General features: G+C 43.9%; 54 protein-coding genes, 17 tRNA genes, 1 rRNA gene, 5 pseudogenes and 1 riboswitch. Of the genes and pseudogenes, 64 read left to right on the top strand and 13 right to left on the bottom strand.

Going from position 1 to position 52,729, the window contains the following annotated elements:
• Nucleotides 1–133 precede the first annotated feature (133 nt).
• The 17 genes from rrf (at nt 134) to V756_RS0111385 (ending at nt 2,006) form a co-directional block, all read left to right on the top strand.
• Nucleotides 134–249, top strand: a 5S ribosomal RNA gene (gene rrf, locus V756_RS0111465).
• Between the two features lie 9 nt (nt 250–258).
• Nucleotides 259–333, top strand: a tRNA-Asn gene (locus V756_RS0111460).
• 5 nt (nt 334–338) lie between these two features.
• Nucleotides 339–430 (top strand) — tRNA-Ser (locus V756_RS0111455).
• Between the two features lie 34 nt (nt 431–464).
• Nucleotides 465–536, top strand: a tRNA-Glu gene (locus V756_RS0111450).
• Nucleotides 537–545: 9 nt separating this feature from the next.
• Nucleotides 546–621 (top strand) — tRNA-Val (locus V756_RS0111445).
• Between the two features lie 7 nt (nt 622–628).
• Nucleotides 629–705: transfer RNA gene (locus tag V756_RS0111440), tRNA-Met, on the top strand.
• A gap of 59 nt (nt 706–764) precedes the next feature.
• Nucleotides 765–841 (top strand) — tRNA-Asp (locus V756_RS0111435).
• 12 nt (nt 842–853) lie between these two features.
• Nucleotides 854–929, top strand: a tRNA-Phe gene (locus V756_RS0111430).
• A gap of 5 nt (nt 930–934) precedes the next feature.
• A tRNA-Thr gene (locus V756_RS0111425) sits at nt 935–1,007 on the top strand.
• Between the two features lie 20 nt (nt 1,008–1,027).
• A tRNA-Tyr gene (locus V756_RS0111420) sits at nt 1,028–1,112 on the top strand.
• A 5-nt stretch (nt 1,113–1,117) separates the two neighbouring features.
• Nucleotides 1,118–1,191 (top strand) — tRNA-Trp (locus V756_RS0111415).
• Between the two features lie 24 nt (nt 1,192–1,215).
• Nucleotides 1,216–1,291, top strand: a tRNA-His gene (locus V756_RS0111410).
• Between the two features lie 9 nt (nt 1,292–1,300).
• Nucleotides 1,301–1,372: transfer RNA gene (locus V756_RS0111405), tRNA-Gln, on the top strand.
• A gap of 48 nt (nt 1,373–1,420) precedes the next feature.
• A tRNA-Gly gene (locus tag V756_RS0111400) sits at nt 1,421–1,495 on the top strand.
• 5 nt (nt 1,496–1,500) lie between these two features.
• Nucleotides 1,501–1,571: transfer RNA gene (locus tag V756_RS0111395), tRNA-Cys, on the top strand.
• Between the two features lie 7 nt (nt 1,572–1,578).
• Nucleotides 1,579–1,667, top strand: a tRNA-Leu gene (locus V756_RS0111390).
• 257 nt (nt 1,668–1,924) lie between these two features.
• Nucleotides 1,925–2,006: transfer RNA gene (locus tag V756_RS0111385), tRNA-Leu, on the top strand.
• A gap of 84 nt (nt 2,007–2,090) precedes the next feature.
• Here V756_RS0111385 and spo0M read toward each other — a convergent pair.
• Nucleotides 2,091–2,867 (bottom strand): sporulation control protein Spo0M, encoded by a 777-nt coding sequence (gene spo0M, locus V756_RS0111380; RefSeq protein WP_024714774.1) that lies wholly within the window; start codon nt 2,865–2,867, stop codon nt 2,091–2,093.
• Nucleotides 2,868–3,005: 138 nt separating this feature from the next.
• Here spo0M and V756_RS0111375 point away from each other — a divergent pair, with 138 nt between their 5' ends.
• Nucleotides 3,006–3,209, top strand: a complete 204-nt coding sequence (locus V756_RS0111375) for a hypothetical protein (RefSeq protein ID WP_024714773.1) — start codon at nt 3,006–3,008, stop codon at nt 3,207–3,209.
• 17 nt (nt 3,210–3,226) lie between these two features.
• Here the strand turns inward: V756_RS0111375 and V756_RS0111370 are convergent, their stop codons facing one another.
• The gene (locus V756_RS0111370) at nt 3,227–3,508 is read right to left on the bottom strand and encodes a spore coat protein (protein WP_024714772.1); all 282 of its coding nucleotides are present in this window, start codon (nt 3,506–3,508) and stop codon (nt 3,227–3,229) included.
• A 119-nt stretch (nt 3,509–3,627) separates the two neighbouring features.
• Between V756_RS0111370 and V756_RS0111365 the strand changes: the two genes are divergently transcribed.
• The 3 genes from V756_RS0111365 to V756_RS0111355 all read left to right on the top strand — a co-directional run bounded on the left by V756_RS0111365 (nt 3,628) and on the right by V756_RS0111355 (nt 6,726).
• A complete protein-coding gene (locus V756_RS0111365) occupies nt 3,628–4,320 on the top strand; it encodes a Type 1 glutamine amidotransferase-like domain-containing protein (protein WP_024714771.1) in 693 nt (230 codons plus the stop codon).
• A gap of 68 nt (nt 4,321–4,388) precedes the next feature.
• Nucleotides 4,389–4,496: riboswitch (TPP riboswitch) on the top strand.
• A gap of 131 nt (nt 4,497–4,627) precedes the next feature.
• Entirely contained in the window at nt 4,628–6,397 is a 1,770-nt protein-coding gene (gene thiC / locus V756_RS0111360; protein ID WP_024714770.1) for a phosphomethylpyrimidine synthase ThiC, read from the top strand.
• Between the two features lie 131 nt (nt 6,398–6,528).
• Nucleotides 6,529–6,726, top strand: coding sequence for an FbpB family small basic protein (locus V756_RS0111355; protein WP_024714769.1), 198 nt, complete (start codon nt 6,529–6,531; stop codon nt 6,724–6,726).
• A gap of 24 nt (nt 6,727–6,750) precedes the next feature.
• On the opposite strand, the gene katA is transcribed toward V756_RS0111355, so the two are convergent.
• Nucleotides 6,751–8,202 carry a catalase KatA gene (gene katA / locus V756_RS0111350; RefSeq protein ID WP_024714768.1) on the bottom strand — a complete coding sequence of 484 codons (1,452 nt, stop codon included), beginning with the start codon at nt 8,200–8,202 and terminating at the stop codon, nt 6,751–6,753.
• A gap of 405 nt (nt 8,203–8,607) precedes the next feature.
• Between katA and V756_RS0111345 the strand changes: the two genes are divergently transcribed.
• The 6 genes from V756_RS0111345 (at nt 8,608) to rpsN (ending at nt 13,389) form a co-directional block, all read left to right on the top strand.
• The gene (locus V756_RS0111345) at nt 8,608–9,375 is read left to right on the top strand and encodes an ABC transporter ATP-binding protein (RefSeq protein WP_024714767.1); all 768 of its coding nucleotides are present in this window, start codon (nt 8,608–8,610) and stop codon (nt 9,373–9,375) included.
• A gap of 17 nt (nt 9,376–9,392) precedes the next feature.
• On the top strand, nt 9,393–10,391 hold the full coding sequence (locus V756_RS0111340) for an aliphatic sulfonate ABC transporter substrate-binding protein (RefSeq protein ID WP_024714766.1): 999 nt from the start codon (nt 9,393–9,395) through the stop codon (nt 10,389–10,391).
• Nucleotides 10,388–11,218 carry an ABC transporter permease gene (locus V756_RS0111335; RefSeq protein WP_081719845.1) on the top strand — a complete coding sequence of 277 codons (831 nt, stop codon included), beginning with the start codon at nt 10,388–10,390 and terminating at the stop codon, nt 11,216–11,218. Before V756_RS0111340 ends, V756_RS0111335 begins: the two co-directional genes overlap by 4 nt.
• An 18-nt stretch (nt 11,219–11,236) precedes the next feature.
• Complete coding sequence (gene ssuD, locus V756_RS0111330; RefSeq protein ID WP_024714764.1) at nt 11,237–12,373, top strand: FMNH2-dependent alkanesulfonate monooxygenase; 1,137 nt, start codon at nt 11,237–11,239, stop codon at nt 12,371–12,373.
• Between the two features lie 94 nt (nt 12,374–12,467).
• Nucleotides 12,468–13,004 (top strand): YgaN family protein, encoded by a 537-nt coding sequence (locus V756_RS0111325; protein ID WP_024714763.1) that lies wholly within the window; start codon nt 12,468–12,470, stop codon nt 13,002–13,004.
• 115 nt (nt 13,005–13,119) lie between these two features.
• The gene (gene rpsN, locus V756_RS0111320) at nt 13,120–13,389 is read left to right on the top strand and encodes a 30S ribosomal protein S14 (protein WP_024714762.1); all 270 of its coding nucleotides are present in this window, start codon (nt 13,120–13,122) and stop codon (nt 13,387–13,389) included.
• Nucleotides 13,390–13,407: 18 nt separating this feature from the next.
• Here rpsN and V756_RS0111315 read toward each other — a convergent pair whose 3' ends face one another.
• Nucleotides 13,408–13,881 carry a hypothetical protein gene (locus V756_RS0111315; protein WP_024714761.1) on the bottom strand — a complete coding sequence of 158 codons (474 nt, stop codon included), beginning with the start codon at nt 13,879–13,881 and terminating at the stop codon, nt 13,408–13,410.
• A 1-nt stretch (nt 13,882) separates the two neighbouring features.
• Entirely contained in the window at nt 13,883–14,083 is a 201-nt protein-coding gene (locus tag V756_RS0111310) for a helix-turn-helix transcriptional regulator (RefSeq protein ID WP_024714760.1), read from the bottom strand.
• A 192-nt stretch (nt 14,084–14,275) separates the two neighbouring features.
• Here V756_RS0111310 and V756_RS0111305 point away from each other — a divergent pair.
• Nucleotides 14,276–14,349 (top strand) — tRNA-Gly (locus tag V756_RS0111305).
• Between the two features lie 90 nt (nt 14,350–14,439).
• Here V756_RS0111305 and V756_RS0111300 read toward each other — a convergent pair.
• Nucleotides 14,440–15,063: a B3/B4 domain-containing protein gene (locus tag V756_RS0111300; RefSeq protein ID WP_024714759.1), complete on the bottom strand. Its 624-nt coding sequence runs from the start codon at nt 15,061–15,063 to the stop codon at nt 14,440–14,442.
• A gap of 82 nt (nt 15,064–15,145) precedes the next feature.
• Between V756_RS0111300 and queG the strand changes: the two genes are divergently transcribed.
• The 19 genes and pseudogenes from queG to V756_RS0111200 all read left to right on the top strand — a co-directional run bounded on the left by queG (nt 15,146) and on the right by V756_RS0111200 (nt 31,359).
• A complete protein-coding gene (gene queG, locus V756_RS0111295; protein WP_024714758.1) occupies nt 15,146–16,306 on the top strand; it encodes a tRNA epoxyqueuosine(34) reductase QueG in 1,161 nt (386 codons plus the stop codon).
• 66 nt (nt 16,307–16,372) lie between these two features.
• Nucleotides 16,373–17,303 (top strand): annotated as a pseudogene (locus tag V756_RS0111290) (amidase domain-containing protein).
• A gap of 37 nt (nt 17,304–17,340) precedes the next feature.
• Nucleotides 17,341–17,823: a tRNA (uridine(34)/cytosine(34)/5-carboxymethylaminomethyluridine(34)-2'-O)-methyltransferase TrmL gene (gene trmL, locus V756_RS0111285; protein ID WP_081719844.1), complete on the top strand. Its 483-nt coding sequence runs from the start codon at nt 17,341–17,343 to the stop codon at nt 17,821–17,823.
• A 109-nt stretch (nt 17,824–17,932) separates the two neighbouring features.
• On the top strand, nt 17,933–18,574 hold the full coding sequence (locus V756_RS0111280; protein WP_024714755.1) for a YhbD family protein: 642 nt from the start codon (nt 17,933–17,935) through the stop codon (nt 18,572–18,574).
• Complete coding sequence (locus V756_RS0111275) at nt 18,565–19,278, top strand: bactofilin family protein (protein ID WP_024714754.1); 714 nt, start codon at nt 18,565–18,567, stop codon at nt 19,276–19,278. Before V756_RS0111280 ends, V756_RS0111275 begins: the two co-directional genes overlap by 10 nt.
• 11 nt (nt 19,279–19,289) lie before the next feature.
• Nucleotides 19,290–19,997 carry a hypothetical protein gene (locus tag V756_RS0111270; protein ID WP_024714753.1) on the top strand — a complete coding sequence of 236 codons (708 nt, stop codon included), beginning with the start codon at nt 19,290–19,292 and terminating at the stop codon, nt 19,995–19,997.
• A gap of 350 nt (nt 19,998–20,347) precedes the next feature.
• Nucleotides 20,348–22,243 carry a serine/threonine protein kinase PrkA gene (prkA, locus tag V756_RS0111260; RefSeq protein WP_024714752.1) on the top strand — a complete coding sequence of 632 codons (1,896 nt, stop codon included), beginning with the start codon at nt 20,348–20,350 and terminating at the stop codon, nt 22,241–22,243.
• A gap of 179 nt (nt 22,244–22,422) precedes the next feature.
• Nucleotides 22,423–23,601, top strand: coding sequence for a sporulation protein YhbH (gene yhbH / locus V756_RS0111255; RefSeq protein ID WP_024714751.1), 1,179 nt, complete (start codon nt 22,423–22,425; stop codon nt 23,599–23,601).
• A 159-nt stretch (nt 23,602–23,760) separates the two neighbouring features.
• Nucleotides 23,761–24,225 (top strand): MarR family transcriptional regulator, encoded by a 465-nt coding sequence (locus tag V756_RS0111245; protein ID WP_024714750.1) that lies wholly within the window; start codon nt 23,761–23,763, stop codon nt 24,223–24,225.
• A 35-nt stretch (nt 24,226–24,260) separates the two neighbouring features.
• Nucleotides 24,261–24,926, top strand: a complete 666-nt coding sequence (locus V756_RS0111240) for an HlyD family secretion protein (RefSeq protein WP_081719842.1) — start codon at nt 24,261–24,263, stop codon at nt 24,924–24,926.
• Nucleotides 24,927–24,966: 40 nt separating this feature from the next.
• A complete protein-coding gene (locus V756_RS0111235; protein ID WP_024714748.1) occupies nt 24,967–26,571 on the top strand; it encodes an MFS transporter in 1,605 nt (534 codons plus the stop codon).
• Nucleotides 26,572–26,593: 22 nt separating this feature from the next.
• Complete coding sequence (locus V756_RS0111230; RefSeq protein WP_024714747.1) at nt 26,594–27,124, top strand: NAD(P)H-dependent oxidoreductase; 531 nt, start codon at nt 26,594–26,596, stop codon at nt 27,122–27,124.
• 12 nt (nt 27,125–27,136) lie between these two features.
• Nucleotides 27,137–27,511 (top strand): hypothetical protein, encoded by a 375-nt coding sequence (locus V756_RS0111225; RefSeq protein ID WP_024714746.1) that lies wholly within the window; start codon nt 27,137–27,139, stop codon nt 27,509–27,511.
• A pseudogene (locus V756_RS1000000123455) lies at nt 27,511–27,656 on the top strand (hypothetical protein); the annotation flags it as partial. The gene V756_RS0111225 and the pseudogene V756_RS1000000123455, both read left to right, overlap by 1 nt.
• Nucleotides 27,657–27,665: 9 nt before the next feature.
• Nucleotides 27,666–28,427 carry a hypothetical protein gene (locus V756_RS0111220; protein ID WP_024714745.1) on the top strand — a complete coding sequence of 254 codons (762 nt, stop codon included), beginning with the start codon at nt 27,666–27,668 and terminating at the stop codon, nt 28,425–28,427.
• Nucleotides 28,428–28,429: 2 nt separating this feature from the next.
• Nucleotides 28,430–28,795, top strand: a complete 366-nt coding sequence (locus V756_RS0111215) for a GntR family transcriptional regulator (protein WP_024714744.1) — start codon at nt 28,430–28,432, stop codon at nt 28,793–28,795.
• 1 nt (nt 28,796) lies between these two features.
• Nucleotides 28,797–29,495: an ABC transporter ATP-binding protein gene (locus tag V756_RS0111210; RefSeq protein ID WP_024714743.1), complete on the top strand. Its 699-nt coding sequence runs from the start codon at nt 28,797–28,799 to the stop codon at nt 29,493–29,495.
• Between the two features lie 12 nt (nt 29,496–29,507).
• Nucleotides 29,508–30,425: an ABC transporter ATP-binding protein gene (locus V756_RS0111205; protein WP_024714742.1), complete on the top strand. Its 918-nt coding sequence runs from the start codon at nt 29,508–29,510 to the stop codon at nt 30,423–30,425.
• A complete protein-coding gene (locus V756_RS0111200; RefSeq protein ID WP_024714741.1) occupies nt 30,418–31,359 on the top strand; it encodes an ABC transporter permease in 942 nt (313 codons plus the stop codon). The genes V756_RS0111205 and V756_RS0111200 overlap by 8 nt, the downstream gene beginning before the upstream one ends.
• 91 nt (nt 31,360–31,450) lie before the next feature.
• On the opposite strand, the gene cspB is transcribed toward V756_RS0111200, so the two are convergent.
• Nucleotides 31,451–31,654 (bottom strand): cold shock-like protein CspB, encoded by a 204-nt coding sequence (gene cspB / locus V756_RS0111195; protein WP_003224086.1) that lies wholly within the window; start codon nt 31,652–31,654, stop codon nt 31,451–31,453.
• A gap of 425 nt (nt 31,655–32,079) precedes the next feature.
• Between cspB and V756_RS0111190 the strand changes: the two genes are divergently transcribed.
• Complete coding sequence (locus tag V756_RS0111190; RefSeq protein ID WP_024714740.1) at nt 32,080–32,910, top strand: MetQ/NlpA family ABC transporter substrate-binding protein; 831 nt, start codon at nt 32,080–32,082, stop codon at nt 32,908–32,910.
• A gap of 2 nt (nt 32,911–32,912) precedes the next feature.
• Here V756_RS0111190 and dgcK read toward each other — a convergent pair whose 3' ends face one another.
• Nucleotides 32,913–33,992, bottom strand: a complete 1,080-nt coding sequence (gene dgcK, locus V756_RS0111185; RefSeq protein WP_024714739.1) for a diguanylate cyclase DgcK — start codon at nt 33,990–33,992, stop codon at nt 32,913–32,915.
• Nucleotides 33,993–34,152: 160 nt separating this feature from the next.
• Here dgcK and tcyP point away from each other — a divergent pair, with 160 nt between their 5' ends.
• A complete protein-coding gene (gene tcyP, locus V756_RS0111180; protein WP_024714738.1) occupies nt 34,153–35,544 on the top strand; it encodes an L-cystine transporter TcyP in 1,392 nt (463 codons plus the stop codon).
• Nucleotides 35,545–35,644: 100 nt separating this feature from the next.
• A pseudogene (locus V756_RS1000000124420) lies at nt 35,645–35,773 on the top strand (hypothetical protein); the annotation flags it as partial.
• A gap of 72 nt (nt 35,774–35,845) precedes the next feature.
• On the opposite strand, the gene V756_RS0111175 reads toward V756_RS1000000124420, so the two are convergent.
• The 3 genes from V756_RS0111175 to V756_RS0111160 all read right to left on the bottom strand — a co-directional run bounded on the left by V756_RS0111175 (nt 35,846) and on the right by V756_RS0111160 (nt 37,723).
• Nucleotides 35,846–36,415 (bottom strand): DUF2812 domain-containing protein, encoded by a 570-nt coding sequence (locus V756_RS0111175; protein ID WP_024714737.1) that lies wholly within the window; start codon nt 36,413–36,415, stop codon nt 35,846–35,848.
• On the bottom strand, nt 36,402–36,719 hold the full coding sequence (locus tag V756_RS0111170; protein WP_024714736.1) for a PadR family transcriptional regulator: 318 nt from the start codon (nt 36,717–36,719) through the stop codon (nt 36,402–36,404). Before V756_RS0111170 ends, V756_RS0111175 begins: the two co-directional genes overlap by 14 nt.
• A gap of 566 nt (nt 36,720–37,285) precedes the next feature.
• The gene (locus V756_RS0111160) at nt 37,286–37,723 is read right to left on the bottom strand and encodes a hypothetical protein (RefSeq protein ID WP_081719841.1); all 438 of its coding nucleotides are present in this window, start codon (nt 37,721–37,723) and stop codon (nt 37,286–37,288) included.
• A gap of 149 nt (nt 37,724–37,872) precedes the next feature.
• On the opposite strand from V756_RS0111160, the gene V756_RS0111155 reads away from it, so the two are divergent.
• Both V756_RS0111155 and V756_RS0111150 read left to right on the top strand, forming a co-directional pair.
• Entirely contained in the window at nt 37,873–38,442 is a 570-nt protein-coding gene (locus V756_RS0111155; protein WP_024714733.1) for a YhcN/YlaJ family sporulation lipoprotein, read from the top strand.
• Nucleotides 38,443–38,561: 119 nt separating this feature from the next.
• Nucleotides 38,562–39,530, top strand: coding sequence for a gluzincin family metallopeptidase (locus V756_RS0111150; RefSeq protein WP_024714732.1), 969 nt, complete (start codon nt 38,562–38,564; stop codon nt 39,528–39,530).
• Here V756_RS0111150 and V756_RS0111145 read toward each other — a convergent pair.
• A complete protein-coding gene (locus V756_RS0111145; RefSeq protein WP_024714731.1) occupies nt 39,462–40,115 on the bottom strand; it encodes a spore coat protein in 654 nt (217 codons plus the stop codon). The genes V756_RS0111150 and V756_RS0111145 overlap by 69 nt on opposite strands.
• A 400-nt stretch (nt 40,116–40,515) precedes the next feature.
• Here V756_RS0111145 and srtD point away from each other — a divergent pair, with 400 nt between their 5' ends.
• Nucleotides 40,516–41,112 (top strand): class D sortase, LPxTATN-specific, encoded by a 597-nt coding sequence (gene srtD / locus V756_RS0111140; RefSeq protein ID WP_024714730.1) that lies wholly within the window; start codon nt 40,516–40,518, stop codon nt 41,110–41,112.
• Between the two features lie 30 nt (nt 41,113–41,142).
• Here the strand turns inward: srtD and V756_RS0111135 are convergent, their stop codons facing one another.
• Nucleotides 41,143–42,051 carry an RluA family pseudouridine synthase gene (locus V756_RS0111135; protein WP_024714729.1) on the bottom strand — a complete coding sequence of 303 codons (909 nt, stop codon included), beginning with the start codon at nt 42,049–42,051 and terminating at the stop codon, nt 41,143–41,145.
• Between the two features lie 110 nt (nt 42,052–42,161).
• Here V756_RS0111135 and V756_RS0111130 point away from each other — a divergent pair, with 110 nt between their 5' ends.
• The 11 genes and pseudogenes from V756_RS0111130 to V756_RS01000000122275 all read left to right on the top strand — a co-directional run.
• A complete protein-coding gene (locus tag V756_RS0111130) occupies nt 42,162–42,557 on the top strand; it encodes a YhcU family protein (RefSeq protein WP_024714728.1) in 396 nt (131 codons plus the stop codon).
• 137 nt (nt 42,558–42,694) lie between these two features.
• Entirely contained in the window at nt 42,695–43,117 is a 423-nt protein-coding gene (locus V756_RS0111125) for a CBS domain-containing protein (protein WP_024714727.1), read from the top strand.
• A 125-nt stretch (nt 43,118–43,242) separates the two neighbouring features.
• Nucleotides 43,243–43,905 carry an HAD family hydrolase gene (locus V756_RS0111120; protein ID WP_024714726.1) on the top strand — a complete coding sequence of 221 codons (663 nt, stop codon included), beginning with the start codon at nt 43,243–43,245 and terminating at the stop codon, nt 43,903–43,905.
• A 15-nt stretch (nt 43,906–43,920) separates the two neighbouring features.
• Nucleotides 43,921–45,462 carry a bifunctional GNAT family N-acetyltransferase/carbon-nitrogen hydrolase family protein gene (locus V756_RS0111115; protein WP_024714725.1) on the top strand — a complete coding sequence of 514 codons (1,542 nt, stop codon included), beginning with the start codon at nt 43,921–43,923 and terminating at the stop codon, nt 45,460–45,462.
• A 135-nt stretch (nt 45,463–45,597) separates the two neighbouring features.
• Nucleotides 45,598–45,859: pseudogene (locus V756_RS1000000124415) on the top strand (hypothetical protein); the annotation flags it as partial.
• A 4-nt stretch (nt 45,860–45,863) separates the two neighbouring features.
• Nucleotides 45,864–47,216 (top strand): aspartate aminotransferase family protein, encoded by a 1,353-nt coding sequence (locus V756_RS0111105; protein WP_081719840.1) that lies wholly within the window; start codon nt 45,864–45,866, stop codon nt 47,214–47,216.
• Between the two features lie 30 nt (nt 47,217–47,246).
• The gene (gene glpP / locus V756_RS0111100; RefSeq protein WP_024714722.1) at nt 47,247–47,822 is read left to right on the top strand and encodes a glycerol uptake operon antiterminator GlpP; all 576 of its coding nucleotides are present in this window, start codon (nt 47,247–47,249) and stop codon (nt 47,820–47,822) included.
• A gap of 176 nt (nt 47,823–47,998) precedes the next feature.
• Nucleotides 47,999–48,823: a glycerol uptake facilitator protein GlpF gene (gene glpF / locus V756_RS0111095; RefSeq protein ID WP_024714721.1), complete on the top strand. Its 825-nt coding sequence runs from the start codon at nt 47,999–48,001 to the stop codon at nt 48,821–48,823.
• An 18-nt stretch (nt 48,824–48,841) separates the two neighbouring features.
• Entirely contained in the window at nt 48,842–50,332 is a 1,491-nt protein-coding gene (glpK, locus tag V756_RS0111090) for a glycerol kinase GlpK (RefSeq protein WP_024714720.1), read from the top strand.
• A 141-nt stretch (nt 50,333–50,473) separates the two neighbouring features.
• On the top strand, nt 50,474–52,141 hold the full coding sequence (gene glpD, locus V756_RS0111085) for a glycerol-3-phosphate dehydrogenase (RefSeq protein ID WP_024714719.1): 1,668 nt from the start codon (nt 50,474–50,476) through the stop codon (nt 52,139–52,141).
• A gap of 132 nt (nt 52,142–52,273) precedes the next feature.
• A pseudogene (locus V756_RS01000000122275) lies at nt 52,274–52,729 on the top strand (phosphoglucomutase); the annotation flags it as partial.

Here is a 52,729-nt window from a genome sequence, read left to right as displayed (position 1 = left end):
AATCGATCGAGGACTTAACCACATGTTGAATGATGTCATACCTGTTATCTAGTTTTGAGAGAATAAGTTTTTTTCGAAAAACACTTGATTTTCTCAAGGATACATAGTATAATGTTAAATGTCACTGAATTTGTTTGGTGGCGATAGCGAAGAGGTCACACCCGTTCCCATACCGAACACGGAAGTTAAGCTCTTCAGCGCCGATGGTAGTCGGGGGTTTCCCCCTGTGAGAGTAGGACGCCGCCAAGCAGACTTCATTCCGCAGTAGCTCAGTGGTAGAGCTATCGGCTGTTAACCGATCGGTCGTAGGTTCGAATCCTACCTGCGGAGCCATTATTGGAGAGCTGTCCGAGTGGTCGAAGGAGCACGATTGGAAATCGTGTAGGCGGTCAACTCCGTCTCAAGGGTTCGAATCCCTTGCTCTCCGCCACTGATACTTATACATAATTACAATTAAAAGTCTGGGCCCGTTGGTCAAGCGGTTAAGACACCGCCCTTTCACGGCGGTAACACGGGTTCGAATCCCGTACGGGTCATTATATGATGGAGGATTAGCTCAGCTGGGAGAGCATCTGCCTTACAAGCAGAGGGTCGGCGGTTCGAGCCCGTCATCCTCCACCATTATCATCGCGGGGTGGAGCAGTTCGGTAGCTCGTCGGGCTCATAACCCGAAGGTCGCAGGTTCAAATCCTGCCCCCGCAACCAAATTATATCTATGAAATAAGGAGTGCCCGAAGGGTGCAACCAAAAAAACATATACAAATGGTCCGGTAGTTCAGTTGGTTAGAATGCCTGCCTGTCACGCAGGAGGTCGCGGGTTCGAGTCCCGTCCGGACCGCCATTTAAATAATAAGGCTCGGTAGCTCAGTTGGTAGAGCAACGGACTGAAAATCCGTGTGTCGGCGGTTCGATTCCGTCCCGAGCCACCACTTATGCCGGTGTAGCTCAATTGGTAGAGCAACTGACTTGTAATCAGTAGGTTGGGGGTTCAAGTCCTCTTGCCGGCACTGTTTTTCAAAAACAATGTGGAGGGGTAGCGAAGTGGCTAAACGCGGCGGACTGTAAATCCGCTCCCTCAGGGTTCGGCAGTTCGAATCTGCCCCCCTCCACCATTTATAGGGGCATAGTTTAACGGTAGAACAGAGGTCTCCAAAACCTCCGGTGTGGGTTCGATTCCTACTGCCCCTGCCAAATTTATGACATCTTGAGATTATGGCGGTTGTGGCGAAGTGGTTAACGCACCAGATTGTGGCTCTGGCACTCGTGGGTTCGATTCCCATCAATCGCCCCATATTATCATTGGGCTATAGCCAAGCGGTAAGGCAACGGACTTTGACTCCGTCATGCGTTGGTTCGAATCCAGCTAGCCCAGTCTCATTTTTTATATCAACTGCATATTATGTATTAAGTTCCTTAAGATGCGGAAGTAGTTCAGTGGTAGAACACCACCTTGCCAAGGTGGGGGTCGCGGGTTCGAATCCCGTCTTCCGCTCCAATTATGGCGGCATAGCCAAGTGGTAAGGCAGAGGTCTGCAAAACCTTTATCCCCGGTTCGAATCCGGGTGTCGCCTTCTTATTGCCGGGGTGGTGGAATTGGCAGACACACAGGACTTAAAATCCTGCGGTAGGTGACTACCGTGCCGGTTCAAGTCCGGCCCTCGGCACCAATTTTACTTACATGATAAGTTGAAATTGGTGTTTGCGTTTTGTCATTATAACTAATCACATTAATGATCTACTGAAGTAGATCATTTTTTTATTGCTTAGATTTATCATAACTGGCTAAGTTATGACACATTGATGATAAAGAACTTTCTAACACTCTTTAATTTATGTTTCCAAAAAAAACTTTTTTGAAATACGTTGACATATTACAAGAACCATGATATATTTATAGACGTCGGTTAGATACGACGAAAAACTTGCCGGTGTGGCGGAATTGGCAGACGCGCACGACTCAAAATCGTGTTCCTTCTGGAGTGTCGGTTCGACCCCGACCACCGGTATACTGAAAACTCGTTTTATATAAACGAGTTTTTTTATTTTATCAAAGAAAAAGAGCCCATTCTAGTTGAGGCTCTTTTTTTCACTTACTCAGCGTATTGGTCTATGATCTCTCCTAGCACCTCTTCAAGCTCTTCTGTATCTTCAAGCTCTGATTGGCTGAAGCGGACTCGTACGAGCTGTTCTCCGTCATTATACATCTCTTCCAGCCATCCTCGCAGTCCTCTTGCCCTGCGGTCGACTTCGAAAATGATTTCCAAACCGTCTTCGTCTAAAAGGAAAATGAGCTCTAATTCATCAAGCATCTGACGATAATATCCGGAAGTCGGAACGAACTCGAATTCTTGAACGAACGGTAGGCGGCGCCGGAAGTAAGGCGCTTGTTCACAGTCTGCTTCGTTAAGGCGGAAGCCTAGGTTTTCGATTGCTTCCAGCACACTTTCCATCCAAGGATGTGCTTCAACGAAAATGCGGTCATGGTCGGATTTATCGATACCGCCTTGGATATCAAGGTCTGTCACCACGGCGACCTCTACTTTCCCTACAGTGATCGGTGTATCAAGAGGGAGGGTGAATGAGAACGGAAATTGATGCTCTTCTCCAGGCTGGATGGTGAATGAACCAGTGACCCGGAAAGAATGGATTGTAGCGTATTTCCGGTGCTCTTCATCATCTTTTACAATGACGTACCGTGTATTAAGCTGTAAATCAATATAGCGGATGTCCTGAGAGATTTTCCCGCCTTTGACATGGACAGTTCCTCTTACTTCTTCTCCTGGATAGTATGCGTCTTTCTCTAAAATTGTATCTACTTTTGCGGCACCGATTCCTGCACTTGCCGCAAGCTTTTTAAAAAATGACATGTTAGATCTTCCCCTTTTTCTTTTTCTCAGCAGATATACGTAAGAAGGAGGAAAAAAGATTCATTTGATTCATACTTTTTTCCTATTATTTGTCCGCTTTCGGACAGACTAAGAATAATATGGAAAGCAAAGGAGCGGATTGAATTGGATAAAGAACGTATGGTTGCTGATGAATTACACAGAATGTTTTTGGCCGGTGAGCTGCAAATTACGGTAGAGGAGGATATAAACAATATTTCTGAAAGACTGAGAAACGGCGATCTCAATTTAGAGCGATTAAGCGGTGAAGACGCGTTTATAAAAGAAACGGTAAATGAGGCTTTAAGAAGAGTGGAGCAATAAAATAAAGAGACGGTGTCTCAAGACATCGTCTTTTTTGTATGACTTTGTTCCAGTTCTCTGCAAGATAAAAGCGAATCGATTTGAAATTGTTTATCCAGGAGCCACCCTTTTTCCAAGAGGAATTCTGACAGTTCATCATGCAGATGGGCAGCTGCATCTAATTGATCATGCAACGCTGTTCTAAGGCCGGGGTTTGCGGTTTCTTTTATTGCGGCAGTATACTTTTTAATGCTGGTTTTGATTGTTGTTAAGCAATCAAGAACTGTTACAGGTAAGATCTGGCCTGAGAAATCGTTCAATGGCTTCATCTCCTATTAATGTCAGGTTTATTTTTTAGATTCCCCTGTTCAGAAAGGATTTACCCTGCATTTATACAAAATGCTATAATGAACAACAAATGTTTCCAGGGGGTGGGATGATGAGACAGATTATTGCGATGGGCGGCGGAGGGTTTTCGATGGAGCCGGACCATTTGTCACTCGATCAATATATCATCAATCAATCAGAGCGGAAGTCGCCTCGTATTTGTTTTTTGCCGACGGCGAGCGGTGATTCTCAAAATTATGTGCAGCGGTTTTATACTGCATTTCAATCACTGGATTGTGTGCCGTCTCATTTGTCATTGTTTAAGCCGCCGTCAACAGATTTAATTTCTTTTCTTATGGAAAAGGACGTGATTTATGTCGGCGGGGGAAATACGCGGAATATGCTTGTGTTGTGGAAGGAGTGGGGGCTGGATCTCATCCTCAGAGAAGCATGGAAGAACGATGTCATTTTAGCTGGAGTAAGTGCCGGTGCGATCTGCTGGTTTGAAGAAGGTGTGACGGATTCCGCCGGGCCGCTGACCAGTATGAAAAGTTTAGGGTTTTTGCAAGGGAGCTTTTGTCCTCACTATGACGGTGAAAAGGATCGAAGACCGATATACCACCAGCTGATAGCTAACGGGTTTTTGTGCGATGGCTATGCGGCGGACGATGGAGCAGCTCTTCATTTCATAGGTGATCAGCTGTTTCAGGCAGTGAGTTCAAGACCGGTTGCAAAGGCATATCGGGTGATGATGGGTGAACATGAAATCATGGAAACCCCGCTGCCGGTCAAATATTTGGGTTGAATTAGCTGAATATTTTATAAATTCCTCTTTTTATTCGAATGCTTTTATGTTAAGATGAGTCCGAAATCAATAGTTACTGGGGGTGCCCGCTTTCGGGCTGAGAGAGAAGGTAAGCTTCTTAACCCTTTGGACCTGATCTGGTTCGTACCAGCGTGGGGAAGTAGAGGAATTGCTTTTATTATTGTCGTGCTGGGCAATAATATGTTACTTTCTGACTGTAACCGGGTTCATTCATTTGAATCCGGTTTTTTGTGCTGGTTATGGGCTTGATTTTGTCCTTTCAAACGAAGAGAGGGGAAGGATAAGTATGCAAAACAATTCAGTGCAGCAAGCCAATATTTCCATTATGTCGAGTTTTTCGGGGAGCAAGAAAGTATATGTGGGTTCAACTTCGGACATCCAAGTACCGATGAGGGAGATCGAATTGAGTCCGACGACAGGATCGTTCGGTGAAGAGAAAAACGCGCCTGTGCGTGTCTATGATACAAGCGGGCCGTACACGGATCCTGATGTGACGATTAATATTGAAGAAGGATTAAAGCCGCTCCGGCAAAAGTGGATCAATGAGCGCGGCGATGTTGAAGAATATGAAGGCCGAGCTATAAAACCAGAAGATAACGGTTATAAAAAGGCAAATCCAAATATAAGCTATCCAGGGCTGCAGCGGAAGCCGCTGCGGGCGAAAGAGGGCCAAAATGTCACTCAAATGCACTATGCCAGAAAAGGCATCATTACGCCTGAGATGGAGTTTATCGCAATACGTGAGCATGTGTCTCCCGAATTTGTAAGAGACGAGGTAGCCAGCGGCCGGGCGATCATTCCTTCAAATATTAATCATCCTGAAAGTGAACCGATGATTATCGGCCGGAATTTTCATGTGAAGATTAATGCGAATATCGGGAATTCAGCAGTTACGTCATCTATCGAAGAAGAAGTAGAAAAAATGACGTGGGCCATCCGCTGGGGAGCGGATACGATGATGGATCTTTCTACCGGAAAAGACATTCATACGACGCGTGAATGGATTATCCGCAATTGCCCTGTGCCTGTGGGAACGGTTCCGATTTATCAGGCGCTTGAAAAAGTAAACGGCGTAGCGGAGGATTTAACGTGGGAGATTTATCGCGATACGCTGATTGAGCAGGCAGAGCAGGGAGTGGATTATTTTACGATTCACGCGGGTGTTTTGCTGCGGTACGTGCCATTAACCGCCAAACGGACAACGGGAATCGTGTCACGCGGAGGAGCGATTATGGCTCAGTGGTGTCTGGCCCATCATCAGGAAAGCTTTTTATACACTCATTTTGAAGAAATCTGTGAAATCATGAAAACGTATGATATTGCTTTCTCTCTTGGGGATGGTCTTCGCCCCGGATCAATCGCAGATGCTAACGACGAGGCGCAGTTTGCTGAATTAGAGACTCTTGGAGAACTGACGCAAATTGCCTGGAAGCATGATGTTCAGGTGATGATTGAGGGTCCTGGACATGTTCCGATGCATAAAATCAAAGAGAACGTCGATAAACAAATGGACATTTGCAAAGAAGCGCCTTTTTACACATTGGGACCGCTGACGACAGATATTGCGCCGGGATATGACCATATTACTTCAGCGATCGGAGCGGCGATGATCGGCTGGTATGGGACAGCGATGCTTTGTTATGTAACGCCGAAGGAGCATTTGGGGCTGCCAAACCGTGATGATGTTCGTGAAGGAGTCATTACATATAAAATTGCTGCGCACGCTGCGGACCTTGCAAAAGGGCATCCCGGAGCGCAAATCCGAGATGATGCGTTATCAAAAGCCCGCTTTGAATTCCGCTGGCGGGACCAGTTTCATTTATCTCTTGATCCGGAAAGAGCGCTTGAATATCATGATGAAACCCTCCCGGCAGAAGGAGCTAAAACCGCTCACTTCTGTTCCATGTGCGGACCGAAGTTCTGCAGCATGAGAATTTCTCAGGATATTCGGGATTATGCGAAGGCTAAAAAGCTGAGTGACTCGGATGCGATCCAAGAGGGGATGAAAGAAAAAGCCGAAGAATTTGTGAATCAAGGCAGCCGGCTGTATACATAATAGATTGACAGGCGAAATGGATTGCGTTTTAATAGATCTAATCTACATTTCCAGCATATGCCGATCGGGACACCGAAGGCCCTTATCTTTTAGATAAGGGCCTTTTTTGTATGAAAAAGGAGGGAACAGTGATGGGAATCAAAAAAGAGAAGGGGAGAAAACGATTCAAGAAGCGAAAAACATACGGAAATCAGATTTTGCCGCTGGAGCTTCTGATCGAAAAAAACAAACGAGAGATTATGAACAGTGCGGAGCTCATGGAGGAAATTTATATGAAGATTGATGAGAAGCATACGGCAGTGCGTAACAAATATAAAAAAACCCGCTAATGACAGCGGGTTTTTGCATCTCTATTAAGCATCTTTTTTAATCGGCAATCCAAGGCCTTCAGCCACGCGTTTTCCGTATTCGGGGTCCGCTTTGTAGAAGTGCTCGATTTGGCGAAGTTTGATTTCTTCTTTTTCTACAGGCTTCATAGCGTTCACGATATTTTCAACAAGGCGGGCGCGCTCATCTTCGCTCATTAAACGATAGAGATCGCCGGCTTGTGTGTAGTGATCATTGTGATCGTAGCTTACGCTGTCAGCGATTCCTTGTACTGGATATGCTGCTTGTTTATCCTCAGGTGACTCTTTCGGACCGCCGAAGCTGTTAGGCTCGTAATAAACTGATCCGCCGCCATTGTTGTCAAAGCGCATTTGTCCGTCACGCTGATAGTTGTTCACTTCGTTGCGTGCGCGGTTGATTGGCAGCGCTTGGTGGTTTGCGCCGACACGATAGCGGTGTGCATCATGATAAGCAAACAGCCGGCCTTGCAGCATTTTATCCGGAGAAACATCAATACCGGGCACGAGTGTTCCAGGTGAGAATGTCGCTTGTTCTACTTCTGCAAAGTAGTTTTCTGGATTTCTGTCTAGAACCATGCGTCCGACTTCGATTAACGGATAGTCTTTTTGGGACCACACTTTTGTGACATCAAACGGATCGAAGCGATACGTATTTGCATCTTCTAAAGGCATGATTTGCACATATAGTTTCCATGCAGGGAAGTCACCGTTTTCGATTGCGTTGAAAAGGTCTTCTGTATGGTAATCGGGGTTTTCACCGGCGATTTTTGCCGCCGTATTGACATCAAGGTTTTTCACGCCTTGTTCTGTTTTAAAGTGATATTTAATCCAGACGCCTTCGCCTTCAGCATTTGTCCATTTGAATGTATGGCTTCCGAAGCCGTGCATGTGGCGAAGTGTCGCAGGAATTCCGCGGTCAGACATCAAAATTGTCACTTGGTGCAGTGATTCTGGTGAAAGGGACCAGAAATCCCATACAGCTGTAGGGTTTTTCAAGTGTGTTTTTGGATCTCTTTTTTGTGTATGGATGAAATCAGGGAACTTAATCGCATCGCGGATGAAGAATACCGGTGTATTGTTCCCGACGATGTCGTAGTTTCCTTCTTCAGTATAAAATTTAACAGAAAATCCGCGCGGATCGCGAACTGTGTCAGCCGAGCCAAGTTCACCGGCAACTGTTGAGAAACGGACGAACAACGGTGTGCGTTTGCCGACTTCAGATAGGAAAGCGGCTTTCGTGTATTTTGTTATATCGTTTGTCACTTCAAAATATCCGTGAGCGCCTGCGCCTTTGGCGTGAACAACACGTTCTGGAACACGTTCTCGATTGAAATGGGCTAATTTTTCAAGTAAGTGTACATCTTGAATTAAAGTGGGTCCGCGAGAACCGGCAGTCATCGAATTTTGATTATCTCCAACCGGAGCACCCCAGCTAGTTGTCAGTTTATTTGAACTCATGTGATCACCTCTTGGAATTTATAAAAATATAATATCATCTCTAATTAAAAAGTCAATATTATTTTATAATTATTATAAAATAGTTATCTCTATTAAGCGATATATAGTATTGAAAATGTTGATAAATCCTTGTTATATCAGCTTACGATGAAGGATAAAGTTTTTTGGAGACATGATTTTTTCTTCTCTATTTGCGAAATAAGAAGAGTAAGTGATAAACAAGGATACAAAAAAACTTGCTGAAAAAAGAGTTGACATATCGGAATAATTTGAATTAACATGATATTCAAACAAAAAACAAATGGGCAGCTGATCGGACCGCCGAAGGCTCTCATCTCTACAAGAACAGAGATGGGGGCCTTTTTGTTTTTTAGAAGGCGGGTTGGCAGAAAGAGAGGGATAAAAGTGGCTGTAACCATCAGTATCAAAGAAAAGGCATTTGATCAAGAGGGCCGCAAAACAACGGTCTTAGAGAACATTCAATTATCAATCGCACCAGGTGAATTTCTAACAGTCATTGGACCGAGCGGGTGCGGGAAAAGCACGCTGTTAAAGATTATTGCAGGGCTTGATTCTGATTATGACGGGAGTATTGAGATTAACGGACGAAGCGTAACAGCTCCGGGTATTCGGCAAGGATTTATTTTTCAGGAGCACCGCCTCTTTCCATGGCTGACGGTAGAGCAAAATATTGCCGCCGATTTGAACTTGAAAGATCCAAAAGTCAAACAGAAGGTGGACGAATTGATCGGGATTGTCAGATTAAAAGGGTCGGAGAAAGCATACCCTCGAGAGCTGTCAGGCGGTATGTCACAAAGAGTCGCTATCGCACGGGCCCTTCTGCGGGAGCCTGAGGTGCTGCTTTTAGATGAACCATTTGGCGCGCTCGACGCTTTTACAAGAAAACACTTGCAAGACGTGCTGCTGGATATATGGCGGAGGAAAAAAACAACGATGATTCTCGTCACTCATGATATAGATGAATCTGTTTATTTAGGAAATGAGCTCGCAATTCTTAAAGCAAAGCCAGGAAACATCCATAAGCTGATACCCATCCATTTGGCGTATCCGCGAAACAGAACGACTCCGGATTTCCAAGCGATCAGACAGAAAGTGCTGTCGGAATTCGAGAAAACAGAAGATTTGGAGTACGCTGAAGGATCAGGGATATAGAAAGGGCGGAAGCAGAAATGAAAAAAGGACTTATTGTATTGATTACTGCTTTATTTCTGCTGGCAGGCTGCGGAGCAAATGGAGCCAGCGGTGATCACAAACCATTGAAAGAAATTCGAATCGGTATTCAGCAAAGCTTGAGCCCGCTTTTGATTGCGAAAGAAAAAGGCTGGTTTGAGGATGCATTTGAAAAAGACGGCATCAAAGTGAAATGGGTGGAGTTTCAAAGTGGTCCGCCCCAATTTGAAGGCCTTGCGGCAGACAAACTTGATTTTTCTCAAGTCGGCAATTCGCCTGTGATCGCAGGTCAGGCGGCAGGCATTGATTTTAAAGAAATTGGTTTATCTCAGGATGGGTTGAAAGCGAATGGCATCCTTGTGAATCAAAACAGCGGCATTCAGGACGTTAAGGACTTAAAGGGAAAGAAAATCGCAGTCGCCAAAGGCAGCAGCGGTTTTGATTTTCTATATAAAGCGCTTGATCAAATGGGGTTGTCAGCTCATGATGTGACGATCATTCAGCTTCAGCCCGATGAAGCGGCTTCTGCGTTTGAAAATGGATCTGTTGATGCCTGGTCCATTTGGGAGCCGTACTTGTCTTTAGAAACAATGAAACACGGAGCAAAGATCCTTGTGAACGGAGAAAGCACAGATTTATATTCACCGGGCTTTACTTTAGTAAGAACAAAGTTTTCTGAAGAGCATCCAGACGAAGTGGTCCGTTTTCTAAAGGTGTTTAATAAAGCCGTTGTATGGCAAAAGGAACATCCGGATGAAGCAGCAGACTTGTATGCAGACATTAAAGATCTCGATAAAAAGGTCGTTGAAAATGTGCTGAAAAATACTGAGCCTCTAAATGAGGTCATTAGTGACGACATTGTGAAAGCACAGCAGGAGACAGCGGATTTTCAATATCAAGCGAAGGCGATAGACAAGAAGATCAATGTGAAAGAGGTTGTGGATAACTCATTTATTAAAAAAGCGTTAAAGGAAAGTTCCGCAGGAGGTGATCAATGATGAAAGCAGAGGCTGCAGGCTCGCTGCCGAAAACGGATGTGAAGGCGAAGCAAAAAAAGCCCCAAAGGATGACATTTGGCTGGATGAAGGGACTTTTGCTGCCCGCTGTCATTATTGCCATCTGGCAGATCATCGGCAGCCTTGGGGTGGTGTCAGCTACAGTGCTGCCCACGCCCATTGCGATCGTCCTGACGTTTAAAGAGCTTATTTTGTCTGGTGAGCTGTTCGGGCATCTGCAAATCAGCATTTACCGGGCGGCGCTTGGATTTTTGCTTGGTGCTGGGCTCGGCTTGGTCATCGGGATTTTGGCCGGATTCTCCAAACGGACGGAGCTGTACCTTGATCCGTCATTGCAAATGCTTAGAACCGTACCTCATCTGGCGGTCACACCGCTGTTTATTTTATGGTTCGGATTTGACGAAGTAGCTAAAATTTTGCTGATTGCGCTCGGCGCCTTCTTTCCTGTCTATATCAATACGTTTAACGGCATCCGCGGCGTAGACGCAAAACTGTTCGAGGTCGCCCGGGTGCTTGAATTTAAATGGCATCAGCAGATTTCCAAAGTGATTCTGCCGGCAGCCCTGCCAAATATCTTGCTTGGCATTCGCTTATCGCTCGGTATTGCATGGCTCGGGCTTGTTGTAGCAGAGCTGATGGGCTCAAGCTCAGGAGTCGGCTATATGATTATGGATGCGAGACAGTTTTCACAAACGAACAAAGTCTTTGCCGGGATTATCATTTTTGCAGTGGTTGGCAAGCTGACAGATTCCTTTGTCAGGCTGCTTGAACGAAAGCTTTTAAAGTGGAGAAACAGTTACGAAGGTTAACATAAAGGGGAGATGGATATGGAAATTCTCTGGTTTATACCAACTCATGGAGACACGAGATATTTAGGATCTGAAAGCGGTGGACGGACTGCGGATCATCTTTACTTTAAACAAGTCGCACAGGCAGCTGACAGGCTGGGGTATACTGGTGTTCTTCTGCCGACGGGAAGATCGTGCGAGGACCCGTGGCTTACAGCATCGGCGCTGGCAGGAGAAACAAAGGACTTAAAGTTTTTAGTCGCGGTAAGGCCCGGTTTAATGCAGCCTTCTCTGGCAGCCAGAATGACCTCCACCTTAGACCGCATTTCAGACGGCCGTCTGCTGATCAATGTTGTGGCAGGAGGCGACCCTTACGAGCTGGCAGGTGACGGTCTGTTTATCAGTCATGACGAACGCTATGAAGCGACAGACGAATTTTTAACTGTTTGGCGGGGACTTTTACAGGGAGAAACGGTTACCTATGAAGGAAAGCATATAAAAGTGGAAAACAGCAATCTGCTTTTCCCGCCGCAGCAAGCGCCGCATCCGCCTATCTATTTCGGAGGATCGTCACAGGCGGGTATTGAGGCAGCCGCTAAGCATACAGACGTGTACTTGACGTGGGGCGAGCCGCCAAAACAAGTAAAAGAAAAAATTGAGAGAGTCAAAAAGCAAGCGGAAAAAGAGGGGAGAGCGGTTCGCTTCGGCATCAGGCTGCATGTCATTGTCCGTGAAACCGAACAGGAGGCTTGGGAAGCAGCTGAACGCTTAATCCGCCATTTAGATGATGACACCATTGCCAAAGCGCAGGCGGCTTTGAGCCGTTATGATTCTTCAGGCCAGCAGCGGATGGCTGTTCTTCATCAAGGCGATCGGACAAAGCTTGAAATCAGCCCGAATCTTTGGGCGGGGATCGGCCTTGTCAGAGGCGGGGCAGGAACAGCTCTTGTCGGTGATCCGCAGACGATTGCCGATCGGATAGCGGAATACCAGTCACTCGGCATAGAATCGTTTATTTTCTCCGGCTATCCGCATTTAGAAGAAGCGTATTATTTTGCGGAGCTTGTGTTTCCGCTGTTGCCATTTGAAAATGAGCGGACGAGAAAGCTTCAGAACAAAAGGGGAGAAGCGGTCGGGAACTCTTATTTTGTCAAAGAGAAAAATGCGTCAGTTTAAGCAAATACAGCCCCTGAACATGATATGATACTCAAAAAAGGGGCTGTTTTTTCTGAAATTATTCATAAGCGCCGCAGCTATTTGCCTGATAGCCATGCTGTCAGCATGCGGACAATCAAAGCAGATGGAAATCAAAGCGGCGGACATATCAGATCTTGAAAAAAACAGAATGGGTATTGCAGCTTCACATGCATTCACTGCCGAAACCGTCAATATCGGTGAAGGCATTTCTTCAGCTGACATGTATATCGAACATTATCAAAAGGGAAAACTTGTTGAGCGGCTTGGACCGGTTCGTGCAGATTATTCAGAGAAGAAACCCGATACTATACAATTTGTTTATTTTGAGAATGAAGAGGGAGAAGGAAAGAATAAACATACCACCATACGTTTTGGCATTGTGGATAAACAAGGAAATATAGCGGCTGATTCATCAGTGAAACGTGACGAGAGCGCAACACAGGAAATGACTCAGAATATTTCATCAGCGGAATCAATTGCTTTCGAAAAACCTGTATTGATCGGCAGTAGTATAAAAGGGACTGATGAGCGATTACGTACGTCTGAACATAAAAAAGAGCTCATTAAGCATCAAGATGCGTTGCTGTATTATGTGGAATTGCATCAGTAGAAACGGGCGGCTTAAGGCAGCCGTCTGTTTTTCTAAGCGCTATGCTTGCCTTTTTGAATGGTGCATGATACATTTTAAACCGTAATCATTTCGATTTAAAGAAGGGGGCTATGTCTTGGCTAAAACATCTAAAGTGGCAAAAGAGTCAAAACGCCAGCAGCTCGTTGAACAATACGCTGCAATGAGACGTGAATTAAAGGAAAAAGGAGATTACGAGGCACTCAGCAAGCTGCCGAGAGATTCAGCACCGGGAAGACTCCACAATCGCTGCATGGTAACGGGGCGCCCGAGAGGATATATGAGGAAGTTTAACATGTCCAGAATCGCTTTCAGGGAGCTGGCCCATAAAGGCCAGATTCCCGGTGTGAAAAAAGCGAGCTGGTAAGAAAAAAACTCCGGCCGCTTACAGCGCGCCGGAGTTTTTTTCGTTTTTCTTGAAAGAGATGACGTAGGATAGGTGCTGGATGATCATGATGATAAACACAATAATAATAGGGAAAAACGGGATCCGTGCTTGGAAAAGCGGATAAAAAATGAGAAGAAGCGCTGCGGCAGGCAGCGAGAAGTAGACGGCGATATATGACGCGCGGCATGCTTTTGCCGTCATCATCTTCTCTCTCTCGTCCTGCTCTTCAAATTCATCAGGCAGTAGAAGCTGTTTGGCAGCAGGGCGGCTTTTCTTCTGTAAGTGCAAATAAACCGCAGACGCCGCAACAAACAAAATAAAGGGGGTGAGGTTTAATTCAAACGCCATCTCGCCGCTTTTTGTGCGGAAAAAGGATGCAATGCCTTCTGAAGCTTCAAAGTATGCAATCAGCGTCCAGCATGCAAGGCCAAATAATACAAGTTGAAAAGCTGCTTTTGTTTTCATGCTCATCTTAGTTTTCCTCCTCTAACCAAAAGACTTCCTCCATTTTCATGGAGAAGGCTTTGCAGATTTTCAGTGCTAACAGCAGTGAGGGAACATAGTCGCCTTTTTCAATTGCAGCCACCGTTTGTCTTGTGACGCCGACTTTTTCTCCGAGTTTTTCTTGAGAATAGCCCAAGCGTGCCCTCAGCTCTTTTACTTTATTTTTCATCATGACGTCTGTCCCTTTCACTATCTCATTTGATTACATTGTATAGTATACTTAACATTATGTAAATGAAGCTTAACAAATTTACGAAAAGACAACATTTTTTCGACAAAATTTTCACATTCCCTTGACGAAAAATTAATAAACGTGTAATATTAGACAAGTCAGAACGGTACTGTTTCTGACAATCGCAATGCGGGTGTAGTTTAGTGGTAAAACCTCAGCCTTCCAAGCTGATGTCGTGAGTTCGATTCTCATCACCCGCTCCATACATACGTTATTAACGCAGTGTTTCGTTTCTCAGATAAACGAAGTATTGCGTTTTTTTATGTAAAAAAGAACACGTCATTCGTGTTCTTTTACGTAAGCCAATGTACTGTATGGGTACCGCCGTGAATTTGTTCAAACATTTTCGTTAATGATGATAAGAGTTTAACAGCGCTGTTTTTTTCAATGGATGGCGGGAAAAAGATGATTTGGAGCATGTTTCTGGTCTCGTTTGAAACGGGATAGCGATTGACGCTGTTTTTAAAATCGCCAAATACGCCGTTTTCATCAGAGAAAATCAGTATGTTTTCTTTTTCTCCCAATGAGATGCGGACTGGCTCATGGAGCTTGCCGGCATCATAAATCATAATGGGCAAAGAATATTTTAATGCGAAAAAATCAATGGTATCATGGGCTGAATCCTTACTTTCCATGAATTGTTCGTTGGATATCGGGATCAGCATGTCCTCCATTGGGGTTGTTTCTTCCTCAAATGAAGGGTTAAGCTGTTTAAAGAGTTCCCTCCATTCTTTGACGAAGGGTTCATTGGATATTCCGCCGTCCGCATAGTCGAAAAACAGGGATTCCTGAAATAGGCGAAGCCTGCCTTTCAGCATTTGCGGAGAGGAGCCGACTTCGATATTCTCATACACAACGGCCGCCGCAAGCAAGCCGTCCGCACGGTCAGTAATAACAGAATCAAGTTTGATATTCACCAGCATTCACTCCAGTTACGTGATATCAACCTATTATATACGCTGTATCGTTTTATCACAAAGAAAGGAGGCTGTGCAAAACATGAACGTTTATCAGCTCAAAGAAGAATTAATTGAATACGCGAAAAGCATTGGCGTGGACAAGATTGGTTTTACGACCGCTGATACTTTTGACAGTTTAAAAGACCGTTTGATTCTTCAAGAATCACTCGGCTATCTCTCGGGCTTTGAAGAGCCCGATATTGAGAAAAGGGTGACGCCGAAGCTGCTTTTGCCGAAAGCGAAATCAATTGTGGCCATTGCTCTCGCATATCCTTCCAGAATGAAGGACGCGCCGAGAAGCACGAGAACTGAGCGCAGGGGCATTTTTTGCAGAGCCTCCTGGGGAAAAGACTATCACGATGTCCTGAGAGAAAAGCTCGATCTGCTGGAGGAATTTCTGAAAAGCAAGCATGAGGATATCAGAACTAAGTCTATGGTTGACACAGGTGAATTGTCTGATCGCGCCGTTGCAGAGCGGGCCGGAATCGGATTCAGCGCGAAGAACTGTATGATCACTACTCCTGAGTACGGCTCTTACGTGTATTTGGCGGAAATGATTACAAATATCCCTTTTGAGCCTGATGTGCCGATTGAAGATATGTGCGGGTCCTGCACGAAATGTCTGGATGCCTGCCCGACGGGAGCGCTTGTAAATCCGGGACAGCTGAACGCGCAGCGCTGCATCTCTTTTCTGACCCAGACGAAAGGATTTTTGCCTGATGAATTCCGGACCAAGATCGGAAACCGCCTGTACGGGTGCGATACGTGCCAAACGGTGTGCCCTCTCAATAAAGGGAAGGACTTTCATCTTCATCCAGAAATGGAGCCTGATCCAGAGATAGCCAAACCGTTATTGAAGCCGCTCCTGACCATCAGCAACCGTGAATTTAAGGAGAAATTCGGCCATGTCTCAGGATCTTGGCGCGGGAAGAAACCGATTCAGCGAAACGCCATTCTCGCCCTTGCCCACTTTAAGGATGCTTCCGCTCTGCCTGAATTGACGGATCTGATGCATAAGGATCCGCGTCCTGTTATCAGAGGAACAGCTGCATGGGCGATCGGGAAAATCGGAGACCCCGCATACGCAGAAGAGCTTGAGAAAGCACTGGAAAAAGAGACGGATGAAGAGGCAAAGCTGGAAATTGAAAAAGGAATTGAGTTGCTAAAAGCTACAGGCATGACTAAACAAGGCCTGTCCTGACATACGTATAGAACAGAAGGAAAAAACACTTGAGATCATCTAAGTGTTTTTTCTCTATAAAAAAGTATGGCGGGTGGGGTGAGCCTTGAAGCACATTTTAGAACAATTAGCGGAGGAGCGGCTATGCTATCTGGTTAACGGGCATGCGATGAGACAGGATCCTGAAGTTGGAGATCTTGAAGTCATGGATCGAAAAAAGAAGCTTCTGGAAAAACGGAAAGTTGACATTGTAAAAGCAAAAGCAAAGGCCGTCATCGGTCATGTGCAGGTTGAGGATGACGGAACGACCTGTCTTACGTATACCATCCATTACGAATACGTGTGTAAGGAACAGGACGACAGCTTATATATGGAAGAGCATATGGAGGAACGAATGGCCTTCCTGTATGATCATATTTTGATTAGTGATCAGGAAATTGCGAAGAAGCCGGCTGGATTTCACGAAGGGACCAGTATTATTGACTATTCTCAAGAGGAAAGAGAAGCATTTGGCAGAGCCTTTGAATACGATCGTCTCGGCGCTGTGCAATATGCCGAGAAATATTGGAACAAGCGCAATCCGGCCTATAAAAATTTCAGTGATAACTGTACGAATTTTATTTCTCAGTGTCTTCATGCGGGGAGTGCGCCGATGCGCGGCCACCCGAACAGGGGGTCAGGCTGGTGGATGAAACAAAGCTCATGGAGCTACAGCTGGACGGTGGCTCATTCTATGAAAATGTACTTGTCGAATTCAAAGGCCGGATTGCGTGCGGTGCGGGTGAAATCTGCGGAAGAGCTGATGCCGGGTGATGTGATTTGCTATGATTTTGAAGGAGACGGCCGGTTTAATCATACAACGATTGTCGTGGCGAAGGACAAAGGCAATATGCCGCTTGTCAACGCCCAGACCTATGACAGCCGGATGAGATATTGGTCATATGAGGATTCTACGGAATACACGCCGTCAATACGATATGCTTTTTTTCATATCGTTGATGATACGACAAAAGGGTAATTAATGATATAATGATGGGCGGACAAGAAAAACAGAGGTGAACATTGTGGCATTACATGTCGTTTTATATCAACCAGAAATTCCCGCCAATACAGGGAATATTGCACGCACTTGTGCAGCAACTAATACAACGCTCCACCTGATTCGTCCGCTCGGCTTTTCAACGGATGATAAAATGCTGAAGCGTGCCGGACTTGATTATTGGGAGTTTGTGAATGTTGTATATCATGATTCGTTAGAAGAATTGTTTGAGGAATATCAAAAAGGCCAGTTTTTCTTTATAACGAAATTCGGCCAGCAGCCTCATACATCGTTTGATTACACTGATCTTGATGAAGATTATTTCTTCGTGTTCGGAAGAGAAACAAGCGGTTTGCCGAAGGATTTAATTCAAAGTAATATGGACCGCTGCCTGCGTCTTCCGATGACAGAGCACGTCAGATCGTTAAATCTGTCCAACACTGCTGCGATTCTCGTTTATGAAGCGCTGCGCCAGCAAAATTACCGTGATTTAAAATAGGAAAAAATCCGCTCATGATGATGGGCGGATTTTTTTGTGCTGCTTTGTTTCGGGACTTAACAACGTAACAGTGTTATGTTACAATGTACCTATCAAAGGAGCTGGACTTATGGATGAACAATTAATCTCTAAAAAAGAATTATTAGAAAGAACGTCGATTTCATACGGTCAGCTGTATCGATGGAAGCGGAAAAACTTAATTCCCGAGGAATGGTTTATTCGCAAATCCACATTTACAGGGCAGGAGACGTTTTTTCCGAGAGAGGATATGTTAAAACGCATTTCAATGATTCAAAAGATGAAGGAAAATTTGTCTCTGGATGAAATGAGGGAAATGCTGTCGCCAAAAATGACGGATGTCAGCATGACCGCTGATGAATTGCTTCAGAAAGGTTTGATTTCAAGGCCTGTTCTGGATGTCTTTTCTGAAGGCGGGGGAAATTCGGTTTTTTCTTCCCGCGATCTGCTTTCGCTTTATGTGCTTGAAGGGCTGCTGCAATCCGGAAATGTCAGTCTGGCAGAAGCGAAAATCGCTGCAGAGGTGCTAAAGCAGCATGACACTGAAGAGATCAAGAACCAGACAGAGCTGATCGTGCTGCGGAAGCTCGGTGTCACCACTTGTTTTATAGCGGCTGCGGCGGATGGCATTCTGTTTGAATCGTCCGTCAAGATCGTGGAACGGGTAGATCTAGTAAAGGCATCAGAAGAATTAAAAACAACATATATGCAGGAGGGCCATCAATGGATGTAATGGAAAAGCTGGTGATAAACGGATCGGGAAGTTCAAAGGGAGGAACCTTTCAATCAGTCGAGATTAATGGCAGCGGAACAGTGGCCGGGGACGTGGAGTGCGGCACTTTTTCTTTTAATGGAACTGGAAAAGCTGACGGCAGCGTCAAAGCGAAAGCGGTAACCATCAGCGGTTCAGGAAAGATACATGGAGACGTTGAAGCAGAATCAATTCGAATTCATGGTACTGGCTTTATTAAAGGAGGGGTATCCGCAAAACAATTGAAAATCGCTGGATCATCAACATTTGGCGGCACTGTCAAGGCTGATGGCATTGACATTAGCGGAAAAGCTGTCATGGAAGCGGACTGTGAAACGGAAACCTTTCAGTCAGAAGGGAAATGCAAAATCAGCGGGCTTTTGAACGCTGACCAGGTGAACATTAAGCTTTCTTCCGGGGAAAGCTATGTGCGTGAGATCGGCTGCCGCCATCTTCAAGTGACCGCCAGAAAAGGTATGCTGACATTGCTTAGATTGATGCCCCAGCCTGTTTTAACAGCTGAACTGATCGAAGGTGACGTGATTGAGCTGACAAACACAAAGGCGATAACGGTACGTGGAAATAAAGTCAAAATCGGCCCGAATTGCCAGATTGAAACTGTTGAATACAGCGGGGACTATACTTGTGATCCGAGCGCAACGGTAGAAACGTGCACGAAGATGTGAGGAGGATTGTAATGGAGATAACAAAACTGGGAAATTTAAAATTATATGGTGCCGGACACGCTGCAGGAGGCGCGTATCACCATGTCAGCATCAAAGGTGAAGGTGTGGTAGGTGAAGGGCTGTCTGCTGCGGGCTGCCGCATATTCGGAACAGGCCTTTTTCTCGGAAAGGCAGAGACTGAGCGGCTGCGCGTATTCGGAGAAAGTGAGTTTAAAGGCGATCTGACAGCCGGCAGAATCACTATTTACGGCACAATGAAAGTCAGCGGCTCACTTCAATTTAATCGATTCAATCTGAAAGGCCTGACTGAAATTCGCGGGAATATGACTGGAGAATCGTGCGATGTGAAAGGGAAGCTCGACGTTAAAGGCAATTGTGAAACGGAAATGTTCCATGTCACAGGCTGTGTTGATGTATCAGGTTTATTAAATGCGGGTGATATCAATCTTGGATTGGGCCATGATGTAAGCTATGTGCGTGAAATCGGCGGAACCTCAATTGCTGTGAAAAGACGCACCGGCTTATTTAACCGAAAGAAAGTAAAACTGATCGCCGACCTCATTGAAGGAGATCAAGTTTATTTGGAGAATACAGAAGCCGCCGTTGTCAGAGGAAAAGAAGTGGTGATCGGGCCGGGCTGCAGCATCGGAACGATTGAATACAAAAACACATGCGAATGTGACCAGCATTCAAAAATTAAAGAAAAACACAAGCTGTAAAACATTGTTCTGTTATAAAAAAGGGTGCTCTTATCAGGAGCACCTTTTTTTATTCTTTCCCCGGCTTGCTTTCGTATCCTGCGGTAAAAATTGATACTAAAAAAGTGACAATGACACCCATCATAATGATTGTTTTCACCGTCTCTCCCCCTCTTCAATTTTTCCGTGCTGTCCGAGTCTGGATGATTTTGTATGTTTCTTTATTATGAACGGTCGCTGTCTGCCTTGTCAACGCCGTATAAGTATCTTTATTTTTAAGAAACCAAAGCATGTATCACGAGATGGCGGCATAGAGTGTAATTAAAGTACCTTATTTGCATAGCGTATCAAACATGATAGAGGAGGTCCTTATGGATATATTAAAGAAAATTGAACAGTACAGAGAGGAAGAGCAGCGGCTGAAATGGGAAGGAACATTCGCCGATTATTTGGAGATCATTAAAGAAAATCCAATGGTCGCGCAATCTGCTCATTCTCGTGTTTTTAATATGATAAAAGACAGCGGGATAGAGGAGAATGACGGACGCAAGACGTACAGCTTTTTTGACCGTGAGCTGTTCGGGCTTGAAGAATCTCTAGAGCGTCTTGTGGAAGAGTATTTTCATCCGGCCGCGAAACGGCTTGATGTCAGAAAGCGGATTCTATTGCTGATGGGACCTGTGAGCGGCGGTAAATCAACGCTGGTTACGATGCTTAAAAAAGGTTTAGAAGCGTATACCCTGACGGATAATGGCGCTGTATATGCGATTAAAGGCTGCCCGATGCACGAAGATCCTCTGCATTTAATCCCCCATCATTTGCGCGATGACTTTTACAGAGAATACGGCATTCGAATAGAAGGAAGTCTTTCTCCTTTAAATGTCATGAGGCTTGAGGACGAGTACAGAGGAAGAATTGAGGATGTGAAGGTAGAACGCATCTTCTTTTCAGAAGATAAGCGTACGGGTATTGGAACATTCAGTCCGTCAGATCCGAAATCTCAGGATATTGCTGATTTGACGGGAAGTATTGATTTCTCCACAATCGCTGAGTACGGTTCAGAATCAGATCCGCGCGCATACAGGTTTGACGGCGAGCTGAATAAAGCGAACCGCGGGATGATGGAGTTTCAGGAGATGCTGAAATGTGATGAGAAATTTCTCTGGCATTTGCTTTCATTGACACAGGAAGGGAATTTTAAAGCAGGGCGATTTGCGTTAATTTCTGCTGATGAGCTGATCGTGGCTCATACGAATGAAACGGAGTATCGCTCATTTATTTCTAATAAGAAGAATGAAGCTCTGCACTCAAGAATCATTGTGATGCCTGTCCCTTATAATTTAAAAGTGTCTGAGGAAGAGAGAATTTATGAAAAAATGATTGCAGAAAGCGATGTGGCAGATGTTCACATTGCCCCGCATACGTTGAAGGTCGCTGCGATGTTCTCGATTCTTACCAGATTAAAAGAACCGAAGCGGTCGGATATTGATCTGGTAAAGAAAATGAGGCTCTATGATGGAGAAAGTGTGGAAGGATATAATTCTGTTGACGTTGAGGATTTGAAAAAAGAATATAATGATGAAGGCATGAGCGGCATTGATCCGCGGTACGTGATCAACCGGATTTCTTCAACGATTATCAGAAAAAATATGGAGTCGATTAATTCTCTTGATGTGCTCCGTTCCTTAAAAGAAGGTCTTGATCAGCATCCTTCGATCTCAAGCGATGACAAGGAGCGGTATTTGAACTTTATTTCCGCAGCCCGCAAGGAATATGACGACATTGCGAAAAAGGAAGTTCAAAAAGCGTTTGTGTATTCGTATGAAGAATCAGCTAAAACACTTATGGACAATTACCTCGACAACGTAGAGGCCTATTGCAATAAAAACAAGCTTCGTGATCCTTTGACAGGCGAAGAAATGAATCCTGACGAAAAGCTGATGAGATCAATCGAAGAGCAGATTGGGATTTCGGAAAACGCGAAAAAAGCATTCCGCGAAGAAATCTTAATCCGCATCTCGGCCTATGCGAGAAAAGGTAAGCGGTTTGATTACAATTCTCATGAAAGACTGCGTGAAGCCATTCAGAAAAAGCTGTTTGCCGATCTGAAGGATGTCGTTAAAATTACGACTTCAACAAAAACGCCGGATGAGCAGCAGCTGAAAAAGGTAAATGAAGTCGTGGCCCGTTTAATTGATGAGCACGGCTACAACTCGACGAGCGCCAATGAGCTGCTGAAATATGTCGGCAGCCTGCTAAACCGATAAGTGCTGTAACCCGTCCGAAAAGGGCGGGTTATTTTGTCTCATTTTCTAAATAGTTTGTCAATTAACCGTACTTTTATGCATATGATGAATATAAATCTTTTCGAAAGACTTGTTTCATAATCTGGCACAAGCCGGAATACGTATATATCACGACCACAAATGGTTAAGGAGGGGAATTCATGTCCCAAAATGACAGCGGCCATTTTTTGATTTCTGAGGAAAACTGGTCCCTCCATCGAAAAGGCTTTGATGACCAGCAGCGCCACCAGAAAAAAGTGCAGGAAGCGATCAAAAACAATCTTCCTGATCTCGTGACCGAGGAAAGCATTATTATGTCAAATGGAAAAGATGTAGTGAAAATCCCAATCCGTTCACTTGATGAGTATAAAATCCGTTATAACTATGATAAAAACAAACATGTAGGGCAAGGAGACGGCGAAAGCCAGGTTGGAGATGTTGTGGCACGGGATGGATCAGACAAAAAACAAGGGCCTGGAAAAGGGCAAGGCGCCGGTGATCAGGCAGGCGAAGATTATTATGAAGCGGAAGTTTCATTAATGGATTTAGAAGAAGCGCTTTTTAAGGAACTAGAGCTTCCGAATCTCCAGCAAAAAGAGCGGGACAATATCATTCATACAGATATTGAGTTTAATGATATCCGTAAAACAGGGTTAACCGGTAATATTGATAAGAAAAGAACGATGATGTCGGCTTTTAAACGAAACGCGATGACAGGGAAGCCGTCGTTCTATCCGATTTACCCGGAGGATCTGAAATATAAGACGTGGAATGACATAACAAAGCCCGAGTCAAAAGCCGTCGTCTTAGCAATGATGGATACAAGCGGCAGCATGGGTGTCTGGGAAAAATACATGGCCAGAAGCTTCTTTTTCTGGATGACCCGTTTTTTGCGGACGAAGTACGAGACTGTGGAAATTGAATTTATTGCTCATCATACAGAAGCAAAAGTCGTGTCAGAAGAGGACTTCTTCTCAAAGGGAGAAAGCGGCGGAACGATCTGTTCATCCGTATATCGGAAGTCGCTTGAGCTGATTGATGAAAAATACAATCCCGCCAGCTATAATATTTACCCATTCCATTTTTCTGACGGTGACAACCTGACATCTGATAACGCGCGCTGTGTGAAACTGGTCAATGATATTATGAAGAAGTCCAATCTTTTTTGCTACGGAGAGGTCAATCAGTATAACAGGCATTCAACATTAATGTCCGCATACAAAAATGTGAAGGACGAGAAATTTAAGTACTATATTTTAAAACAGAAATCTGATGTTTTTCAGGCCTTGAAGAACTTTTTCAAAAATGAAGAGTCTGGTGTAAGCCATCAATATTCGTAATGAAAAGCCCATTTCAGGGCTTTTTTTTATTTAATAAAAGCAAGAAAACGCTTGCGAAAAAAATACGGAGGAAAAAGAAATTTTTCCTTTGACAAATCTTCTTTCATTTATTAATATTTTATCTTGTGAACTATTATTGAGGAATGAGGTGAAAAGGAGTTGACTGAATCAGAACGTGCTTTGCTCACTTTTGAACAGCTCTTCGATACGTCTCGGGCGATTTATAAAAAACAGAAGAAGATATTGGAGATTGTGCTTGAGCCTTTTGATATTACAGTCCTTCAATATTTGCTGATGTTTAAAATTCATCAAAGCGGAAGCACCCCGCTAAGCAAGCTGGCAATGTCGCTTGATCTTAAGCCCGCTTCTGTGACGCGGATGACAGATATTCTGTATAAGCGCCAATTGATGAATCGGTATGACAGTCCGGATGACCGCCGTATCGTCATGATTCAGTTAACCGAAGAGGGGGAAGAACTATTAGAAAACGCCGCTGTGCAGTATGCGAAAATGGGAGCGAGCCTGTATCAGAAGCTCGATACATCCCAGCTGCAGTATTTGCGCAAGCTCGCCGGAAGTTTAACGAAGCTTGCTCAAGGCTGTTCAGAAAAAAGCGGTAATTAAAAACTTCCCACATATTTTCACCATCTTTCCGCAAAATGATAGAGGATGAAACGAAAGGAGAAAACAAAATGAACAGAGGACGTTTAATTCTGACCAACATTATCGGTTTGATTGTTGTTCTTGCAATTATAGGCGGAGGTGCTTATTACTATTATCAAAGCACAAGCTTTGTAAAAACTGACGAAGCGAAAGTAGCCGGTGATATGGCTGCTATTACAGCTCCAGCGGCAGGTAAAGTATCTGACTGGGATCTTGACGAAGGAAAAACAGTTAAAAAAGGCGACACAGTAGCAAAAATCAAAGGTGAACAATCTGTTGACGTAAAATCCATCATGGACGGAACAATTGTGAAAAATGAAGTGAAAAACGGCCAAACAGTACAAGCCGGCACAACAATTGCCCAAACAATTGACATGGATCACTTGTATATCACTGCAAATATTAAAGAAACAGACCTTTCGGATGTTAAAGTAGGAAATAGTGTAGACGTAGTAGTTGATGGAGACCCTGGTACAACATTTGACGGTACAGTAGAAGAAATCGGTTATGCGACAAACTCAACTTTTGATATGCTTCCATCTTCTAATTCAAGCGGAAACTATACAAAAGTAACACAAAAAGTTCCTGTTAAAATTTCAATTAAAAACCCATCTGACAAAGTGCTTCCTGGTATGAACGCAACTGTTAAAATTTCTGAGTAAATCAGGTCAGTCATCAAACCATGAAAGGAGGTTGTCTTAGATGGCTACAGTCAAAGAAAATAATGCAAAAAGCCCAATGTCATTGCTGATTGTGCTAATGGCAGGGCTGTTTCTGGCAATACTTAACCAAACGCTGCTTAACGTCGCAATGCCTCACTTAATGACTGAATTTGGTGTAAGTGCAACGACGATTCAGTGGCTCACAACAGGTTACATGCTTGTTAACGGCGTTTTGATTCCGTTATCTGCCTTCCTGATTACACGGTTTGGCCAACGGAGTCTCTTTCTCATCGCCATGTTCTGTTTTACGCTCGGTACGTTAGTCTGCGGTATCGCACCTAACTTCTCTACAATGCTGGTCGGCCGTTTGATTCAGGCCGTAGGCGGAGGAATCTTGCAGCCGCTCGTTATGACAACCATTCTGTTAATTTTCCCGCCTGAAAGCAGGGGGAAAGGAATGGGGATCTTCGGACTTGCGATGATGTTTGCTCCGGCGGTCGGTCCGACTCTTTCCGGATGGATCATTGAGCATTACACATGGCGCATCATGTTTTACGGACTTGTGCCAATCGGCGCAATCGTGATTATCGTGGCTTTCTTCATCTTTAAAAATATGGTGGAGCCGCAAAAAATCAAACTCGATACGCTTGGAGCGATTCTTTCGATTGTCGGATTCGCCTCCTTATTATACGGAGTCAGTGAAGCGGGATCTGACGGCTGGACTGATCCGATTGTCCTGTCCACAGTTGTGATAGGTGGTATTGCGATCGTTGCTTTTGTTATCCAGCAATTGCGTCATGATAATCCGATGCTTGACTTCAGAGTGTTTAAATATGACATTTTCTCGCTTTCAAGTGTCATTAACATTATTATTACAGTAGCATTGTACACTGGTATGTTCCTGCTGCCGATTTATCTTCAAAATCTAGTCGGCTTTACGGCGCTTCAATCCGGGCTGCTTCTGCTTCCGGGTGCGATCGTCATGCTGATCATGTCACCGATCTCCGGTATTTTGTTTGATAAATTCGGTCCGAGACCGCTTGCGATTATCGGGCTTCTCGTTACAGTGGTGACAACATATCAATACACGCAATTAACAATTGATACACCATATACACACATCATGCTGATCTATTCAATCCGTGCATTCGGTATGTCACTCTTAATGATGCCGGTTATGACAGCGGGGATGAACCAGCTTCCTGCCCGTCTGAACAGCCACGGTACGGCGATGAGCAACACGCTTCGCCAAATCAGCGGATCAATCGGTACAAGCTTAATTACGACGATTTATACAAACCGTACGACATTCCATTATTCACAGATTGCAGATAAAACGAGCACGGCGGACCCGAACTTCCTCCATGCATTCCAAAATGCAGTTACGAATTTAATGGTGAATATGAACATGTCTTATGACACAGCGAAAACATATGTTTACTCACATCTTTACAAGCATGCATCTCTTGATTCAAACGTAATGGGGATTAATGATGCCTTTATGTGGGCAACAATATTCTGTGTGTTTGGCTTTATTCTGGCTCTCTTCCTGCGTGACGTCAGAAAAGATAAAGCGCGTGCTGAGAAAAAGAAACAAGAGGAGCTTTCATTGCTTCCGGCTCCAAAAGAAGTGAAGGAATCTTAATCTGTATAAGGAGGTTTCCTGAATGAAAATTTATGTAGTATATGACAGTGAAGGTGAACATACAAAAGTTCTTGCAGAAGCGATTGCTGAAGGCGCGAGAGAGAACGAGGCGGCTGAGGTATTGATCGACCATGTCGATCAAGCCGATATCCGCAAGCTGAAAGAGATGGATGCGATTATTTGGGGATGCCCTGGGCATTTCGGAACAATCAGCTCCGGTCTTAAAGCTTGGATCGACAGACTCGGCTACTTATGGGCTGAAGGCGAGCTGATCAATAAAGTCGGCGCTGTTTTCTGCACAACGGCCACAACACACGGCGGCTTGGAAATGACAATGCACAACTTAATTACGCCGATGTTCCACCAAGGCATGATCGTTGTCGGTCTGCCTGGCAACGTGCCTGAAAACGCACTGTACGGCTCTTACTACGGTGCGGGCGTCACTTGTCCTGTTGATAGTGATGAGTTAATGACCGAGGAAGGCATTCAGCTTGGACGCGCTTTAGGAAGACGCGTCAGCGAAGTCACAGGAAACCTAACATCAGGACAGTAAGGAGAGGTTGAAATGGCCATTATTATAGCAATTATTGCTGCTGTCATCGTCATTGCGGCTCTTATTACATTCAATGTCCGCAACACTTCTCCTGGACCTGAGATGCAAGAAACAACCGAAAGAATCGCTCCTCCAGAAGAGGAAAAAAACGAAGCGCAATACCCTGCTGAAGCAAGGGCTGCCGAGCATACGCCAGCCGTTGTGAAAAACGATTCTCCAGAAGAGAAACGAAACACAATGGGTGATGATATTTACAGGCAGGCGCTGCAAAAGTTTAAGCATTCTGATGAAGTTCAGGCGGAAGAAGAGGTCACTGAAGAAAGTGACAAAATGCAGGACAGAAGCTATCGTGATGCTCTGCTCTCCATGAAAAATAAAAATAAGTAATGAAAAAGGCAAATCCGTTTACTCATGGCGGGTTTGCCTTTTTTGCTGTTTATATGTTTTTTTATCAAATAAATCCATGGAATATGTTGTATTGTGCTTTAAACTAGTGTACTATGTTACTCATACACCGAAGAGGCTCCCGGGAGGTAAAAATATGGATTCTTTTTTAGGTTTGTTAAAGAAAGATATCAAGCTTTCAAGAATGTGGCTGCTTGTATTGATATGCGGAATCATTTTTTTATTGGGAACAGGTCATATGATAGCTTATCGCACGAAAGAACCTCTGGTTATTTTTGGTTTTTTTGTGACGATTGCTTTTTTTCTGCTTTTCTTATCTCCTGTTTTTGTGTTTTATCATCTTCGCAAGGAAGGGAAATCACAGCTTTGGCTGTACAATCCAAATGGCGGCTTCTTGCTGTTTTCTTCTAAATTGACAGCATCCTTGCTCTATCAATTTCTGATTCAATTGGCATTAACAGCCTATGGCATTGGGATTTATCATATGCTCTCTGTGAAAAACCTGCTGGAGCATCATGTTGATATGACAAGTACAGTCGTTTTGCTGAATGTGTTCGGGCTTATTTCTTCGTTAGACATGTCAGTAACAGTCATTGTGTTTTGGACTGTTTTCCACTCTCTTAAGAATTGGCGCGGGTTGCGGTGGGCTGCGATGGGGCTGTTGGCCGCAGTGTGGTTCTTTTACGATGAGTTCATCATAAGCCCTTTAGTTGAATCTCAAAAGCATTTCTGGCCGGTAACAGTCTATTGTAACTTTGATTTCAACTACCATAATGTTTGGAGATTGGAGTTAAAACCGATACACCTGTCAGTGCTCGGGTTTCCTATTGCGATTGTTATCACGATCTTGCTGCTCATCATGGCTTCAAAACTGCTTGATCGTAAAGTAGAGGTGTGAATATGGATAATCAATTCCAATCCTCGAAACCGATTTATCTGCAGATCGCTGATCAGATCTTTTATCGGCTGGTCAGGAAGGAGCTGCTCCCAGGAGACAAGCTTCCTTCAGTAAGAGAAATGGCGATTCAAACCAAGGTAAATCCCAATACAATTCAAAGAACTTACAGTGAGATGGAAAGGCTGGGTATTGTGGAAACGAGAAGAGGTCAAGGGACGTTTATTGCCGAGAAAGCAGAAATCGTAGATGAGCTGAAAGACAGGCTCACACGAGAAGTGGTGGAAGGCTTTGTGAAGCAGATGAAAGAACTGGGACTAACGAAAGAGGAAATGGTGGAAGGGATAAAAACATTCACTGAGGGAGGCTAAAATGGAAATTTCTTTAGAACATGTATCAAAAAAATACGGCCGCCACACTGCCGTCAATGATGTGTCAATCACTTTATCATCCGGGCGGATTTACGGCCTGATCGGACCGAACGGCAGCGGCAAGTCAACGACCTTAAAAATGATAGCCGGTCTTCTGTTTCCGACTTCGGGTTTCGTGAAAGTGGATGAAAAGCCGGTTACGAGGGATATGGTGCGTCAAGCAGCTTATCTTACAGAGCTTGATATGTTTTATCCGCATTTCACTGTAAAGGATATGGTGAATTTTTATCGGTCGCAATTTCCTGATTTTCAAACAGAACAAGCTTATAAGCTGTTGAATGAGATGCAGCTTGACCCGGAAAAAAAGATCAAAAAGCTATCAAAAGGAAATCGGGGAAGATTGAAAATCGTCCTTGCTTTGGCAAGAAAGGCTTCCGTCATCTTGCTTGATGAACCTTTTTCCGGGCTTGATCCGATGGTCAGGGATTCCATTGTAAACAGCCTGGTGTCATACATTGATTTTGAGCAGCAGATTGTCGTGATTGCGACGCATGAGATTGATGAAATTGAAACTTTGCTGGACGAAGTCATCATACTCGCAAATGGAGCCAAAGTTGAGCAGTGTGTTGTAGAAGATATTCGTGAGCGGGAAGGCATGTCTGTGCTGCAATGGTTTAAATCAAAAATGGAAGTTTGCTAGAGGAGGAATTTCATGAAAACAGTATTGGAATTGAAGAATGTAACAAAAAACATCAAAGGCCGAACGATCATTGATCATCTGAGTTTTGCGATTCGTGAAGGCGAAGTATTCGGCTTTTTGGGGCCGAACGGAGCAGGGAAAACGACAACCATCCGAATGATGGTTGGATTAATGAAGCTGTCAAAAGGTGATGTGCTCATTTGCGGCCAATCCATTACGAAAGATTATGCCAAGGCGGTTAAGCATATTGGGGCTATTGTAGAGAATCCAGAGCTGTATAAATTTTTAAGCGGATATAAAAATCTGCAGCAATACGCGAGGATGGTTAAGGGTGTTACGAAGGAAAAAATTGATGAAGTCGTTGAGCTGGTCGGTTTAACAGACAGAATCCACGACAAGGTGAAAACATATTCCCTAGGGATGAGACAGCGTCTTGGCTTGGCGCAAAGTCTTCTGCATGATCCGAAAGTGCTGATCTTGGATGAACCGACAAACGGCCTTGACCCGGCGGGGATCAGAGAAATCAGAGATCATTTGAAAAAACTGACGCGCGAAAGAGGAATGGCTGTCATCGTTTCAAGCCACCTGCTGTCAGAAATGGAACTGATGTGTGACCGAATTGCGATTCTGCAAAAAGGAAAGCTTATCGATATTCAAAATGTAAAAGATGAAAACGAAAATGAGAATGATACATATTTCATCCAGGTTGAGCAGCCGAATGAAGCCGCTGCTGCTCTAAAACAGTACGATGTGGTGAGTAAGACAAATGGTATAGAAGTCAAAATGCCTAAAGCCGAAGTCCCTGCGGTTATCGAATTGCTGGTGATGCAGCAAATCCGCATTTATGAGGTCAAGGTCATAACAAAATCATTAGAGGACCGTTTCTTAGAAATGACAGGTGAAGTGAAAGAGGAGGCTCAACATGCTTAATTTGATTTACAATGAATGGATCAAAATTTTCAGCCGTGCCGGAACATGGGTGATGATCGGGATTTTAGCATTGACCATGATTGGATGGGCATTCTTAACAAACCATTTTTCATCCGATGAAGCAAATCCGAAATGGAAACAAACACTTCAAGCGGAAAATGCCGAATTGAAGAAAGCAATGAAAGAATATCCTTCGATGAAAGATGATTATGAAGAAACAATTACAGTCAACAACTACCGTATTGAACATAACATCCCGAATGATACGGGCTATACGGTATGGTCTTATGTAACGGATTCAGCAGGCTTTACAATCCTCACCGGACTGTTTACCATAATTATCGCAGCCGGAATTGTCGCGAACGAATTTAATTGGGGAACCATTAAGCTGTTAATGATTCGGCCGCTCAGCCGTTTTCAGATATTGCTTTCCAAATATATTACCGTTCTCCTGTTTGGGTTCCTATTGCTGCTTATTTTATTTCTGGGTTCCACTTTATTAGGGCTCATTTTCTTCGGAACGGGTGGTGACACTGCGGCGAATATCCATTTAATCTATAAGGATGGCCATGTCATTGAGCAGAACATGATGGGGTATTTAGCCACAACGTATCTTTCTGAATCCGTCTCGGCTCTAATGGTGGCGACGATGGCGTTTATGCTGTCTGCTGTATTTAGAAACAGCTCTCTTGCAGTCGGATTTTCGATCTTTTTGCTGGTTGCGGGTACTACAGCCACTGCATTTATTGCAACGAAATTTGACTGGGCGAAGTATATTTTATTTGCCAATGTTAATTTGCTGCAATACGTAGATGGAACACCGCTAGTGGAAGGGATGACGATGACTTTCTCCATTGTCATTTTGGCAGTTTACTTTGTTGTTTTCCTGCTGCTTGCTTTCGGCACCTTTATGAAACGGGATATTGCGAACTAATGAAAAAAGCTGTTTTGCTTAAGCAAAACAGCTTTTTTCTCAAAATAAAAACTGCGGGTTCGCACCCGCAGTTTTTCATATCAATTTATGCTTACGCTTCTTTAGTAACGTTAGCAGCTTGTGGTCCGCGGTTTCCTTCAACGATTTCGAAAGAAACAGCTTGGCCTTCTTCTAAAGTTTTGAAGCCTTCGCCTTGAATAGCAGAGAAATGAACGAATACATCGTCTTGACCTTCTACTTCGATGAATCCGAAACCTTTTTCAGAGTTGAACCATTTTACTTTACCTTCTAACATGAAATTTCCTCCTAAAGCGATCATAACGCTTAAATTCACTATTCTTGCTCTTAACAAACTTTCAAGACGAAAACTCTTACAAAACTTTCTTCTTAAAGATAGTTCGAACAAAAATAATTACCTTTACTCTACCAGTAATCTTCAGAAAAAACAACTGTAAAGTGAAACTTTTTTCTGAAAGTACGACATTATTTTTTAATTTGAGATTTATTTACGGAAATCCATCTGCATTCTCGATATGTGATCACGTTTGCCTTAAATATTCCTTCTTTTCGGGAAGAGAATATAATAGGAATTGACAACCTTATTGGAAGTGAGTAAGGTAAAAGTTAAACAATATTACAAATGACAACGGTTATCAACTAAGATAGTGTATGTCTGATATTGCTTGCATGCTCTAATACATAGATAGGAGTATGGTCACAATGAAAAAGTGGCTTATATGCAGTTTTGTTCTTATTTTTCTCGTTTCATTTGCAGCATGCTCACCGTCAGCAGAACATGAAACGATAAAAATCGGAATTGCTGAGTCTGACGAGGCAATATGGAACTATATTGCTAAAAAGGCTGAAGAGACAGGGCTGGATATTCAGCTGATCCCTTTTTCTGATTATGCCGAGTCTGATATCGCGCTGGCAAACAAGGAAATTGATGCCAACGCCTTTCAAACCCTTTCATATTTTCAGTCGTTCACTCGAAAATACAAACTTAAACTGGCACCGCTCGGTACGACATACATAACGCCAATGGGCATTTATTCAAAACGATATGATCGAATCCAGAATATACCGCGCGGGGCTGCCGTGTCTGTTCCGGATAAAGCGTTCGACTTTGGCAGGGCGCTAACGGTGCTTCGGGACGCCGGTTTGCTCACGTTGAAAAACGGATTTAACGGAACAGGTTCCATCGATATGATTAAAGATAATCCGAGACACCTAAAATTAAAAGCAGTCCGGAAACAGGATGCAGTGAGCGGCACCGGCGTGTTTGTCATGAAACCGTCTGAAGCAAAAAAATCGGGTCTGAACCCGAAAAAACAAACCATAAAGAGCGGCGGGCAAATGTCTAAGGAAGAGATGAATTTGATTGTGGTCAGAGCGGAGGATCAAGATCAGGAAGCGCTGCAAGCTGTTCTTGAGCTCTACCAAGCTGATGATACAGCGGCATTTATAGAAAAAGAGTATCAGGGGGATCTTGTCCCGGCTTTTCTGCCTTTGAAACGTCTTTCAGATTGGAAGAATGAATTCGAACATTGAATTCATTCTTTTTTTTCTGAAAAACATACTTTGTTCCGTCCAGTTTCTTTCGCTTTGTACAGCATTTGATCGGCAAGAATAGGCAAAGATTCTGGGTGTTCTTTATTATTAGGATAATGAGCGGCCCCGAGCGATACCGTAATTGACAGCTCTTCTCCGTTTGTTAATCTAATGGGTGCGTCATTGATAGCGCCTCTGATCCGTTCCGCGATTTGGACTGCTTTAGCAAGCGTGCAGTTTGGCAGCAGCACGGCAAATTCTTCACCGCCGATCCGTGCGGCAGGATCAGTGTTTCGGATGCTCTGCTTCAGACGTAAACCCAGCTCTTTCAGCACCTGATCTCCTTCATGATGGCCGTATTGGTCATTGATGGTTTTAAAATGGTCGATATCCATATAAATCAGTGCGAATTGAAAATGCGGGGTATTGGCCGCCTGTTGATACAGCGCCTGTGTGATTTCTTCAAATTTTCTTCGGTTATAAACCCCGGTTAAAAAATCAAAGTGCGCCTGAAACTTATATTGTTTAAAAAGGAGATGTGCATTTGTTTCATGGTCAATAATATATAAACTCAGCATACCGCCCGTTATTGAGATGATCCAAAAATATAAGTGAAGTTGATATGAATGTAAGTCTATAAAAGAATAAAAGGAAATGGAGATCAGAGTATTTGTAATGATCATGAGATAGAAAGCATGTTTTAATTGAACTTTTTTTCTTCTAGAAACAATGAGTGACGGGATGGCAGCGAAACAAATGATTATTACCGAGTATATTGCAGATGTGTTCATCGTAATCAGTAAGCGGCCAGCAGCGATCACCACCAAGGCCATTGCCGTTGAAACCCAGCCCCCATAAAGAGCGGCAATCATAATAGGAATATGTCGAAGATCGATGATTGAATGCTGATAGGTAAATCCAAAAACGATTAGAATAACCCCGAGCAAACCGCAGGCCAGTCCTTTAACAGCTTGGAAGAATATGCTGTCTTTTTTATGTACTAACCTTTCTTTAAACAGGTGGGTGAACAGATAATTAAATGTGATTAAAATGGTCAAGTTTACAAATAATTCTTTCAGCAAATATTATCACCCTTATATAAGGTACTAAAGATGGATGGGAAAGAAAAGAACAAAAAAGGGATTTTTTTAGTTCATGATGAGTTATCATAATCCGCACTTGACCGATCGGAATTAGTATAATATAGTAAATGAGAAAATTTGAAGGGAGAGTTTACCTGCTTTGGAGACTTTACTGGTTGTATTACATGTATTTATTTTATTTTTACTTATTTTAGGGCTTTTTGTTATGCAGAAAAAACATGTTTCCTTCTCTAAACGTGTATTTACTGCGCTGGGGTTGGGGATCGTATTCGGATTTGCGCTTCAGCTGATCTATGGCCCGACTTCAAATATAGTCATTCAAACAGCCGACTGGTTTAATATTGCCGGGGGCGGATATGTCAAATTGCTTCAAATGGTTGTCATGCCGCTCGTCTTTATTTCGATTCTCGGTGCATTTACAAAGCTGAAACTGACAAAAAATCTCGGCAAAATCAGCGGTTTGATTATTGGAATTTTAATTGCGACAACAGCTGTAGCGGCGGCTGTCGGCATTGCGTCCGCGCTTTCTTTTGACCTGCAGGCGATTCAGGTTGATCAAGGAAATACAGAGCTTTCGCGTGGACAGGAGCTTCAGCAGAAATCAGAGGATATGACAGCGAAAACGCTGCCGCAGCAGATTGTTGAATTGCTGCCGGGAAATCCGTTTTTAGATTTTACGGGAGCCAGACCGACTTCAACGATCGCAGTCGTTATTTTTGCCGCTTTCCTTGGAATGGCATTCCTCGGTGTGAAGCATAAACAGCCGGAACAGGCAGAAACCTTCAAAAAAATGGTTGATGCTGCTTATGCCATTGTCATGCGTGTTGTCACGCTCATATTGAGACTGACGCCTTATGGGGTGCTGGCCATTATGACAAAAACGATTGCCACGAGTGATATTGACAGCATTTTAAAATTAGGAATGTTTGTAATTGCTTCGTATGCCGCGTTAATCACTATGTTTATCATTCATTTGGTGCTGCTGACGATCAGCGGCTTGAATCCGATTGTTTATTTGAAAAAAGCGCTGCCCGTACTTGTATTTGCATTTACGTCACGCTCAAGCGCGGGTGCATTGCCGCTGAATATTAAAACACAGAGAAGCATGGGTGTGCCGGAAGGAATCGCAAACTTCGCCGGTTCATTCGGCCTTTCGATCGGCCAAAATGGATGCGCCGGCATTTATCCTGCGATGCTGGCGATGATGATTGCCCCGACTGTCGGCCAAAATCCGTTTGACCCGGTATTTATCATCACGGTTATCGCGGTCGTTGCCATCAGCTCCTTCGGTGTTGCCGGAGTTGGCGGCGGAGCAACTTTCGCGGCGCTTCTTGTTTTATCATCATTAAATATGCCTGTCGCACTCGCCGGTTTATTAATCTCAATCGAACCGTTAATTGACATGGGGCGTACTGCCCTGAATGTCAGCGGAAGTATGACATCTGGCCTCATTACGAGTAAGGTCACAAAGGAAATTGATCCAAGGGTATTCAATGATCAATCAAGAGTGATCGAAGCTGAAGAAGCGTAACATATGAAAACGTGTAATCCATCAGGGATTACTGGTTAATCTTAATAAAAGACCCATGAACCTTGTAATATAAAGGTTTCATGGGTTTCTTTTTCTCATTTTTAGGGAAGATCAGCCAGCCGGCATTGCTGATCAATGGAATGATCTGATTGAAATAAAAATTGCTTTTTTAACAAGTATTCCAGGTATCTTGGAAGACGCTAACTTATCTGAGGCATACAAAGAAAAGTGGTCGCCTGTGGTAGATGCATTCCCTCAATTCCTTATTGAATTAAAAAAGTTAATAATTAACCTCCTTTCATTATTTTTCTATTAACATTGAAAATTTTCGATACGCTTTATAGTAACTGCAGCCAAAGACAACAGTCATAAGGGCGGGAAGCGCCCTCAAAAGGGCAAATGGAGTTTCAAATAAAAATGCTTTCCAAAACATTGAGCCTTCCATACTCCACAGACCTTCGGCTAAATATAAACCTGAATCCTTGTAAAACATATAAGAAATAAACAAACACAGGAAACCAAAACTTGATGAATAACTCATTAATCTTTTATAATAATTACTCTTTGATTGGCGATCCGAGAAGATTTCATTTTGATCATCATCTTCTTTTTGCCAATATCGAGTTCCGCTAAGCCATGGGCTGTTTATATAACTCCAGCCGAAGTCTTCATAGATCTCTCTGTAGTCTTTGAACTTTTTCTTTGATAAATAATCATGATAATCCAGTCTCATCACATATCTCTTGTCGGTTTTTTCGAAAGTGTATATGCCTAATCCGCTGATATTTGTACAGCGATAGCCTTTTTGTAATTGTTCGTTCAGCCATTGCTCCTCTTTTTCAATATCAAAAAACATCTTAAATGTCTTCATTCGATTCACTTCCTTCGTACAGGGATAAAATATGCAATAACCTGTTTTGTTCCATTTTCAAAATGGCGTTTCCTTCTGCAGTTATCATATAGACTTTTCTCCGGCCCGACTCTCCAACAGGTTCAATCCAGCCATGCTTATTCAAGTTTTCAATCGCGCCGTATAATGTGCCGGCTGCTAAAATAACAGTTCCGTTACTCATCTTTTCGATCTTCTGCATGGCGGCATAGCCATGAAGCGGCTCCCGCAAAGCTAATAAAATATAATGCATGGTTTCAGACAGCGGTAATAATTTATGTTTCATATCCTCATCCTCTATTCAGTTCAACTATTTAGTTCAACTTAATAATAACATAATACAGTTCAACTGAATAGTCAACAACATTTTCAAAGCTAGTCAAAGCAATTTAAAGTAAAAGCTTGATGAAAAGGGAAAAATCTAAAAAGTCGCTTTCCTTATGTAAGGAAAGCGACTTTTAGTGTAGTTTTCATTCAATTAAATGGCCTCATTAATTACAAACTGGTTAGTTCAAGATAGATGTTTAACTTTTGTTTAGCAATGGTTTTTTTTTATCAAAACAGGATTTCAAACACTTCAGTGAATATTAAATGTTGAGCTTTGAACAAAGAAACAAAATGAAAAAAGAAGAGATTATTAATGAAAATTAATCGGATTATATTGGCAAGTGTTAACAGTGTTCTGTCCTCTTCATCTTTTGATGCGGCAGGGCAGCATAAAAATCCTTTCAAGCTTTCTTTATTGAACAAAGGAAGGATTTCTTTAATGAAAACCAGTAAAAGTTAAAAACATCTGTAAGAAAAACCAATATAATTATCCATTTTGAACTATTATGCAATCTTTACGTTTTTTTAACGGCCGGGTTCTAAGTCCTCCAGCATTTCCATCATGGTGTTGTCGTCCATGACATTCATTGCGCTTTGTTCAAAATGAATGGGCTCAGCATAATGAGGCTGTCGTTTTTTTGCAGCTGTTTCTGTTTGCCTAGATTGTGTCTGTGTATGCTGGTGTTGGGTTTGCTGCTGTCCGGCATGCTGGTGCTGACGGCCATTTTGCCGTTGGCTTTCATTTTGAGATCGGTCCTGGTTATCACCGCCAAATGCTTGTTTGACCATATTTCCTACATTAGAAGCATCAAACATGTTATTTTCCGAATTCCGTCTGTTCATTTGTCCTGTGACAAATCCGCTGATTCTTTGGCGAATCTGAGGTGATAAAGCGGCAATAAGTATCGTTGACCCTATAATCAAAGCCCCGGGGCTGATTCCTCTTCGTTGGCTGAACAATATGATCCCTCCTTTACAGTGTATTCATATGTTCCCCTTCATTAGACAAATTAACCGGTCTATTTCCCGGGAAAGCATTTCCTTCAGATTTGCATGCATAATTAAAGCCAGTTAGAAAAACCTATAGGTAAAGTGATAAAGGAGGAATTCACATGTTTGGAAAAAAACAAGTCTTTGCGTCTGTGCTTCTTATTCCTTTGCTTATGACTGGCTGCAGTATGGGCGACCAAGGCGAGGGCAGACGTGATAATAATGATGCAAGAAATGTTAATTATCGCAATCCGGCGAATGATGATCTTCGCAATGTAAACAACCGGGATAACGTTGACAATAATGTTAATGATAATGTCAATAACAATAACGTAAATGACAATCATGACAACGATCGAAAACTTCAGGTTGCGGATAAAGCAGCTGATAAAGTAACTGATCTAAAAGAAGTTAAGCATGCTGATGTCATTGTAGCTGGCAATCAAGCCTACGTCGCAGTGGTTTTAACAAATGGAAATAAAGGCACAGTAGAAAACAATCTAAAGAAAAAAATAGCCAAAAAGGTAAGATCTACTGACAAAAGCATTGATAATGTTTACGTTTCTGCGAACCCTGATTTTGTAGAACGTATGCAAGGTTATGGAAAGCGTATCCAAAATGGTGACCCGATCGCCGGATTATTTGATGAATTTACACAAACTGTACAGCGCGTATTCCCTAACGCTGAATAAATGCAAAAAGCCGCATCATTTGTGCGGCTTTTTCTTTACGTTAATGACACACCGCGCACTCAGGCTGCATAGAGTAAAAATAAAAGGTACAAGACGGACCGGCTCAGGGAGGGAGACGTTTGCGGGGTGGCATAGGAAAGCGTGCGGCATCCGCTCTATTCCTGTGCGGCGTCCTTGTGATGCTGGCTGTAAGCTCGGCCATCGTATCAAGCTCGATGTATATACTGTCTTTGCCAGGGCATGCATCTGGTATAACAAAAGAACAAGTGACGAAGCACATGAAGAAAGAGTCATTCAAACAAGCCGATATTTATTACACTTCCAAGGAAAAGTCCTTACTGCCATTGACGAAAGATACACTTGAATATGCGGTCAGTATTAATCAGATTATGATTGGATATTCGAGTCAAAAGCCTATTGATATTATTTTTTTTTCTAACGAAAAACAGATGGAGGCTTACTCCGGTTTATTGGATGTCGTTGGTTTTTATTCTGAGAGGGAGCAGCTAATCGGGTTGCTGCCTGAAGAGAAAAAGTTGCTTTTAGAAGGTGATGAGGTAGCGGTTTATTTGTATCAGAGATTGTTGATACATGAATACACTCACCATGCGTTTCACCAGAAATTGAAGGAGCTTAAAGCAGATCCTGATGAGTTTCCGTTATGGTTTCACGAAGGATTAAGCGAGTGGATCGCGAACTATGAATTGCTCATAGATCCGATCTCGTTTTCTGTCGTGCCCTTTGACCGTTTGCAGACAGATCAAGACTGGCAGGAAGCACGGACCGAATATGACACAGATGTCTATTTGCAAAGCTTTTATATGATCAATGAGCTGACGGACAAATACGGGAAAGACATTATGTCAAAAATGATAAAGGAAACGGCAAAAAAAGGAGACTTTAAAAAAGGATTTCAATCGGCAACAAAGGAAAGTCTTGATCAATTTGAAAAAGACTTCAAGAAAACATTTGAAAAAAACAGGGCGGCATTGGATAGTATCTATCCAATGCCTTTGTTATTAATGAAGTCCTTGCTGGCCCATACCGCCTTGAGTTGGGGAAATTTGTCCTTGTGCCGGAGCAAATGAATTTCTCAATTGTTCCATGTCCTGCGCTTCTAGCTGAGGAACCTGGTAATAGCCGTGCTTGTTTTGGTATAAGAAAATTTCAAAAGCCATTTCAACATACTGCTGAATTTGCGCTGACAGTACGCGTCTTACAGCTGGGTTTGTCATTTCCAGAGAAGCCATCGTCAGCATAGAAGCCTGTGCTTTAACCGCGCAAAGCATTTGTCGGCTGATGATGCTGTCATCAATGTCATTAATGGATTGAACCGGTTTTTTAGGCTGTGACGGCTGCATGCCGTAAACAGTTTGGTTGTCTTCCTTCATCATGTAAGTTGCTGTTTTTTGTGACGGTTCGCTTCCTGTTTTGAAGCATTCTGCAGTTAAGTTAAATTGAGACGTAATAAATTGATGCTGGCGATCAAGGATATTTAACAATTCCTGATCCTTACAAAATTGTCTCAGCATCATAAATTGATCAAGCACAGTCAGTGTTCCGGATAGCACCTCGTGCATATCAAACATTTCATGTCCGCCGTGGTTTTTATGCGGTTTTCCAGGGATGCCTTTGTTCATCTGGGATTGCTGCTGCTGATTTAACTGATCCAAACCGAATTCCTCCTTTTTTTTCAGATCAGCTGTATTTTGTCTCAGTATGCTTCGTTTTATGCAGAAGCCTGAAAGGAATGATATGCTGTCTGTCGAAGTGATAAGCAGACAGCATCAATTTTATGTGACGGCGACAGGTGCAAAATAGCACCCAACCGGATTACTGGTTTGGACGCGGCAGTTGAGCACGTGAATAGCTTTGATGACAAAAGAGGGAAGAATTCAGCTTGCTGCCGCCTGCAGCTATTTTGAAGGGGTGAAATACGGAGGATGCCGGCAAGATTAGTACATCGTGTTTAAGCGGATCTGATCATCACCTCCCGGAAGAAAAGCGGTCCGGGAGTAACGTTGTCTTGAACTTATCTGTATATGTCAGAAGAAAAAGGAGTGCCTCGAGGACGTGAAAAAGCTTATTCCGCTCGTCATCATTGCAGCCGGTCTTATGATCACAGGCTATGGATGCCTTACACTGATAGATACGAATAGGAAGACTGAACAGACATTAAAAGAAGCCAAACTGATGGCTGAAAAGCCGCAGAAAGCTTTTGGTGTGAAACAAAGCAAAGATCAGGCAAAGGATAAAGCATTATTTAAGCCAGAAACCGGACAAGCCAGCGGGATTTTGGAAATACCGAAAATCAATGCAGAGCTTCCGATCGTGGAGGGTACCGATGCAGATGATTTAGAAAAAGGTGTGGGGCATTACAAGGATAGCTATTATCCTGATGAAAACGGGCAAATTGTGTTATCGGGACATCGGGATACCGTGTTTCGCAGGACGGGAGAGCTGGAAAAGGGAGACCGGCTTCGTATCCTCCTGCCATATGGAGATTTTACATATGAAATTGTAAATTCAAAAATTGTCGATAAGGATGACACATCCATTATTACGCTCCAGCACGAACAGGAAGAACTAATTCTGACGACTTGCTATCCGTTTTCATATGTCGGAGATGCCCCAAAGCGCTATATTATATATGGCAAACGGGTTACATAAAAAACCGCAGGCAAGTCCTGCGGCTATTCTTCATGAAAAATATGTGTGGCAAAGGTTTTCTATATCAGCCGGGAAAGGCGCTTCGGCAACAATCAGCTCGCCGGTTATCGGGTGAACCGCCTGCACCTTTTTGGCATGGAGCGCCTGCCTGTTGAGCAGCTTGCTCCCGCCTCCGTAAAGCGCATCACCTGTCAGCGGATGGCCGATGCTCGCCATATGAACACGAATTTGGTGTGTTCTTCCTGTTTCGAGTTCTAATTCAACGAGCGACAGGCGCTCTTTCGCATTGCCGGCAATGACCTTGAAGTGAGTGACGGCTGCTTGTCCGCCGGGTGAAACCCGGCGTCTAGTCGGATGTGATCTGTCTCTGCCGATCGGTGAATCAATTGTCCCTTTTTTTGTCTTTAGCTTTCCTTCAACGATCGCGGTATACGTGCGTTTCAGCGTTTTTTTCTCTAACTGCTGGTCCAAGATGGCGTGTGCCAAACGATGCTTGGCAAAAACGATTGCGCCAGATGTGTCCTGATCAAGGCGATGGACGTGGCGTACCTTGTATGTTTCACCATTCACCTGATAATGGTATGCGATCAAATTAGCCAGTGTGCCGGTTTGGCCGGCTTCATTCGGATGAGTCGCTATGCCTGCCGGTTTATTGACGATGAGCATGTGATTGTCCTCAAATAAAATATCAAGCTCTCCATACTCCGGTATGACGGTGGATTCTTCCTTTTCCTGAAGATCAATGAACACGCGGTCTCCCTTTTTTACGACCACATTGTTGATGACGGATTCGTGATTGACCTTTATCTGATGATGGGACATCCAGTCTTGAATCACGGGTTTAGAGGCTTTGAGCGCTGTTTTCAGTACAGAAAACAGCCATTGTCCATCCTGTTTGTCGTTAATGAGGAGTTCAAGCCCTCTGCCTTTTTGTTTCATGTTAAATGGCTCCTTTTCGAAGCGGAAGGCCGTTGTTTCTCATAGGAAACACTTACCTTAGCTTTCGCGTTTTTTTCTGTGCTATTCTTGAGTAAGACTTAGGATATTCGATGGCAAGAAAGGTGATTGACGTGAGAATTGTGAACGCAGCAACTGAAGAACAGGAGAGCTTTATCAAGGAGCTTTCAATGGAGCTTTTCCATGATGTATTTCCTCTTTATTTCTCCGAACTTGATATACAGCGCTTTAAAAAGAAAGGCGTTTTGTCTTTAAATAACCATTATTACCAAGGAACGTTAAAAGAAGCGTTTCAAATTATGGCTTGTCTGCAAATGATACATATTGTCCTGACAAAGCCTTCGCCGCATTTTAATGTGAGTGATCAGGCGATTTTTGAGAAAAACAGCAAGATATTGAATGATTTCGGGATATATTTTCCGTTTGCCTTTTCTGACTTTCAAACGAAAACAAACAAAGCCATTCTCGGTCTCAGAAGGCTGATATAATCAGGCAGCAAGAGCTTTTCTATTTTCAGAAAAGCTCTTTTTTGCATCAGTGAAATCATATCATAAAACCTTTCCTCTAACTTCCTTTTTAATCGGCTCGCGTCTGAACATACTAATGATTGAAAGGGGTGCTGGCAATGAGTTCAGTAAAAGATACAATGACAACGCAGGTGGCAACCGTTTCACCGAATCAAACGATTCAGGAAGCGGCTTCTCTCATGAAACAGCATAACGTTGGGGTCATTCCCGTTGTAGAGCAAGGTGTTTTAAAAGGAATGCTGACTGACCGTGACATTGCATTAAGAACTACAGCTCAGGGCCGAGATGGCCATACACCCGTTTCAGAAGTGATGTCAACAGATCTCGTATCGGGAAACCCTCATATGAGTCTGGAAGACGCGTCTCAGCTGATGGCCCAGCACCAAATCCGCCGCCTTCCTATTGTAGATCAAAACAATCTAGTCGGGATCGTTGCGCTTGGAGACCTGGCAGTCAATCAGATGTCGAACGAGTCTGCGGGAGAAGCGCTGACAAACATTTCTCATCAAAACATTCATTAATAAGAAAGAGCTTGCGTTGTGCAGGCTCTTTCTTCACATAAACCTTACTTTTTGAAAGCAGACATGTTTCGGGGTATAGTGAGTGTATACATATGTCTCAATTTGGACTAAAGGAGTTGTACGCAGTGATTAAAGCGTTAATTTTTGACTTTGACGGACTGATTCTAGATACAGAAACTCACGAATATGAAGTCCTTCAGGAAATATTCGAGGAGCATGGATCAGCCCTGCCTATGTCTGTCTGGGGAAAGGTGATCGGAACAGCGGCGGGATTTCGGCCTTTTGAGTATTTAGAAGAGCAGATTGGCAAAAAGCTGAACCATGAGGAACTGACAACATTGAGAAGACAACGGTTTGCGAAACGCATGGAGAACGAAAAAGCAAGACCGGGCGTTGAAGCATATTTGAATGCGGCAAAGGATTTAGGTTTAAAGGTAGGCCTTGCCTCCAGCTCCGATTATAAGTGGGTATCGGGCCATTTGAAGCAACTCGGCCTGTTTGACGATTTTGAGGTCATCCAAACGGCGGATGATGTGGAAGAGGTGAAGCCGAATCCTGAACTGTATGTATTGGCGGCAAAGAACCTTGGTGTATCCCCATCGGAATGTCTTGCATTTGAGGATTCTGTGAATGGTTCAATTGCTGCGAAAAGAGCAGGAATGAAGTGTGTGATTGTCCCGAATAAAGTGACGGGCACTTTGATGTTTGAAGACTATGATCACAGGCTTGAATCAATGGCAGAGATGGAGCTCGCCTTATTGCTTGATCATCTGAACTCACAACACTAGAAAGGAGCGAGCAGTTTGTCTGAGAAATTAGATTTGACCCGTTTTGAAAAGAAAATGGTCATCCGCAATATCGAAGAAAAAGACATCGAAAAGATTATCGATCTGCAAAAGGATTGCTTCCCGGGGATGGAGCCTTGGAAGCGGGAGCATTTAATCAGTCACTTGGAGCATTTTCCCGAAGGGCAGTTTTGTGCAGAATTCGAAGGTGAAATTATCGGCTCGTGCTCGAGTCTCCTAATTAATTTTGATGAATATGATGACCGCCATACGTGGCAGGACATTACAGATGACGGTTATATCACCAACCATAATCCGGACGGCTTAAATATGTACGGGATTGAGGTTATGGTGGATCCAAAATACAGACGAATGAAGATCGGCCACCGTTTGTATGAGGCGAGAAAGGATTTGGCCAGACGCTTAAATCTGAAAAGCATCATCATAGGCGGACGGATTCCGAACTATCATAAATATGCAGAAGAAATGACGGCAAGAGCGTACGTTGAACAGGTGACACGTCACCAAATTTACGATCCGGTCCTTTCTTTTCAGCTGATGAACGGTTTTACCCTTATGCGGATTAACCCGAATTATCTCCCGGATGATACAGCTTCGATCAAGTATGCGACGCTGATGGAATGGAATAATGTCGATTATCTTCCGCAGCAGACAAAACGCTATTATAAATCGGCGTTCCCTGTGAGAATTTGTGTGATTCAATACGAAATGAAGAAAATTTATTCCTTTGAGGAATTTGCCAATCAAGTAGAATACTATGTCGATGTCGCTTCCGACGCGAGATCTGATTTTGCGGTCTTCCCGGAAATTTTCACTACCCAGCTCATGTCATTCCTTGAGGAACGGTCACCCAGCTTGGCGATACAGAGAATCACCGAGTATACAGAGGATTACATCAGCTTGTTTACTGATTTGGCCGTAAAGTACAACGTCAACATTATCGGCGGATCTCATTTCGTCGAAGAGGAAGGCAAGATCTATAATATTGCTTACCTGTTCAGACGTGACGGAACAATTGAAAAGCAATATAAACTCCATATTACGCCGAATGAACGTAAATGGTGGGGAATTAGCGCCGGAGACCAGGTTCGCGTGTTTGATACGGACTGCGGAAAAATCGCCATTCAAATCTGTTATGACATTGAATTTCCTGAGCTTGCCCGGATTGCTGCGGATAAAGGCGCAAAAATCATTTTTACGCCGTTTTGTACAGAAGACCGCCAAGGCTATTTGCGTGTCAGATACTGTTCGCAGGCAAGAGCGGTTGAAAATCAGATTTATACGGTCATTTCGGGAACGGTTGGAAACCTTCCGCAAACGGAAAATATGGATATCCAATACGCACAGTCAGGCATCTTTGCACCTTCTGATTTCGAATTCGCCAGAGATGGCATTGTCGGCGAAACAAACCCGAATATCGAAATGGTCGTCATCGGCGATGTTGACCTGGAAATTCTCAGAAGGCAGCGTCAAAACGGTACAGTGCGCCAGCTAAAAGACAGACGGCGTGATGTTTATCATATCCAATATAAAAAATAATCCCGATACCCGCCTGAATTGGCGGGTTTTTTAAAATGGAATTGAAGCGCTTACATACTTGTTTTAAAATAAAGGAAATTGGATGCAAGAAAATACCTTATGGAGTTTCTGTTTGTTTTAGTTCTTGTCTACGCTTTAGAGCTGATGGTTTCCCCGTTGATTGCGCTTGATTACATTGTTATTGCCTGTGGATGACATGGCAAAACAAATGATGATTGCCGCTATGCCGACCGCTGCCAACACAATTTTTCTTCTTGAGAAAGAGGAAGCTTATTCTTTCCGGGGTTTATTGACTCTTACCCGGCCTGGCTTTATATTGAAGGCAGGGAAATCATCACCGAGAAATTACATAAGAAAAGGTCTGTTTCAATTGAATTGGCACTTTAGTGAACGCTAATGAAATGGAGATGATGGGGATGGAAAACATTCAGCAAAATCAGGGATTAAAGCAAAAAGATGAGCAATTTGTGTGGCATGCCATGAAAGGAGCGCATCAAGCGGACAGCCTGATTGCCCAAAAGGCGGAAGGGGCCTGGGTGACCGACATAGACGGACGCCGCTATTTGGATGCGATGTCCGGTTTGTGGTGCGTCAATATTGGATACGGCAGAAAGGAACTTGCGGAGGCCGCCTATGAGCAATTAAAGGAGTTGCCTTATTATCCGTTAACGCAAAGTCACGCACCGGCGATTCAACTGGCGGAAAAGCTGAATGAATGGCTTGGCGGCGATTATGTCATCTTCTTTTCCAACAGCGGATCGGAAGCAAACGAAACGGCTTTTAAAATCGCCCGCCAGTACCATCTGCAAAACGGCGACCACAGCCGTTATAAATTCATCTCAAGATACAGAGCATACCACGGCAACACATTGGGAGCGCTCTCAGCAACCGGACAGGCGCAGCGAAAATATAAATATGAGCCTTTAAGCCAGGGATTCCTGCATGCAGCCCCGCCGGATGTATATCGGCACCCAGAGGATGCCGACACGCTTGAAAGCGCAAATGAGATTGACCGCATCATGACATGGGAATTAAGCGAAACGATTGCCGGGGTCATCATGGAGCCCATCATTACAGGCGGAGGCATCTTGTTGCCGCCGGACGGTTATATGAAGAAGGTGGAGGACATTTGCCGCCGCCACGGAGCTCTTTTGATTTGCGATGAAGTCATCTGCGGTTTTGGACGGACAGGCGAGCCGTTCGGATTTATGCATTACGGCGTAAAGCCTGATATCATTACGATGGCAAAGGGAATTACAAGCGCGTATCTGCCATTGTCAGCGACTGCTGTGAAACGCGATATTTTTGAAGCGTACCAGGGTGATGCGCCTTACGAACGTTTCCGTCATGTGAACACGTTCGGCGGAAGCCCGGCTGCCTGTGCATTGGCATTGAAAAATCTGCAAATTATGGAGGATGAACAGCTGATTCAGCGATCCCGCGACCTTGGAGCAGTGCTTTTGGGTGAGCTTCAAGCCTTAAGAGAACACCCGGCAGTCGGAGATGTGAGGGGAAAAGGGCTGCTGATCGGAATCGAGCTCGTCAAAGATCAATTGACAAAAGAGCCGGCTGATGCTGACAAAGTAAACCAAGTGGTTGCGGCGTGCAAAGAAAAAGGGCTGATCATCGGCAAAAACGGAGATACCGTCGCAGGCTACAACAATGTCATCCAGCTCGCACCGCCATTTTGCCTGACAGAAGAAGACCTCTCCTTTATCGTGAAAACGGTGAAAGATAGCTTTCAGACGATTTAATATAAAAGTGATTTGTTAAAGGAGCACACGATGAGTTTTCACAATCAGCCGATTTTACCGGCTATTCGCAATATGAAGCAATTTGATGAGTTTTTGAACAGTTCATTTTCCTACGGCGTTATTCTCGATATTCATCTCGGCCAGCTGAAGGGCGTGATCAGAGAGGCGCAAAAACACGGAAAGAAGATGATGGTGCACGTCGATCTTATCCAGGGAATCAAGCATGATGAATATGGAGCAGAGTTTATTTGCCAAGACATCAAGCCCGCCGGGATTATTTCAACAAGATCGAACGTGATTGCCAAAGCGAAGCAGAAGAAAATCTATGCGATTCAGCGCCTGTTTCTGCTTGATACAAGCGCGATGGAGAAAAGTATGGAGTTTATCGGCAAGCATAAGCCTGACTTCATTGAAGTGCTGCCCGGTATCGTTCCGTCACTCATTCAAGAAATAAAAGAGAAAACGGGAATTCCCATCTTTGCCGGCGGTTTCATCCGTACGGAAGAGGATGTAGAACAGGCCTTGAAAGCAGGGGCTGTTGCTGTCACAACATCAAACACCAAATTATGGAAGAAATATGAAAACTTTTTGACGAAGGAAGATTGACAACGCTTTCATCCGCTGATACAATTGCACTAGGTTAATACATTGTGATGGAGAACTCGGAGACCACAGCAGCTCTTTACGGTAAATGTCTATGCACCCGTAAAGCGGTTTGTTGTGGTTTTTTATTCTCTTCTTCTCTATCATACTTTTAATCGTGACTTTAGGAGGAATGTGCTATGACAGCATTTTGGGGAGAGGTCATCGGTACGATGCTGCTTATCATTTTTGGGGCCGGTGTTTGTGCAGGTGTCAATTTAAAGAAATCGCTTTCATTCCAGTCTGGCTGGATTGTTATTGTATTTGGATGGGGGTTGGGTGTTGCCATGGCGGCTTATGCGGTTGGCGGCATCAGCGGAGCACATTTGAATCCGGCATTAACGATAGCGTTTGCATTTGTTGGCGATTTTCCGTGGAAAGAGGTTCCGGTTTATATTGCAGCACAAATGATCGGTGCGATCATCGGTGCGGTGATTATCTACCTGCACTACCTGCCTCATTGGAAGTCAACGGATGATCCCGCTGCCAAGCTGGGTGTTTTCTCGACAGGTCCGAGCATCCCGCATACATTTGCAAACGTTTTAAGTGAAGTAATCGGGACATTTGTTCTTGTGCTTGGCATCTTGGCGATTGGGGCAAATCAATTTACAGAAGGGCTTAATCCTTTAATTGTCGGTTTTCTCATCGTGGCGATCGGTATCTCTCTTGGGGGCACCACCGGCTATGCGATTAATCCGGCCCGCGACTTAGGCCCGCGGATTGCCCACGCTTTTCTTCCGATCCCGGGCAAGGGCTCATCAAACTGGAAATACGCATGGGTTCCGGTAGCCGGCCCGATTTTAGGCGGATCGTTCGGCGGCGTATTTTACAACGCCGCATTTAAAGGGCAGATCACAAGCAGTTTCTGGATTGTAAGCGTTATATTGGTTGTGGTATTGTTAGGGCTCTATGTTTATACGAAATCACATTCTGCTAAAACATTATCAAATTCAAAATATATGTAATCAAAGGGGAGACATCTTATGGAAACGTACATTTTATCCTTAGACCAGGGGACGACAAGTTCAAGAGCGATTCTGTTTAATAAAGAAGGCAAAATCGTTCACTCCGCTCAAAAGGAATTTACACAATACTTCCCGCACCCAGGTTGGGTTGAGCATAATGCGAATGAAATTTGGGGCTCTGTCCTCGCTGTTATCGCATCAGTCATTTCTGAATCGGGAATCAGCGCTTCTCAAATTGCCGGTATCGGTATCACAAACCAGCGTGAGACGGCGGTTGTATGGGATAAGGACACAGGAAAGCCTGTCTACAATGCGATCGTTTGGCAGTCCAGGCAGACGTCCGGCATTTGTGAGGAGCTTCGTGAAAAAGGATATAATGAGCGTTTCAGAGAAAAAACAGGGCTTTTAATCGATCCGTATTTCTCCGGCACGAAGGTGAAGTGGATTTTAGACAATGTGGAAGGCGCACGAGAAAAAGCAGAAAAAGGCGAGCTGCTGTTTGGGACGATTGATACATGGCTCATTTGGAAAATGTCTGGCGGAAAAGCGCATGTGACCGATTACTCAAACGCATCCAGAACACTGATGTTTAATATTTACGATTTAAAATGGGACGATGAGCTTCTCGACATTTTAGATATACCGAAATCCATGCTGCCTGAAGTGAAGCCGTCTTCCCATGTGTATGCGGAAACTGTTGATTATCACTTCTTCGGAAAAAATATCCCGATCGCGGGTGCGGCAGGAGACCAGCAGTCCGCATTGTTCGGCCAGGCGTGCTTTGAAGAGGGCATGGGAAAAAACACGTATGGCACAGGATGTTTCATGCTGATGAATACGGGGGAAAAAGCAATTAAGTCCGAACACGGCCTTTTGACGACAATCGCATGGGGCATTGACGGAAAAGTTGAATATGCTTTAGAAGGAAGTATTTTTGTAGCAGGCTCTGCCATTCAATGGCTCAGAGACGGATTGAGAATGTTCCAGGATTCCGCACTCAGCGAATCTTACGCGGAGAAGGTGGATTCAACCGACGGCGTATATGTTGTTCCGGCATTTGTCGGCCTGGGAACGCCTTACTGGGACAGCGACGTGCGCGGTTCGGTTTTCGGCCTGACAAGAGGCACAACAAAAGAACATTTTATCCGTGCGACACTGGAGTCATTGGCATATCAGTCAAAAGATGTGCTTGACGCAATGGAAGCTGATTCAAATATTTCATTAAAGACGCTTCGTGTAGACGGAGGCGCCGTGAAAAATAATTTCCTGATGCAGTTCCAGGGAGATATTCTGGATGTGCCTGTGGAGCGTCCGGAAATTAATGAAACGACTGCGCTTGGCGCGGCCTATTTGGCAGGTATTGCTGTGGGATTCTGGAAGGACCGTTCTGAAATCGCGAACCAGTGGAATCTGGATAAACGGTTTGAGCCTGAATTAGAAGAAGAAAAACGACATGAGCTGTATACAGGCTGGCAAAAAGCCGTGAAAGCGGCTATGGCTTTTAAATAGAATGAGAGTATGATATACTGATTACAAGTTAATAAGAACGGTCCTGAGATGAGGAGAGACCACAGCACCAAAGTGTAACCATGCACTTTGGCTGTTGTGGTCTCTTTTTCTATTTACACACCGTGACAACAAGGAGGAGCCATAATGAAACATCCATTTTCAAGTCTTGAAAGAGACCGCATGCTGACAGACATGACGAAAAAAACATACGATCTATTTATTATCGGCGGAGGAATTACGGGAGCGGGAACAGCTCTTGACGCGGCATCAAGGGGAATGAAAGTCGCGCTCAGCGAAATGCAGGATTTCGCGGCGGGCACATCAAGCCGATCAACGAAGCTTGTTCATGGCGGCTTACGCTATTTAAAACAATTTGAAGTGAAAATGGTTGCAGAAGTGGGGAAAGAACGGGCGATTGTGTACGAAAACGGCCCGCACGTCACCACGCCGGAATGGATGCTGCTTCCGTTTCATAAAGGCGGCACATTCGGTTCATTCACAACCTCTATCGGTTTAAGAGTTTATGATTTCCTTGCAGGCGTGAAAAAATCAGAACGAAGAAGCATGCTTTCTGCAAAAGAAACGCTGCAAAAAGAGCCATTGGTGAAAAAAGACGGCTTAAAAGGCGGCGGGTACTATGTGGAATACCGCACTGACGATGCGAGACTGACAATCGAAGTCATGAAGGAAGCGGTCAAATTCGGAGCAGAGCCCGTGAATTATTCCAAAGTAAAGGAGCTCCTTTACGAAAAAGGCAAAGCAGTCGGCGTATTAATTCAAGATATGCTGACAAAGAAAGAATATAAAGTGTATGCGAAAAAAATTGTCAATGCGACAGGTCCATGGGTCGATCAGCTCAGAGAAAAAGACCATTCGAAAAACGGAAAGCATTTACAGCATACAAAAGGTGTTCACCTTGTATTTGACCAGTCTGTCTTCCCGCTGAAACAGGCGGTGTATTTCGATACACCTGACGGCCGTATGGTATTTGCGATTCCTCGTGAAGGCAAAACATATGTGGGAACAACAGACACTGTTTACAAAGAAGCGCTTGAGCATCCGCGAATGACAACGGAGGATCGTGATTACGTCATCAAGTCAGTCAATTACATGTTCCCAGAACTGAATATCACTGCGGATGACATCGAATCCAGCTGGGCGGGGCTGCGTCCTCTGATTCATGAAGAAGGAAAAGACCCTTCCGAAATTTCTCGGAAAGACGAGATTTGGACATCTGACTCTGGCCTGATCACAATCGCCGGCGGTAAGCTGACAGGGTACAGAAAAATGGCGGAGCACATCGTCGATCTTGTACGTGATCGCTTAAAAGAAGAAGGCGAAAAAGATTTCGGTTCATGTAAAACGAAAAACATGCCAATCTCAGGCGGACACGTCGGCGGTTCAAAAAATCTCATGTCCTTCGTTACGGCGAAAACAAAAGAAGGCATCGCAGCCGGCTTATCAGAGAAAGACGCAAAACAGCTGGCGATCAGATACGGCTCTAACGTAGAGCGTGTATTTAACCGAGTGGAAGCGTTGAAAGAAGAAGCCGCGAAACGCCATGTTCCGGTTCATATTCTCGCTGAGGCAGAATACAGTATAGAAGAAGAGATGACCGCAACACCTGCTGATTTCTTTGTACGCAGAACGGGACGTTTATTCTTTGATATAAATTGGGTAAAAACGTATAAAGATGCCGTTATTGATTTTATGAGCGAGCGATTCCAATGGGATGAGCAGGCGAAAAACAAACATACAGAAAACCTCAACAAGCTTTTACACGATGCGGTTGTGCCGCTCGAGCAATAAATCATAACGGGCTGTCTGTCAGCCCGTTATTTCTTTTTACATGCCGAAAGTTCCAGGACTCAAGTTATCAAGTGACAGAGGCACCCGCTTCATATAAAATAATGGCATAAGCTGATACATAGGAGGACGAACATGACTTGGAGAAAGAGCTATGAACGATGGAAACAGACAGATCATTTAGATCCGGAATTAAAAGAGCGCCTCACTGAATTGGAGGGGAATGAACAGGCTCTTGAGGACTGCTTCTATAAAAATCTTGAATTCGGCACCGGCGGAATGCGCGGAGAAATCGGAGCCGGAACGAATCGGATGAATATTTACACTGTGCGCAAAGCGTCAGCCGGATTTGCGGCATACATCTCGCAGCAAGGTGAGGAAGCGAAAAAACGGGGCGTAGTCATTGCTTATGATTCCCGCCATAAATCGCCGGAGTTCGCGATGGAAGCTGCAAAAACACTTGCGACACAAGGCATTCAAACATATGTATTTGATGAACTTCGCCCGACACCTGAGCTGTCATTCGCTGTCAGACAGCTGAACGCCTATGGCGGGATTGTGGTGACAGCAAGCCATAATCCGCCAGAATAT

It is taken from the genome of Bacillus tequilensis KCTC 13622, from assembly GCF_000507145.1.
GTDB classification, from domain to species: Bacteria; Bacillota; Bacilli; order Bacillales; family Bacillaceae; genus Bacillus; species Bacillus tequilensis.
The sequence above is the reverse complement of the archived record's forward strand: the minus strand, read 5'-3'. Positions and strand labels throughout refer to the sequence as shown.

Excerpts from the sequence above, each read along its gene's own strand:
- spo0M (WP_024714774.1), bottom strand. The coding sequence starts at position 2,867 with ATGTCATTTTTTAAAAAGCTTGCGGCAAGTGCAGGAATCGGTGCCGCA.
- V756_RS0111365 (WP_024714771.1), top strand. The coding sequence starts at position 3,628 with ATGAGACAGATTATTGCGATGGGCGGCGGAGGGTTTTCGATGGAGCCG.
- thiC (WP_024714770.1), top strand. The coding sequence starts at position 4,628 with ATGCAAAACAATTCAGTGCAGCAAGCCAATATTTCCATTATGTCGAGT.
- V756_RS0111355 (WP_024714769.1), top strand. The coding sequence starts at position 6,529 with ATGGGAATCAAAAAAGAGAAGGGGAGAAAACGATTCAAGAAGCGAAAA.
- katA (WP_024714768.1), bottom strand. The coding sequence starts at position 8,202 with ATGAGTTCAAATAAACTGACAACTAGCTGGGGTGCTCCGGTTGGAGAT.
- V756_RS0111340 (WP_024714766.1), top strand. The coding sequence starts at position 9,393 with ATGAAAAAAGGACTTATTGTATTGATTACTGCTTTATTTCTGCTGGCA.
- V756_RS0111335 (WP_081719845.1), top strand. The coding sequence starts at position 10,388 with ATGATGAAAGCAGAGGCTGCAGGCTCGCTGCCGAAAACGGATGTGAAG.
- ssuD (WP_024714764.1), top strand. The coding sequence starts at position 11,237 with ATGGAAATTCTCTGGTTTATACCAACTCATGGAGACACGAGATATTTA.
- V756_RS0111325 (WP_024714763.1), top strand. The coding sequence starts at position 12,468 with ATGCTGTCAGCATGCGGACAATCAAAGCAGATGGAAATCAAAGCGGCG.
- V756_RS0111315 (WP_024714761.1), bottom strand. The coding sequence starts at position 13,881 with ATGAGCATGAAAACAAAAGCAGCTTTTCAACTTGTATTATTTGGCCTT.
- V756_RS0111310 (WP_024714760.1), bottom strand. The coding sequence starts at position 14,083 with ATGAAAAATAAAGTAAAAGAGCTGAGGGCACGCTTGGGCTATTCTCAA.
- queG (WP_024714758.1), top strand. The coding sequence starts at position 15,146 with ATGAACGTTTATCAGCTCAAAGAAGAATTAATTGAATACGCGAAAAGC.
- V756_RS0111280 (WP_024714755.1), top strand. The coding sequence starts at position 17,933 with ATGGATGAACAATTAATCTCTAAAAAAGAATTATTAGAAAGAACGTCG.
- V756_RS0111275 (WP_024714754.1), top strand. The coding sequence starts at position 18,565 with ATGGATGTAATGGAAAAGCTGGTGATAAACGGATCGGGAAGTTCAAAG.
- V756_RS0111270 (WP_024714753.1), top strand. The coding sequence starts at position 19,290 with ATGGAGATAACAAAACTGGGAAATTTAAAATTATATGGTGCCGGACAC.
- prkA (WP_024714752.1), top strand. The coding sequence starts at position 20,348 with ATGGATATATTAAAGAAAATTGAACAGTACAGAGAGGAAGAGCAGCGG.
- yhbH (WP_024714751.1), top strand. The coding sequence starts at position 22,423 with ATGTCCCAAAATGACAGCGGCCATTTTTTGATTTCTGAGGAAAACTGG.
- V756_RS0111240 (WP_081719842.1), top strand. The coding sequence starts at position 24,261 with ATGATAGAGGATGAAACGAAAGGAGAAAACAAAATGAACAGAGGACGT.
- V756_RS0111235 (WP_024714748.1), top strand. The coding sequence starts at position 24,967 with ATGGCTACAGTCAAAGAAAATAATGCAAAAAGCCCAATGTCATTGCTG.
- V756_RS0111230 (WP_024714747.1), top strand. The coding sequence starts at position 26,594 with ATGAAAATTTATGTAGTATATGACAGTGAAGGTGAACATACAAAAGTT.
- V756_RS0111225 (WP_024714746.1), top strand. The coding sequence starts at position 27,137 with ATGGCCATTATTATAGCAATTATTGCTGCTGTCATCGTCATTGCGGCT.
- V756_RS0111220 (WP_024714745.1), top strand. The coding sequence starts at position 27,666 with ATGGATTCTTTTTTAGGTTTGTTAAAGAAAGATATCAAGCTTTCAAGA.
- V756_RS0111215 (WP_024714744.1), top strand. The coding sequence starts at position 28,430 with ATGGATAATCAATTCCAATCCTCGAAACCGATTTATCTGCAGATCGCT.
- V756_RS0111210 (WP_024714743.1), top strand. The coding sequence starts at position 28,797 with ATGGAAATTTCTTTAGAACATGTATCAAAAAAATACGGCCGCCACACT.
- V756_RS0111205 (WP_024714742.1), top strand. The coding sequence starts at position 29,508 with ATGAAAACAGTATTGGAATTGAAGAATGTAACAAAAAACATCAAAGGC.
- V756_RS0111200 (WP_024714741.1), top strand. The coding sequence starts at position 30,418 with ATGCTTAATTTGATTTACAATGAATGGATCAAAATTTTCAGCCGTGCC.
- cspB (WP_003224086.1), bottom strand. The coding sequence starts at position 31,654 with ATGTTAGAAGGTAAAGTAAAATGGTTCAACTCTGAAAAAGGTTTCGGA.
- V756_RS0111190 (WP_024714740.1), top strand. The coding sequence starts at position 32,080 with ATGAAAAAGTGGCTTATATGCAGTTTTGTTCTTATTTTTCTCGTTTCA.
- V756_RS0111175 (WP_024714737.1), bottom strand. The coding sequence starts at position 36,415 with ATGAAGACATTTAAGATGTTTTTTGATATTGAAAAAGAGGAGCAATGG.
- V756_RS0111170 (WP_024714736.1), bottom strand. The coding sequence starts at position 36,719 with ATGAAACATAAATTATTACCGCTGTCTGAAACCATGCATTATATTTTA.
- V756_RS0111155 (WP_024714733.1), top strand. The coding sequence starts at position 37,873 with ATGTTTGGAAAAAAACAAGTCTTTGCGTCTGTGCTTCTTATTCCTTTG.
- V756_RS0111135 (WP_024714729.1), bottom strand. The coding sequence starts at position 42,051 with ATGAAACAAAAAGGCAGAGGGCTTGAACTCCTCATTAACGACAAACAG.
- V756_RS0111130 (WP_024714728.1), top strand. The coding sequence starts at position 42,162 with ATGGCAAGAAAGGTGATTGACGTGAGAATTGTGAACGCAGCAACTGAA.
- V756_RS0111125 (WP_024714727.1), top strand. The coding sequence starts at position 42,695 with ATGAGTTCAGTAAAAGATACAATGACAACGCAGGTGGCAACCGTTTCA.
- V756_RS0111105 (WP_081719840.1), top strand. The coding sequence starts at position 45,864 with ATGGAGATGATGGGGATGGAAAACATTCAGCAAAATCAGGGATTAAAG.
- glpP (WP_024714722.1), top strand. The coding sequence starts at position 47,247 with ATGAGTTTTCACAATCAGCCGATTTTACCGGCTATTCGCAATATGAAG.
- glpF (WP_024714721.1), top strand. The coding sequence starts at position 47,999 with ATGACAGCATTTTGGGGAGAGGTCATCGGTACGATGCTGCTTATCATT.
- glpK (WP_024714720.1), top strand. The coding sequence starts at position 48,842 with ATGGAAACGTACATTTTATCCTTAGACCAGGGGACGACAAGTTCAAGA.